The organism is uncultured Zhongshania sp. (assembly GCF_963975605.1).
GTDB lineage: Bacteria > Pseudomonadota > Gammaproteobacteria > Pseudomonadales > Spongiibacteraceae > Spongiibacter > Spongiibacter aquimaris.
In genome coordinates, this window is sequence record NZ_CAXBHN010000018.1 from 1 (window position 1) to 56,814 (window position 56,814).

Here is a 56,814-nt window from a genome sequence, read left to right on the forward strand (position 1 = left end):
TTTCCATGCACGGTAGTCTAACACAGCGTATTGATTATTTCCGCCTTATTAGTAACTTTCACACCAAGGACCCGACCTCAGAGCCAGAAGGTTTCATCAAGTATGGCCACGGTGAAAATGTTGAAAGTAACAATATAGAGGGCGCAATTTCTGGCCCCATCGTGGGCGACAGCCTCTTAGGCCGGATCGCATTCCGCTATAACGACGCTGACACCCTTGAATACAATAGCACCCGCGATGAACAACAAACCCAAGAAGACAAAGCGGTTCGCTTAAAGCTAAGCTGGTTTTTAAGCGATACGCTAACGGCAGACTTTACTGGCCTGTATGCAGAATCACTAACCAAGGGCTACACCCAGTCATTATTTATTGCCAGCGAACGAAGCTTGCGCGTGTTCCGCGAATACGACCCGCAGACCGAAGCTGATGCCTATGACCAAAACACCTCGACCGATGCCCCAACTCGCTCAGACCGCGAAGTTAAAGCAGCTTCCTTAAGCCTGATCTGGCGACCAGACGAGCTGATGGGTATTACCGCACCGGAGCTCACCACCATTGCGTCGTGGTCTGAAGTTATTACCCCCTACTCGCTTGATGTGGATTACTCACCGGTGCCCTTGGTGGCATTCAATGAGCCACCGAAAGGCAACCCCTATACCGCAAAGGCGATAGAAGTTCGTCTCGCTGGCGGATTAGACGCGCCGTTTGATTGGGGTGAAGGCATTGACTTTGTAGTGGGTGTATTTGGTCAAGAATCCACCAACGATGTATTCCAAGATATCGATGTGAGCCTGAACGGCCTAATCGGTTTTGCTCGAGCGGGGGCAATCGTGCAAAACATCCAATTGCCGTTTGACCCCATACTTATCGATTTGCCGATATCACTACCCGATCTTATTCCAGGCTTTATCGATCGCGAACGCTATATATCGGCAACACAATCCGAAACCCAGTCCTTCGCCATTTTCTCGCAATTTAACTGGATTTTAACTGATCGCCTCACCGCCACCGCCGGTATACGCTATGGTGAAGATGAGTCAACGGGGTCGTCTTACTCTCAGGTTGCAGCTGGTAACAGTATTTCAGGTGGCTCGCTAAATCAAAGCAACTTCAGCGCACCGAATTTAGAAAGCAAGGAAACCAATGTCTCGCCGAAGCTGGCCTTTAATTACGAAATACTGCCCGACATCAATGTCTATGTGAATGCCGCCAAAGGCTTTAAGGCGGGCGGCTTTGACCCAGCACCACTAAATGATAACAACCTAACTTACAAAGGCGAGGAAACTCTGACCTATGAAGCCGGTGTAAAATCGCGGCTACTCGGCGGATCGCTGACATTGAATATGGCGGTATTTGACAGCGATGTGAAGAACCTGCAAATACGTACCTTTTCTGGTGTAACGCTAACCACCTTCAATGCACCTGAGTCGTCTAGCCGGGGCGCAGAAATGGACTTCTTCTGGTTACCGCCAATCGACGGCGTAAGCTTAGCGGGTAGCCTTGCCTACCTCGACGCCAAATACGACAGCTTTACGGAAGGCCCACCACTATTCACCGCAGAGCAAAATCAAACCCAGGACCTAAGTGGTAAATCACTACCCTACGCACCGCGCTGGTCGGGCTCGCTGTCGCCACGCTGGGAATTTCCGATGTTTGGCAGCTCCGACCTGCTCGGCAGCATTCGAATGAACGTATCTTATAGCGGCGAGCGCTACCTCGATTCCGACATCGATCCCAACACCTTGCAAGAAGCCATTACCCGCATCGATGCCGGTCTTGGCCTGCGCTCAGAAACAAACGGTTGGTCAGTTAATTTTCAGGCGCGCAACTTGACCAAAGAACAGGATGCAGTATTGATTCTTGATCAACCGCTTATTCCCGGCAACTACACAAAAACACCGCATCCGGATCAAACGACCTATCAGTTAGACTTTAGAGTCGGATTCTAAGAACGACGGAAAATCACATTGCGCGCAACAGTTCGACTCTATTGAGATTTTCAATAGAGTCGAACTGTTAAAAGACCTAAAACCAATCAGAATTTAACGGGTAAACCGCCGACCTAGTCAGGCAACTCTGGCTGTAAATATAATATCTTTAACGAAAGTAATCCGGCCTACCCTGCATCCACAAATCACCCCACAACCGGCCGCCACCATCTAAGGTGAGCACCTCGCCAGTTATAAAGCTGCCGCTGGGGCCACCGAGATAAACACAGGCTTGGGCAATATCCCAGGGAGTGCCGAAACGCTTCATGGGATTCGACTTATCAAATTCGCTCAAGGCTTCCGGCGAGTAGGCCCGCATCCCCTCGCTAAAAATAACGCCAGGCGCGACACAGTTAACGCGGATATTATATTCCGCCCACTCCACCGCAACCGTTTTAGAAAGATGAATAACACCGGCGCGAGCCGCACAGGTATGCGCGCCGCCACTCATTCCACGCGTTACTACGGCAACAATATTCACAATACTGCCCTGCTGCTTGCGGTCACGCCATTGACGCGCCACATGCTGCATCATATACCAGCTGCCGTTGAGGTTATTATTGACAACGGCATCCCAGCCGTTTTTAGAGAAATCGATAGCCGACTGGGGAAACTGGCCACCGGCGTTATTCACTAAAACATCCAGACGCCCATGCTCCTCAAAAATTGCCGCATACATTGCGGCAATACCGTCGTAATCGCGAATATCTTGAAGTTTGTAGCTCGCAAGTAAACCCGCATCGCTTAGCGCCGCGACCGCATCAATTAGCTTCTCTTCCGTACGGCCGGTAATAATGCCCCAAGCTCCTTCAATAGCATTACAGAAGAAATGGCCAATGCTTTGCTGGCAGCATTGAAGTCCGCAGTAGCAGACGATCAAATTCGCGCGGTGCTACTTACTGGCAGAGGCAAACTCTTCAGCGCCGGAGGCAATCTCAAAACCTTTATGAGCCAAGAAGGCCCTTTAGATGACTACGTTAACAAGGTGATCGAAGACACATATAACCCCTTGGCAGAATATATGATGGCGATGCCAAAACCCGTGGTATCTGCTATTAATGGCCCTGCAATTGGTGCCGGCGTAGGCCTTGGCTTGAATGCCGATATTGTATTAGCGGCCAAATCGGCCTACTTTTCACTACCCTTTGTTCCCAAGCTTGGCGTGATCCCCGATATGGGCTGCTCCTGGCTGGTCAGCCGCGGATTAAACTATAATCAGGCGCTAGCGCTGTTTTTGACTGGCGAAGCGATGCCTGCCGAAGATGCCGCACGCAGCGGCATGATTTGGAAGTGCGTAGACGACGCCGAGCTAATGAAGGAAGCGTCGACCTTGGCGGCAAACTTGGCTAAGCTTTCCCCCGCAGCGATACGCAGAACCAAACAAGCCCTGCGGTCCGCCTGCGAAAGTAGCTTTGGTACGCAGCTAAAATTAGAGCAACAGCTTCAAACCCTCAGCTTTGGAGGCAATGCCTTCCAAGAGGGCTTACGTTCGTTTAAAGAGCGACGCGAAGCAGATTTTATTGCGCACGGAGACGATTAAGTTTCCACGCGATAACACAACAAAGAGATAACAACGTGGTTACTAAAACAAAAAAGCCCGGCACCCGCACTCGCCTGTCACGAGAGCATCGCGAAAAAGATATCGTCAGCTCGGCCCGCAAAGTCTTCATCAGCCGCGGCTATGAAGACGCGACTATTGCCGAAATAGCGGATGCCGTTGGTGTCGTCGAAGGCACGGTATTGCATTACTTCAAAAGCAAGCGCGCGCTGATGGTGAAAGTCATTGAGGAGTTTTACGAGGAGATTACCGCCACCATGGAAGGCGGTGTCAGCGGCATTTCTGGCGCACAAAACAAACTGCGCTACATTATCCACACTCACATGTCGCTGCTAGACAATAACAGCGACCTATGTACGGTTATTCTCAACGAGTCTCGTGGCGCACAGACAGAACTACTGGAAAAGGTTCACGACTTTAATCGCCGCTACAGCAATGTTGTTATCAATGTTGTACGCGAAGGAAAACAAAGCGGCGAAATTACTGAATCGGCATCGCCGGTGCTTATTCGAAATGTGGTGTTTGGCGCGATTGAGCATTATTTGTGGGACATCGTCGCGGGTACAAAACGTGAAAGTAGCGAAACGATAGCGGATCAACTCACTCACCTTGTTTTCAATGGCATTATTAGCAGCCCGGAAAATTCACGGGGCGAAATAAATCATCTTATTAATAAACTCAACAAATTGATCGACTAATAAATAAAATACCGGGAGAATTTTTATGAGCGACAATACGATCCATCAAGGCCAGTGTGCCTGTGGCGACGTCCGCTACACCTGCAGCAGCGAACCCGTTAGCGTGATGGCCTGTCATTGCCGCGATTGCCAATATGCGTCTGGCAGCGCCTTTGCCACGGTCGCCTTCTTCCCTGCAGCTAGCTGCGAAATGACCGGCGAATCAAAAGTGTATACCGTTAAGGGCGATGCCGGCTTGACGATAAACCGTCACTTCTGTGGTAACTGCGGCACGCCGCTGTATTCTGTCGCAACTGAAATGCCAGATCTCTTATTCATAAAAGTGGGATCGCTAGACAAGCCAAGCTCAGTCGATCTGCAGGGCCATATGTGGTGCGACTCTATGGTTTCGTGGCTAAAGCTGAATGACGGCTTAGTGCAGCTTCCCGGCAACCCGCCACTCGGTTAAAACAATCACGCAACAAACTCAGCACAAAAAAAATCGCCTTTAGGCGACTTTTTTGTCGAATTATATACCGCAGTAAAAATCTACATAAAACTAACAACGCTATCGTGTTTAGTTTCAATTTGATCTTTAAAATGCGCAATAATACTTTTTCGTTTGAGCTTCATTGTCGGTGTAAGTAGACCGTTCATAATCGTCCACTCTGGCGTTATAACAATCTGATTTACTCGCTCATACGCCGCTAGTGTTGCGTTAATTCGCGACAATGAAGCCTCCAAACTGGTAATCAATTCATCGCGCGACAAGCCCCGCGCCAACTCTGACAATGTCGCCAACAACAAAGGCTGATCAAGACCGTGACCACAAACGCAGACTTGCTCTAACTCAATTAACGAGCCGAAATCGTCCTCTAGCTTTATCGGCTGTATAAACTTTCCTTTTGTGGTCTTGAAGACTTCGCTAATACGCCCGGTAATCCACAAATTGCCATTGTCATCGAGCTTGCCCGTGTCACCAGTGTGATACCAGCCGTCAACTAAAGCCTCTGCGGTTTTCTCTGGATTTTTATAGTAGCCGATCATTAGGCCATCACTTTTGAAACACACTTCTTCGTCATCGGTAATTTTAATTTGCACACCCTGCAAAGGTATACCCACACATCCGGCCTGCGGCCGCTCATCCGACAGCCAAAATGTTCCGTCGCAAAAATTCTCAGTCATGGAGTAGCCCTCACGCAACACCACGCCCATATCGATAAACCAGTTTTGCACGTCCCTCGGGCAGGGAGCCGAACCCGTCAACACCATTCGAGCTTTATTTAAACCGAGCTGCTTTCTAACCTGCTCCTTCTGCTCCTCGCCAAACCCCGCCTGCACAGATGGCGGGATTTTCGCATCAACCGCCGCTTTAAATTTCACCCACAAGCGAGGCACCGAAAAGAAGAAGGTAGGTTCGACTTCTCGCAGCTCTGCGGCAAAGGTCTCCAATCCTTCCGAGAACGACATGATGTCGTTGCAGTAAAGCGCATTCATTTCAACAATGCAGCGCTCAGCCGCGTGCGACAAGGGCAAGTAAGAAATCAGGCGCTCGCGTTCTGGACCGCCACCAATTTTCCAGTCCTTTTGCATACGCGGCAAAATACGCCCTGGCGTGCCGTGAACATGCATTACCCCTTTGGGATTACCTGTCGTGCCAGAGGTATACAGAATGGTCATCAAGGCATCGAGATGCGGTATCGGAGAGTCTGCCATGGGCTCATGACTCGCAATAATGGTTTCCAACTCTGCCTCAACCTCGCAGCTACAGCCTGAAATACCAATCCGTTTAATTCCTGCAGGCAACACTTTGTCCGCTTGCTCAGCAATATCAAACTGCCCGAGAAAAATTAGCCTGCTTTCACTGTGCTCTAAAATATATCTAGACGAGGGCGCGTCCTGACCTGGATACAAAGGCACGCTAACGTGGCCACTAAGCATAATGGCAAAATCAACCACTACCCAGTCTGCGCAATTTTTCGCGAACACCGCGATCCGACTACCTGGCTCGTAGTCTTGAGCGGAAAGATAAGTCGCCAGGCGGCGAGCCCGATCAGCAGCCTGCGCCCACGTATATTCTGTCCACTGCAGATCCTTAGGCTGACGCAAAAATACTTGCTCAGCCGCGGTCGACTCCCACTGATAGAGCATCTCTAATGGTGTTTTTATCGCATTGCTCATCGCGCTGTACTCCGGCAATCATAATTTTTAAATTCACCAAGCCTTAGGCTTGCTATGTTTTCAAGCTTATTGGAACAAGACCCCAGCACCGACTTTGGCAATGACAGCTTGCGATGGCGCATTGCGTTTTGCACGACTCCTTCTCTGCATCTACCCATGCCCCAATGCGCGCGCCTGTCTTCGCTTAGCACGCAAGGGGCTAAGGCCGTCCTCGCTGGCACGGGGTCATCCCTCGCGTTATGTGGGTCTATATTGATTTGAACATCAATAAGGATTAAAGACAACTTTTGACTTAGCTCAGCAGGCAATTCAAACCTTAGGCCATCAACAGTGCAGCCGCTTGGATCAATGAAAGCCTTCTACAAATAGCGCGGAGAAAACTGTATTTATGCTTAGCGTAAAACTGGCCACACTTAACAAGGTACATTCATACCAACCGTCGAAAATCGGACGAGATACACGCCGCCTGGATTTAGAGAACAGTTAGAAACCTAATCGCAGAGGGGAAATGTGCGCGCCTGCAGTTATTGACTTAAAGGTCATTAACTGCGAATATCTCATGCAAACAAGCTGACAGACTGCATTCGGTAATACCTAAATCATCAACAATAAAGCACAACAAATCTCCGTCGCAGCCTCCATAAAGACATATCATTGATCACATTAGACCTATCGTTGTGGCACAGTAGCTCAGCCTTTGCCACTCATTACGATCGCCCTCAACACGAGGATTAAAAACATGAACAGCGCCCTACTGAACACCCAAGAAGAGAACAGCGATTTTCAATACATTAAGAATTTGGTCGAGTTGCAGCGCAGCAGTTTCATTCAAGACGGCTATCCAAATATTAAGACCCGCCTCGAACGCCTTGATCGCCTTATTGCGATGCTTCGCAACAACAAACAAAAACTAGCAGCTGCGTTGAAGAGTGACTATAGCGCACGCTCACATTTCGATAGCGTTGTTTTTGATATTTTAGTGCCAATAGAAAGCCTTAAATACTGCCGAAAAAATACTGCAAAATGGATGAAACCAGAAAAGCGCGGCGCTAAGTTCCCCCTTAACCTTCTGGGCGCTGACGCGCATGTGTTTTATCAACCCATGGGAGTAGTTGGTATAGTCGCTCCGTGGAATTTCCCAATTCAGCTCACATTCTCACCCCTGGGCAATGCAATCTCTGCGGGTAATCGCGCCATCATAAAGCCTTCCGAGCTGACTCCGGAAACCTCCGCTCTGCTACACAAATTGTTCACTGCCGACTTTGGCCCTGAAGAGATAAGTGTTGTAAATGGCGGCCCCGATGTCGCCGCTGCATTTACTGCACAGGCCTTTGATCACCTCGTGTTTACTGGCGCACCATCGGTCGCCAAGCACGTTATGCGAGCGGCCGCAGAGAATCTTGTACCACTCACCTTGGAGTTAGGCGGTAAATGTCCGGTTATTATCGGCCAAGGCGCAGATCTAAAAGCCGCTGTTGAGCGCATTTTCACGTTTAAAACCATGAATGCGGGGCAAATTTGTCTCGCTCCCGATTACACCTTTGTACAAGCAGAATTACTGCCACAATTTATTGAGCTTGCCAAAAAGTTTGTCGCTGACAACTTCGGCACCCTGGCAGACAACGACGATTACGGCTCGATTATCAATGAGCGTCATCGCGCGCGCATTGCTGGCTATATTCAAGAAGCAATGGACAGGGGCTATCAAACTATTCCACTTAGCGATGATATTGGTTTAGACAAGTTAGCGCACAATCACAAACTGGCACCGACGCTTGTCATTGACCCTGCCGACGACTGCAAGATTATGACCGATGAGATATTCGGCCCCGCAATGCCAATTAAAACCTATACCGACATCAGGCAAGTTGCCGCCCACATCAATCGCGGTGAACGCCCATTAGCACTCTACTATTTCGGAAAATCAAAACCTGAAATTAATCTACTAAAAACTAATACCACATCTGGCGGCATGGTCGTCAATGACATCGCCGCCCATGTTCTTCAAGACACTATGCCATTAGGTGGTGTAGGTCATAGCGGCATGGGCTCTTACCACGGCTTCGACGGCTTCCGCCAATTAAGTCACGGCAAAGGTTTTTACAAGCAAGGTATACTGAGCTTAACGCCGTTCTTTAAAGCGCCGCACACCGAAAAGATGCTCGCACTACTTGAAAAAATGATGGGCTAGTGTAGAGCCTCGTATAAGTACATTTTGAGATCAGAATATGAATATTGAACGCTTCGTAATCGACATAGACCAATCACGCCTAGATGACCTAGCGTATCGCTTAAAGAATGCACGAATCACTCCTGACTTTGGCAACAGCCATTGGGAATACGGCACCAACACCGATTACTTAAATGAATTAGTTGAGTATTGGCGTGAAGACTACGACTGGCGCAAACACGAAGAACAAATGAACCGGTTCGAACATTTCAAAACAGAAATAGATGGTCTTACTATTCATTTCCTTTATAAAAAAGGTAAGGGCCCGTCGCCCACACCGCTGCTGCTGAGCCACGGCTGGCCGTGGACGTTCTGGGACTACCAAAAACTCATCGACCCACTTACCGACCCCGCGGCCTACGGCGGCGACGCGGCGGATGCTTTCGATGTGGTCATCCCCTCGCTACCTGGCTACGGCTTTTCTACCCCCCTCACCACCACTGGCATTAACTTTGAGAGCACCGCCGATATTTTCGTAAAATTAATGGACGGTTTAGGGTATAAAAAATTCGCCGCCCATGGCCACGACTGGGGCGCCATCATCACAGCGCAGCTGGGTCACAAGTACGCAGATAAGTTAATCGGCGCTCACTTCACTACTATGATACCGCTTGACGCCTTTAGTGGTGGCACCGTCGATGGATCATTTTTTAGCGAAAAGGAAATGGACATTGCAGAAAAGAATGTAAATTTCTTTACTGATGGGGGTGGCTACTTTGCACTGCAAACAACGCGACCGCAAACCCTGGCCAATGCCTTGAGTGATTCACCGGTAGGACTGTGTTCGTGGATTTTAGAAAAGCGACGAGATTGGAGCGACTGCGGCGGCAACGTAGAAAGTCGATTCTCAAAAGACGACTTAATCACAACCGTCATGCTCTACTGGCTAACCGACAGCTTTGGCACTTCGGCTAGATACTACTACGAGGCGGCGCACCGGCCGTGGGCGCCATCACATGGCCGCGAGCCAGTAGTGGAAGCGCCATGCGGTATTGCCATTTTTCCAGAAGAAATACTATGCCAACCCGAGGCATGGATTAATCATTACTACAACCTAAAGCAACTATCGCGCATGGAGAGCGGCGGACATTTTGCAGCGATGGAAGAGCCAAAAGCGCTACTCAATGATATACGGCATTTTTTTGCGAGCTTGCGCTAAAAACCTAGCTTTTGAGTGCCTACATTGCCAGGGCACTCTTAAGAATTAGCACAACCCTTAAAGCCGCGCATATCCGCTCACAAAATTACCGAACAGAAGCTATCGCATTTAGCAAAGCATCAACAAATTTCAAAATATATTTATATAACGTGATAGCCGTTAGCTCGACGAACTCTCACTACGGGCCGCCCGAACACCCCAACACAAACCTTTATATGCATCTCCACCCAAGCACCAAAAACTTAAAAATAAGACTTTTTAGGTTAAGCAAACCTAACTCCGATTCCAACTTCGGATACATTAGACCCTGAATAAATATTTATTATTTAAATTTTATAATTAGTAAAAATATAAAAACCAATAACAGAAGTTACTTTTAATCCGGAGAGATCACTCACAACCATTGGATGTAGGCCGCCAATAGTGCATCAAGCCGCGCGTGTCATACAAGGTGTCGATGAATGTCCTCAGCATTGCGCTTTATAACGTATCGATTATGTACACAAATATTTTCTATTACTTGCGATCAGGCGAGATACACCTTGGTCTATCTTTGGGCTCAGCGCGTCTCCTAAAGTTAACTATTTGTTTCTTCTATTGTTTTCTTCAAACGAATAACTGTGCATGAATAACTGGAAACGATATTCGTCTTGACACAATCACTATTCGGTTCGCCGACAATTTATGCACCCTTATAAGGCATATCTCATGTCGATTAATATATCCACCGTTAGCTCTTATGCAGTGTTGCTATATCAAGCCCTAGATCACGAAAATTTCACAAACTAATACCAAGTAAATCCATAGCCGAGCCCATCACTATTTCTAGATAATAATTTAGACACTTCAACAGGAGAGAAGACTATGTCTATTAGCACGGATGACGCTATTCTGAAAAACACACTCAATACACACTTAGCAATTCTCATTGGCATTATGGTCGTACTGACACTTTTTATTCCTGAGATCAGTTAGTTAACACCTTAAGGCGGCATATGAATAATAACTAAGGCCGCCAACGTCCCTCCCCTCGAAAACCCCATCTCAAGCCGCTAAAAACATCGAGCTACCACAAAATCACGCTATCTAGGAATCTTATTGATCCGGACACTCGGCACACTCGTAACACTCAGCGATACCAACTTCCCACCCGTGCACCACGGCGAGCAGCGAGATAACACCGATGAAATACACTCTGAATGAGGCCATCGTCGTAGACCGACCAATCGAAGACTGCTTTGCCTACCTGAAAGATTTTTCAACTATCGAACAATGGGATCCCGGCGTTTATCGCTCGCGCAAGCTCACTCCAGGCAGCCCGGCAGTCGGTACCGAATATGAGATCTTACTCAAGTTACCAGGGAATAAGCAGGCGGCAATGCACTACCGTCAAATTGCAATTGAACCGCCACGACAACTAATACTAGAGGGTATAGGCGACAACTTCAGCGCCCTCGACACCATTACCTTCACTGCACTTGATGGCAATCGGACGAGTATAGATTACCGCGCAGAGCTCGATTTAGCGTGGCTAAAGCCGTCTGTTGCTTGGGTTTTCAAGCCTTTACTAAAACGCATCGGCACTAAGGCAGTAAACGGAATGCGGCTCGCGTTTAGTAACCCTGACTCTCCCGCCAAGCGACGCCTTAAAAATGACATTTGCGACAAGCTCGTCATCCCCGCCGCTCTCGGCTTCGGCAAGCGCGGCTACCTCTCAATGTCGCGCAAATCCCACACAAACAGAATGGACGGCAAGGTCGTCGCGATCACTGGCCCCACCGCCGGTTTAGGCCTAGACGCTGCTTGCGAACTGTCGAGATTAGGGGCGACGCTCATCTTAATAGGACGCGACAGAGAGAAACTTCAGCAAGCGGCCACCGATATTCAAAACTTCAGCGGCTGCGAAACAAATTCACTTCATATAGTTGAAGCCGATCTCAGCTCCCTACAAGCTACGTCTGCGGCCGCTAAAGCAATCCTACAAACCCAGCCTCGTATCGACGTTCTTATTAACAACGCCGGCGCATTGTTTGCCACACGAGAGGAAACCGCAGAAGGGTTTGAGCAGGCACTGGCGGTAAATTTCCTTGCCCCAGTACTACTTAGCAAATTATTAGACGGCCATTTCACAGATGCCAGCCGCGTTATCAACGTGGTATCTGGCGGTTTATATTTCCAAGGCGTAAACCTCGATGACTTGCAGTTCCGCAACGAAGCATACGACGGCAGCAAGGCCTATGCTCGCGCCAAACGAGCCCTGCTTTACATGAGCCAGGAAAACACCGGTAAGACGAGTTACTACACCATGCATCCCGGCTGGGCTGCCACACCAGGTGTCGCCAAATCCCTACCGGCCTTCAATAAAAAATTAAAGCACTTTATGCGCGATGGCCGAATGGGAGCCGACACCATGATATGGCTGGCCACCGCACCGGAACTGTCCCGCAGCGACCGAGCTGAACTGTGGTTTGATCGTCAACCTCATACCTGCGACGTTTTGCCAGGAACGAAATCGAGCACCGCCGAAATTCAGCAACTCCGGAATTGGACACTCGCCACCTTATCTCGCTTTGAATGAACGGTACCGCACAGAGGGCTGCACAAGGAATTTCTTAGCGATGACTCTTGGCAAATACAGAGAACGTCAAGCTGCTGATACAAGCTAACGCTCACCCTGCACAGGCGATCGCCGATTGAAACAGAGGAATCGAAACTAGGCGGGGGTATTGATGACAGGTGCCAAACCTTGATTACCGCATCACGTGACGAAGCCGGACATAAAAAAGGCCCACATGGGGCCTTTTCTGCTTAAGCAATATCTATCAATTACTCTTTGTCTTCACCGGCAATGCTAATTAATTCAACATCAAAAATTAACGCTGAATTTGGACCGATCATTTGACCCGCACCACCTGGACCGTAAGCCAAGGCTGGTGGAATAAATAATTTCCACTTAGAACCAACTGGCATCATCTGCAATGCCTCAGTCCAACCAGGAATTACGCCGCCAACTGGAAAGCTTACCGTCTCACCACGCTGATAAGAGCTGTCGAATACCGTACCGTCGAGCAACGTACCGTGGTAATGCACCTCTACTGTATCGTCGGCGCCAGGTTTTGCGCCCTCAGCTTCGGTCAACACTTGATACTGCAAACCACTTTCGGTTGTCTTCACACCTTCCACAGAGGCATTTTTTGCAAAGAACGCATCTGCTGCTGCTTGATTCTCAGAGCCGGCCGCCTGCGCTTCTTCCTGACGAACTGCTAATTGCTTCTGCTGATACTCTTGCAGCGTGCTCATAATCTCTTCTTCGCTCATCTGCAGCTCGCCGCCAGCAAGGGCATCGCGTACACCTGCACTGAAGGCATCTACATCTAAGGGAAGGTCATCACCGAATCGCGCACCAATATTTGCGCCGATACCGTAACTCACTTTCGAAATTTCAGTATTCAAGTCAGCCTTAGACGAAGTTTCACCACCACAAGCCGTTAGCAGACCACTCATTACCACCGCACAAACCAGTGTCTTATTCATGTAACTACCTTATTTATTAAGAAAAAATACTGTCGCGAATTCGACATGCATACTCAGACCGTAGTCTGCCACAAGCGTTCCTGCAGACACAGTGCCCCAAGAGATAAATCCTATTGATTGGGGAGATAGATTCTCTGCGACAAGTTTGTATAATGCAGATTGATGTTTTTTTGAACATTTGTAGGGTTAAATCTCATGATTGGTAATAAAAACAAGAGTAGAACGGTCAAAACCCCACTTGTTGAGCTGCAAAACCTGCAATCCGAATTGCACTCGCTTAGGGAAAAGCACATCGACGCACTTGAAAAAGAGCTGTTACTTCTTGAAAAAGAAGAGGTTTCTCAAAAATCACGGATAGACAAAACCCGCGATCAGCTAACTCAGGCAAAACAGCGCCTAAAGGAACAACAGGACGCAAAGCCCAGCATTCAAGCTCGCAGCCAAGCTAGCATCGACACCCATCAAGCCAATTTTGATAAATACCAAGCGGAGCTGGCGCAAATACGCAGTAAAGTATTTGAACAAAAACTGCTCATCCGCAAAGAAAAAGCCGTACTGAAGGCGATTATCGATACCGAAAAGTCGCTCAAGAAGCCAGAAAAGACGGCTCCCTCGGCAAAACCAGCGGTAAAATCTAACAAACAGGCGGCGCCAAAGGCGAAAGCCCCAACAGAGAAGCCAGCTGCAAAAAAACCAAGCGCAGAGAAACCGCCAGTAGCGAAAGCCCCGGTAGCAAAAGCCGCGGCGGAGAAACCCAAAGCTGCCAGTGCGGCCGCAAAACCTAGCGCGCCATCAAAAGAAGAGAAGCCTAGCGAGAAAAATAGTAATGTCACGGCAAGCACCGACACCGATACGCCAGTGACAGCGCCACCACCGCCAGCTGCTGTCAAAAAAGTCGCCGCCCCAGTCGAAAAAGAGGACTACATTCCACCGAAGCGACGAGTGCGACGGATGAGCGATATCCCCAGCCACCCAGATAAGGCGGGTGATCGACTTGCCAGCCTATTCGACGATTTTTAGGGTATATCGGCAAACCTTTCCGCTATTTCTTTAAATTTCGGAGCAAGATCACCTTGACTTACGCCCTTAACCAACGCGGCGTAAGTCAATATATTGTCCAAGTAAGGAGCGTCCCCCTCGCTCGCGGCGGTTTTTATCGCAAAGTGATGACATAGCGCGTCAATCTCCACGCGCTCCGCTTCGATCTCCGCCGCTTTCAGCGCACCATATAAACCAGCATTTGCCTCGGCCTCCCTACGTAAAGCGCGCAGCGGCAGTACATAACGCTCGCGAATAGGGGCCGCCAAAGCTATCAATTCCCCGCATAGCGAACTTGTCCAACGCCGCCCTTCACGGCCGCAAAATCCGGCGGCCAGCAAGATATTCACATCCATTTGATAATGGTCCTGCAAATAAAGGCAATGCCGTTGTATTATGGGCTCCGCGTAAGCCGCCAGCGCAAACTCCCATAGAGTACTTTGCGTCTTTTTAGGTGAATTCTCACCGGCATTACATTTTTCGTTCATTACTCGGTACTCACGCTATAATCGCGCCCCATCATGATTGAACTCCAGAACCTCAGTTTACAACGCGGCGGCAAAGCTTTGCTCGAATCGGCCGACCTGCGCGTTAATCCCGGTGAGCATATTGCCCTCGTTGGCGCTAACGGCACCGGTAAATCCAGCTTGTTCCAGCTCATGTGTGGCAAGCTGGTGCAAGACAGCGGCGAGCTTAACATTCCGGCGCAATGGCAGATCGCGCAAATGCGGCAGGAAGTTGATGCCAGCGATCGCTGCGCCATCGACTACGTTATCGATGGCCATCACCGTTTCCGCGATATTGAAGCACAAATAGCGAGCTGCAATGACGATCATCGCCTTGCCGAGTTACACGGCGAATTAGACCTGATCAATGCCTACCAAATTCGCAGCGACGCTGAGCGCTTACTTACCGGCCTGGGTTTCAAGCTAGCAGAGCTGGAACGCCCGGTTAACGACTTTTCCGGCGGCTGGCGCATTCGCTTAAATTTAGCACAGGCGCTGATGTGTCCATCAGATTTGATGTTGCTCGACGAGCCAACCAATCACTTGGACCTCGACGCCAGCCTCTGGCTTGAACAGTGGCTGCACCGCTACGAAGGGACTCTGTTTTTAATATCCCACGACCGCGACTTTATCGACGCCTGTTGCGACCACGTGGTTCATTTAGAAAGACAGACCATGACCCGCTACCGCGGCAACTACACCGCCTTTGAGCGCCAGCGCAGCGAACGCCTCGCCCAGCAGCAACAAGCGTTTGAGAAACAACAGGTCGTTCGCGCCCACATGGAAGATTTTGTACGACGCTTCCGCGCCAAAGCCACCAAAGCCAAGCAGGCCCAAAGCCGCTTAAAAGCGCTGGAACGGATGGCCGATATCGCACCGGCACATATTGATTCGCCATTTAACTTTCGCTTCTACGAACCCAAGCAGTTCTCTGACCCCTTGCTTTCGCTGTCGCAGGCTACCTTGGGCTACAACAGCCCCATCCTGAATAAGCTGAATATCAGCATTCACCCTGGCACCCGCCTCGGGCTGCTGGGCGCCAATGGCGCGGGCAAATCCACCTTAATGAAAACCCTTGCCGGTACTCTGCAGCCCATTCAGGGCGAGCGCCAGCAAGGTGAACACCTGCACATGGGCTATTTTCATCAGCATCAACTGGAGTCTTTAGACTTAAGCGCCAGCCCAATACTGCAATTGCAACGCCTGCGCCCAGATGCCCGCGAACAGGAAATTCGTAATTTCATTGGCGGTTTTAATTTCCATGGCAAACATGCCGAGCAGAGCTGCGAGAATTTTTCCGGCGGTGAAAAAGCGCGCCTAGCCCTCGCCATTATCGTGTGGCAACGGCCTAATATGTTGCTGCTCGACGAGCCAACCAACCACCTCGACTTGGAAATGTGTCACGCACTGACCTCAGCGCTACAAAATTTTGAAGGCGCGGTGATTCTCGTCAGTCACGACCGCCACCTACTAAGAAACACCGTCGATGAATTTCTGCTCGTCGATGCAGGGCAGGCGCAACCCTTCGACGGCAGCCTTGAAGACTACCGCCACTGGCTACTCAACCGCGACAAAAGCGCGCCAACGAGCAATGAGGCTACCACCGACAACGACGCGCCCTTGGTCGACAAAAAACAAGCGCGCCAACAGGCCGCCGCTCGCCGCGCCCAGCTGGCACCGCTGACCTCAAAGCTTAAAAAGCTCGAGCAAAGTATGCAAAAGTTCAGCGACCAACTGACTCAAATTGAAGAGCAGCTCGCGGACAGCAAGCTATACGATGACAGCAATAAAGAAAAACTGAAGAAATTACTGGCAGAACAAGCCAGCTTGCGCGAACAAAATGACGAAACTGAAGAGCAGTGGCTGGCAATTCAAGAAGAGCTTGAGGCCTTGGAAACCGAACTGTAAAACGGGTGATTTGCGGGCGGCATTTCCGCCGCCCGCAAAGATGCTTATGCCTTGGCTTTAACCGCTTCCAAAAACGACGCCATGCCTTCCTGCATTGCTTGATCCAATTGCTTGGATATATCTGAGGCAGCCATCATTTCATCCCATTCGCGAAGACCGGGGACGTCCGCTACCACATCCCACTTATAGATGGCGCCCGTCGCCAATTTGCAGGTCAACAAGCAATAGCGTAACGCCACATCCGCCATCGTCATTGCTTCACCAAACATATACGGAGCGGGCTTTGCCAACAACGCCAGGGCCTGGCAACCCTTAGTGATTGTTTCGCGGACCTCTGCCTTAACGTCATCGCTCACCTTCTTACCGGCGAGCACTTCAGGGAATAAGCGGCGGGCTGGCAACTCAAAATACAATTCTGCCATTTTCATTAACTCGCCCACCTTGGCACGCTGCCACTCATCGGCAGGTAACAGCGGGCGCGCAGGATAAGCCGCCTCAAGGTAACTAAGAATAACGCTGCTCTCCGCTAGGCAGCCGTGCTCTGTTTCAATGCTAGGGACCTTTCCCATGGGGCTTTTACTGTTATACGCGGGATCCATTCCGGGGAAAGTCAGCACTTCCTCAAACTCTACGCCCTTATAAAGCAAGACATGCTTTACCATATTGAAATAATTACTGACTGCAAACCCATACAATTTAAGCATCGCGTTCATCCCGTTAGGTATTATTCTGAATAGCCCAATAGTATACGCAGCATTGATTTCTCTACACCAGTGTCAACATCAACCAATTTTCATACCGCCACCCTCGCGTGCGACTGAAAGCTGACAATTTGGTAAGTTGCCGCCACGACATAAGTTGGCTACTGTTCCCGCTCAGATTTATACGGTAGCAAAAACGATGACTATTACCCTGCCCGCCCACATTAATGACGTTAAGGGCTTTTTGGCCGACGACGAGGCACACGCCCTTCACGAGTACGCACTGTCCGTGGCAGAGCGGGGCCCAGTTCTGGAAGTAGGTAGCTACTGCGGCAAATCAACCATTTACCTGGGCTTGGCCTGTCAGCAAAAAAACAGCGTGGTGTATGCGGTCGATCACCATGTCGGTTCAGAAGAACACCAGCTCGGCGAAATGTTTCACGACCCAGACCTGTATGATGCCGGTGAAGGGCGCTTCGATACCTTCAAAGACTTTCGGCGCAATATTCGCCTGGCCGGATTAGATGACACCGTCGTTCCCATCGTGGCGACATCAGAAGTCAGCGCGCGACACTGGCACACACCCCTCGCCATGGTCTTTATCGACGGTGGTCACAGCCTTGATGCCGCACTGTGCGACTACCGCTGCTGGGCGGGCAAAATTATCACCGGTGGCATACTCGCCATTCACGATCTATTTCCCGCGCCAGAAGAAGGCGGCCAAGCACCCTATGCCATTTACAAAATGGCATTAGCGTCTGGGCTGTTTGAACCCATTGCGCGGGTGAATACGCTTGGCTTGTTAAGGCGGGTTTAGAGCTAGAATGCCTAGGCATAATCGCCGTTAATTTGTTGTGGTATGCCGTCATACCTGACACCGATCGGGTATCCAGATGAAGCGCAGCGATTGTTTTTGTTCGACATCCGATCTTGGGCTTATTGCAGTAGATATCCGCAAGCCTTGTTTTCGACCAACCGGGCGACTTACTTTATTCGGCACCACGTGCCTCAACCTTCGGGTCGCGAAAAGGCGGCGATCAAATAGAAAACTTTGTCTTTTTGCTTGGGCCAAAAATAAAGTAAGCAAAAAAGAAAGGCACCCTGCATCACCGTCGACGGCAAAAAACGCCATCGATGTAAATCGAGGCTTCCTGCCTCTCGGCAACGGCTATCCTGCCGTTTTGTCCTCCGCGCTTCGCAAGTAACGACGCGGGCAGCGTGTCCCCGGAAAAAACTCGTCTTCGACTCAGAAAGTTTCCCGCTTTAACCCGTTACTCGCTGCAATGCTTAACGGTGCTGAAGGGACTTTGGGCGCTGGCTGAAAGTCCCGTGGTTCTGTTTTGCTCTCTTTAAGTTAATACCAGAACATGGCACCGCTCTTTGTCCCGCATTTTAACTCACCGAGCATCGCGGAAATTCAATGGGATGTTTTTAGCGAGTATTATCTGGGCCGAAGGCGAGTTCCGCAGATAAATGACGAGCAACGCGGAGGGCTGATGCCATTTTTGTCCCCAGCGTTGTTGTACCCAAAGCATTCGCTACGCTTGGGGCAGGCTCTCAGTCACTTGTTTAGAATGACTAAACGGCGCGACTGCCGTCCGGGCGGCGCTCCGCTAGCTGGAAGCAAAAATGACCGCCAGCAGTGATAATCGAATTAGTGTGAACAGCCCCTAAAGTGAGCCCGGCTCGACACAAGCTGAATCTGTACTACAATTCCACAAGCGACTTTTTTTTTCGGTATCACCCAATTTTTCAGAGATTCCCAGGGGCACTGAGAGGTATCATCGTACACCGTCCCCTTTCTAGGGAACGTCTTGCGCAGCGGCCTGAGACAAGCGGCACAGCACTCACGCCACCACCGGATGTATTTGTGAACCACAACGAAGGCAAAGGCAACAACAACACCCGAAACCCAGCGATATATGCAGGCTTGTATGCGGTTACCGCGGGACTATGGATTCTGCTGTCTGGAAAAATGCTGGCCTACGCCGTCAGTGACCCCACCTCGATCGCTCATCTGGAGCTGGCCAAAGGATTGTTATTTGTCGCCGCGACCAGCGCCGGACTGTATCTAGTGTTGCGCCAGCGCCCTTCTAGCCCGGATCTGAACCTACCCAACAAAAGGCCGCGGTCGCCGCTGCTGATTATCACCGTGCTGACAATACTGATTCCTCCCGCCGTGGGCTACGGTATTCTGCGTTTCTACTCTCCCCACCTGGAGATGAAGCTCTACGTAGAACTGGACGCTATTGCCAGCCTCAAGGCCGGCCAAATCGACTTGTGGCGCGAAGAAAGGTTAAGGGACATTACCAGCCTGGCCGACAGCAGCAGCCTAGTCAGCAGTGCACTGCAACTCACCACCGAGTCAGCCGACAACGATTCTCACCGGCGCTATATCGAAAATCGCCTGGAGTCGATACTTCATGCCGACAACTACCGCGGGGCCATGATACTGGATCGCAATGGCCAGCCTCTGGCATCGGTCGGCCTGGATATAGACTTGCCATCCAGCACATTGGCACTGATTGAACAGGCCAGCATCAGCCGAGGAATCGCGGGACATCTTACCCTGAACGATAGCGCAGGCAGCTATCAGGATCTGGTGGCGCCGCTGGTCATGCCTGGAGAAAGGGCTCAAGTAGAGCACTTTCTATTGCTTCGCAGCGACCCCGAGCGTTTGTTGAGATCCCTTATGCCAATCTGGCCTGGGTACCACGCCAGCGGCGAAACGCAAATTTTTCGTCCTGGTCGCCAAGATGCTCTGAGCTATCCGGGTCCAGGCAGCGATATATCGGGTGACTCAAAATCCGCTGTTATCAACGGCGTCAACCCACTGGCCGGTGCAATTGATCTGCAGCGAAAGCGCCATGGCCAACTCCGGGCGAAGGACCACCGGGGTCAGGATGTCCTGGCCAGTTACCGGGCCTTGAAGGACAGCGACTACGCCGTTATCGCCAAAGTGGATCGGGACGAATCACTACGCCCCCTGCGCGTACTGTCCGCCTGGGTCGGCGGCCTGCTGTTCGGCGGCCAGTTGGTGATTGGCATCATCCTGCTCATTCTCTGGCAACAGCAGCGTCGATCCCATCAACTGTCGCTGTTGGCACGCAGCCAACAACACGAAATGGAACTGCGCCAGCAACAGGCCGTGTACTTTGAAATGTTCGAGGCCAATCCCCACCCCATGTGGGTCTACGATCGCCACAGCCTCCGCTTTCTGGCCGTCAACGATGCCGCCCTGCAGCAATACGGCTACTCCAGGGAGCAGTTCCTAGGTATGCAAATCAGTGATATCCGCCCCACTGAAGAACGTACAAAGTTAGAAGACTATCTCGCCACGCAGCCCAGTGAGGGCATCGATCGCGCCGGCCTCTGGCAACACCAGCGCCGCGATGGCAGCCTACTGACGGCAGAGATATCCGGTCATCCGCTGCGCTTCCAGGACTATGACGCGGAAATGGTGCTGGCCTACGATGTCACTCACCGGGAGGAGATGGCGGCCCAACTTCGGGAATCGCAACGCTTTGCCTTTGCCACCATCGATGCACTGGCGTTGAACATTGCCGTGCTGGACGAGACCTTCCACATCGTCGCCACCAACGCCGCCTGGCGGGATTTCGCCCGGGCCAACGGCGGCGACCCCAAGACCACTGGATCGGGCAGTGATTATGCCGCGGTCTGTCGCCGCGCCGCCGAACACGGCGAGCCCCAGGGGCAGTTGTTGCTGGAAAAGTTATTGGCTCTGCGCGACGGCAGCATAGACCGCTTCGAATTTGAGTACCCCTGCCATTCCCCCGAGCTACAACGCTGGTTCATCGTGCAGGGTAAGCGCTTCCCCGGCGATGGGCCGCTACGACTGGTAATCACCCATGAAACCATTACCGAGAGGAAGTTAGCAGAGCTGGAGCTGCGACAACTCAACCGCTACTACGCTGCACTGAGTAATATGAACGCCAGCATCATGCGCAACAGCGAGTCCCAGAACATCCTCAACCAAGCCTGTGAGATCGCCATGCAGCACGGCGAATTGGAACTGGTCTGGGTAGGCAAGCTGGAGGCTGACGGCCACAGTATTAGCCCCCTCGCCAGCGCGGGGCCGGCAGCAGGGTATATGGACCAACTCCTTGTCAGCGCCGACCCCGAGCACGACAACGGACAGGGCCCGGTGGGCAAGGCAATACGGCTGGGCCACGTCGTGGTAGTCAACGATTTCTACCACGACCCCAGTACTAAGCCCTGGCACGAGGCGGCCCGCCGTTGGCAATTGCAAGCGGCTCTGGTCTGCCCGATCAAATGCCGCAATGGCATCTGGGGGGAAATTGCCTTTTACTCCAAGCAGCGCGACTATTTTAAAGAAAGCCTGATTGCCTTACTGGAAGAGCTCACCGCCGATTTGGCTTATGGCCTGGACATGCGGGAATTGGAACGGACCAAAGCCGAGTCCGAGGCCCAATCACTACTCAACGCCCAGGTGATCGAATCCAGCCACGAGGGCATGTATATCTGTGACGCGGATCTCAGGATCACCATGGTCAACCGCGCCTTCAGTGAGATTACCGGCTACAGCGCGGAAGAGCTCGTGGGCGAGAGACCAAACGAGCTCTTTACCGGTCGGGAAGATACCAGTCTGGGCACCCAAATGTTGTCGCTGCTGCAAAACAGCGGCCGCTGGGACGGAGAAATTTGGCAGCGTCGCAAGAATGGCGAGTCCTTCCCCGCCTGGCTCAGCGCCACCCGAGCGGTCAACGAAGGGGAAGTACGCTACATCGTTATTTATCGAGATATCACCGAGCAGAAAGAATATCAGCGCCGCATTGAGCACAGCGCCAGTCACGACCCCCTGACCGACCTGCCAAATCGCGGTTTAGTGGATGCCAGAATCGACCTGAGCATCGCCGAGGCCCGACATAGCGCTCGTAAAGTTGCGGTAATATTTATTGATATCGACCGCTTCAAAGTGATCAATGACAGCCTTGGCCATACCCTTGGCGACCAGCTCCTGAAAGCAGTGGCGTCGCGCATCTTGCGGGTGTTACCCGACAGTGACTTGGCCTGCCGCGTCGGCGGCGACGAGTTTATGCTGGTACTGGGAGAGCTCGCAAACGCTGAACAGGCGGGGCGCTTTGCCAACACCCTGACCCGCCATCTGGCCCGCCCCTACCATATCGAGAATCATGACCTGCTTATCACCGTCTCGGTTGGTATAGCCATGTACCCAGGTGACAGTAACGACAGCGCCAACCTGACCCGGCGAGCCAATACCGCCATGGCCAGCGCCAAGCAACTGGGCCGCAATCGCTACCAATTCTATTCTGATGAAATGGAAGCTGACCAAAGACAGCAATTAGAGCTTGAAAAGGCGCTGCGAGGGGCAGTAATGCGGGGCGAGCTATTTCTGGTGTATCAACCCCAGTGTCGCCTGGAAGACGAAAAACTGATCGGCGTGGAAGCGCTGGCCCGTTGGCAGCATCCCGACTTTGGCCTGGTCCCCCCCGATCGTTTTATTCCCCTGGCGGAAGCCAGCGGCCTGATTATCGAACTCGGAACCTGGATACTGGGTGAAGCGTGCCGGCAAGCCGTGCAATGGCAAGTGGCGGGCATTACCGATGTTGTGATCTCGGTCAACGTTTCCGCGCTGCAGTTTCGGCAGGAGTCCTTTGTCGATACCGTACGTCAGACCCTCAAAGCCAGCGGGCTGGCGGCCGCCAGGCTGGAACTGGAAATTACCGAAAGTCTGTTGATGACAGGCATCGATCAGGTACTGCTAAAGCTGGAGGAGCTGCGAGCTCTGGGTATCAAGCTGGCCATTGATGATTTTGGCACCGGCTATTCCAATATGGGTTACCTTCGCCAGTTCCACGCTCATCGCCTGAAGATAGACCAGTCATTTATCCGCACACTGCCAGAGGACAGAGACAGTGCCGCCATCGCCCAAGCGATAGTCAACCTGGGTAATAGCCTGGGCATGCAAACCATCGCCGAAGGTATTGAAACCGAAGCCCAGTTGACCTTTCTTAAATCCATTGACTGTATGGAAGGCCAAGGCTACTACTTTGCAAAGCCGCTAAGCCCGCCCCAACTGGAAGCGTGGTTGGCAACACATTCGAAGCACTAGCGCTCCTTCAACATGATTACCGTGTGCAGTCAGTCCTAGGCGGTTGATTGCGATGCGTTGTCTCGAAGGCATAGTGCCTAATGCACTCGCTGCGCGGGGCCTGCTTTATTTCATTTGGCGTGACCAACCTTCTCTCCTCGCGTCCCGGCGGGGCCCGCTAGATTGCGGGCATTTTAATATCAACAGGAGTAATCAAATAAGTGTAAGCGGGCTCTGGCAGTTCCGGCCACTCTCACTCAATCATCGACGGTAGCTTGCTGGTATCTATCAGAACGATCATCACTATTGCGGTGGATCAATATGCGCCCCAAGTGTGGCGTTTACCCGAAACCAACCCGCAATACTGTATCGCAGGCGACTTGCGGTAGTTACTTCGTGGGGGAAGCGGTCGCTCAGGAAGACCACCAGGGTGCCCATTAAAGGCGATATTTTTGCGATGGGCTCAACATCATCTTCAAACATCACTAGATGCCCGCCATCGGCCAAAGCCCAATTCGGGTTTAAATAGAATACGGTCGAGAGCACACGGTTTGTGCGGCCTTTGAAGGCATCTAAATGCTTTTTATAAAAAGCGCCGGGGACGTAGCGGGCAAAATGGCACTCGTAATCGAATAAGCCCATGAAGAGGCGACAATTCAATCCCGTGCGCAATTTTTCCATCCACGCCAGATAACTCGCCTCAACCTCATCGCTTGCTGCTAGCCAGCGGATTTCGTCATTGCGGACAAAGGGGTTTAACTGGAACTCCCCAGCGCGACCAACGCCCGCGGGTTTAAATACCTCGTCCTCAAAACTGGCTATGCGAGCAAAAAGCGCGTCGCTCATCGCAATAGGTAGGGCCGCCGGTATAACGACATAGCCTTTTTCGGTTAAAGCATCGGCGATCTGATCAAAAACTCGCTCTGTATCCAGCTCAGATAAGAGTACTTCAGCTTCCACTATGCAGCCCCCGAAAAAACTGCATATTTACTCTTAAGCGCGGCGCTGTCACTAATTAATTTTTATTAAGAACGGCATTATTTAGCAGCGAATATACGCCTGCGAATCTCTGCACTTATCGGAGATAGCGCAGGGTCATGACTAAATCCGGAATAAACTGCAAATAACTCCCGTACTGCCATAACTGCGCCGATACCGACGGCCGCATTTCGCGTTCAACCTTATCTATTAATTTATGCAGACGGCGACGACCCTGCGCACGGTTCACACCCACTTCGATAACAGGAGCCAATACCGGTGTCGCCAAAAACATCACCGCGAACCCGGCGATAGCGCCGCTAACCGCTACCCACGCCGGCACACCAAACCAGCCCGCCCACAGCGCCGCCCAGGCACTTTGTTGACTCAAATACACCGTGCTTGCCGCCGACATACCAATCATCGACGCGCTGCCAAAGGCAATTTTATCGCTCACGCTCCGGCCTAATAGACCGACGCCTAAGAACATCAACACATCTCGACTGCTGTCATGGTGCAAACCCATTTGCGCCACGGCAGCCTGGAGGCGCTTGGCGGCGACGTCGCTGTCGTAAGGTGCTAGGACCTCGCGCAAGCGTTCGATGTCACCTTGCTGGTAATCCGGGTGGGCACGCAGCTGCTCAAACAACATCGCCTGCAAGGCAGGTAGGTCTAGCACCTGCTCGGCCAATATATCGGCTATCGCCTGCTCTTTGCCGGTCAGAGCTCTATGCACTGTCTGGCCTCGTCTTCCGAGGCTGCGCAGTAAACGCCATAGCGCGCGCGGAATGTTCATTAAATCTGCCGGCACATCGGCTTTATTTTGCCAATGCCTGGAGGCAACGGCTGAGATGGAGCTGAAATAACGCGCGTGCACATCGTCTACCCTTGCGTGAGCGGCAGCGAAATGCGCGCTAATCGCCTGACGCAGTGCGGCCTGCCACTGCGCCTCGGCATCGCTGATTTCAATTTCTGGCTGATCTGCGCTCACAAATCCCGACTCCGCATAATGCGCATAAAAATGGCTTGTAAGCCTATGACATTACACACAAAATGAGGGCTTAAACTCATAACATATACCGCTGCCATGTCAGAACATACCGATTACGTAAAATGGTTTCGCAACTCAGCACCTTATATTAACGCTCACCGTGGCAAAACATTTGTCATTATGTTTGGTGGCGAAGCCGTTGCGCACCCCAATTTTGCCAATATTGTGCATGATGTCGCCCTGCTAAACAGCCTCGGTGTAAAACTGGTTTTAGTTCACGGCGCGCGTCCGCAAATAGAAGAGCGGGTGCGCGACGCGGGTATCGAAAGTCGCTACCACAATGATCTGCGTATCACCGACGACATAGAGCTGCGCTGTGTTACCGATGCCGCAGGCTCCTTGCGCGCCCATATCGAGGCACTGCTGTCGATGGGTGTGGCGAATTCACCCATGCATGGCGCCGCTATCAGAGTGTGCTCCGGCAACTACGTCACCGCGCGCCCGATTGGCGTGGTGGATGGTATTGATTTGCGTCACACCGGCGTGGTCAGAAAAGTCGACGCCCAGGCTTTACAGCAGCAGCTCAATCACCAACACGTCGTGATGTTATCACCGCTGGGATATTCACCAACTGGGGAGATTTTCAACCTCACGGCAGAAGATGTAGCCGTGCACACCGCTGCGGCCTTAAAAGCCGACAAATTAATTTTATTCACCGCCGATTCCGGCCTGCTAAATAGCGCCGGAGAGTTGATCCGCCAGTGCGAATACCGCGACGTCGACCAGGAGCTAGAACAGCAACCATTATTAAAAAGCGATAGCGTCGTACAAGCGGTGGTCGATGCCGGCGATCTTGGTATCAACCGTTGCCACATGATCTCATTCCAAGAGGATGGCGCCCTGCTTCAAGAGTTGTTTAGCCGCGACGGCGCCGGCACGCTCATCACCCAAGAGTATTATGAACAGTTTATGACTGCCAGTATCGATGATGTGGGCGGCTTACTCGCCATCATCGAGCCCTTAGAGGCAAAAGGCGTATTGCTCAAACGGTCACGGGAATTATTAGAAAACGAAATCGAGCATTTTAAAATACTTGTTCGCGACGGCATGGTCGTCGCGTGCGCCTCGCTTTACCCATACCCCGAGCAACGCAGCGGCGAGATCGCCTGTGTAGCGACGCATCCAGATTATCGCGGTGCAGATCGCGCCGAGCGCCTATTGGAATTACTGGAAAAAGAGGCGCGTAAAAAAGGCTTGGATTCGGTGTTTGTGCTTACCACACAAACCGCGCACTGGTTCCAGGAACAGGGCTATGTAGAGTGCCAAATAGACGACTTACCACCGGCTAAAAAGCAACTCTATAATTTTCAGCGCAAGTCTAAAGCCTTTATAAAGACGCTAAATTAATATGCGCGTACCAAGAATATACGTGGAACAAGAGCTGGCCGTCGGCCAGCTTATTTCCCTGGACGAGCGCGCTGCACATTATGTTTCGCAAGTGCTGCGTATGCGAGCTGGGCGAGACTTAATTGTATTTAATGGTGACGGCGCGGCTTATCCGGCAACGATTATTGAAGCGGCAAAAAAATTGCTACGCTGTCAACTTGGCGACGAAGTACTTAGCTCCGCGCCACCTTCACCGCTTTATATTGAACTCGCCATCGGCATATCTAAGGGCGACCGTTTTGACTGGGTAATTCAAAAAGCAACCGAGCTCGGCGTCAATAAAATTACGCCGCTATTTACCGAGCGCTGCGACGTAAAACTGAGCGGTGAACGACAAGGAAAAAAACAGCGTCACTGGCAGCAAATTATGATCAGTGCCTGCGAACAAAGTGGCCGCAACAACTTAGTCGAGATAAGCGATGCATGCCGCTTAGATACTTGGTGCGCGAGCTTAGGCGAGCAAATCAAATTAGTGCTGTGCCCAAGTTTAAACGCGGAGCTTAGCGTCGATGACGGCCGCGCAAATCACATCACCCTGCTAGTTGGCCCCGAAGGCGGGCTGAGCGACGACGAAATCACGTACTCTATTAAACAAGGTTTCCAAGCACTGCAATTGGGACCGCGGGTGCTGCGCACCGAAACGGCCCCCATTGCCGCTATAAGTATTATGCAGCATCGCTGGGGAGATATGGGTTGGGGTTAGATGTGGGTACGGACTATAATTTTGAACTGACTACAAAACGGCAAGAACTTCCTGCTCAAGCGCATCCCAGTTTGGAATCATAAGCTTTAATTCTACCGCCCTAACTTGGCTGTGAAGCAGTGGATGTGGGTCGGTATCTAATGGCGTAATATCACTCTCACGCAACCGCACCAGGCGCGGCACACCGCTCAAGGCCACACCAAAATACGGCATTTTCTGCCGATCACTTAAACCGTTGAAGACCGCCATTTGCCGCAATACCAAACCCTCCGGTAAACGGCCATTTAACAACCCTTCAAAGCTAATAATTGGAATTTCCTGTTCGCGCCACGCCATATAGCCAAGCAGGAAGGGTGATGACACGGCTGAACTCAGCTGCCCAGCCAGGACGACTTCGGCCACGCTCGCGTTTGGAAGCAGCAATCCACCACTCATTAACGGCAGGACAATATTTGCCGATACAGTAGACGGCTTTTCTAGCGTGGTATTCATGCATCCACCAAGTTCGACGTCACTTCATCAATCGCCTTAAGTAACTGTATTTCCTGATAGGGTTTACCAAGGAAGTTGTGCACACCTAAGGTATGCGCGCGCTGACGATGCTTCTGCCCGGTACGTGAGCTAATCATAATAATGGGAATATCTTTCATCCGCGGATTTCCGCGTATCCTGCTCGCGACCTCAAAGCCATCCATGCGCGGCATTTCAATATCGAGCAAAATAACATCCGGCAAACGCTCACTGCCCTGCAGCTGATTAACCGCGTCCAAACCGTCCCGCGCTAGCGCAACCTCCATATGCTGGCGGACAAGCAACCTTGACGTTACTTTTCTTACCGTCACCGAATCGTCGACTACCATGACCAACCGTGTATTCTTCCTTGAAATGGTAGGCTGCGGCTGTCGCTGATTACCCGCGAGGCGACGGGCAACATCAGCGCGAATACTAGCTAACATATCTAAAATAACGACCACACTGCCGTCGCCCAGCACGGTGGCTCCCGACAACCCGGGCACCGCCGCAAACTGTGGCCCAAGGGTTTTTACTACGACCTCGCGGGAACCCAGCAGCGAGTCAACTTGAATCGCCGTCGGCGGCTCGGCATTGCGGATCAATAATACTGGCCGCGACTCTATCTGACCCTCAAGGTGAGGGACACGACTCGCGTCGAGCAAATTACCCATATAACGCAAATTATATTGCTGATTAGCGTATTCAAAATCCGGGCCGCCCTCTTGATAATACACATCAAGTTCATAGGGACTGACCCGCACAATACCTTCAATATTATTAAGCGGTACGGCAAATACTTCACCGCCCACACTAACCATCAAGGCGCGGTTTACCGACACGGTGAAAGGCAAGCGGATTTCAAAGCGCGAGCCGCGACCCACTTCGGTGCTAATATCTATTGCACCACCCAACTGCTTTATCTCACTGCGCACCACGTCCATACCAACGCCGCGACCAGAAATTTGAGTTACATTTTTTGCGGTACTGAAGCCCGCGTGGAAAATGTATTCCAGCAACTGTCGATCACTGAGCTCTGCATCATCCGAAATTAAGCCCAAGTCTTCGGCGCGACGACGTACCGCCTGCAAGTTTATCCCGCCGCCATCGTCGCTGATGACAATCACGACATCACCACCTTGGCGATCAAAGCGCATATTAATTTCACCCACCGCAGGCTTGCCCGCCGCCGCGCGAATTTCAGGTGATTCAATGCCGTGATCTATAGCATTGCGGAGCATATGCTCCAGCGCAGGAATGATCCGTTCCAACACTCGGCGGTCCATCTCGCCATCGGCATTGTAAACGTTAAATTCAACCTGCTTATCCAGCTCAGTAGCAATCTGTCTAATACCGCGTCGCAGGCGCGGTACCATGCGCGAGAAATTAACCAGCTGCGAGCGCATCAAGCCTTCCTGCAGCTCGGTATTTACGCGAGACTGCTGAACCAACAGGGTCTCCATGTCACGGCTCTTTTCCAACAGGGTCGCTCGCAAGTCGACAAGGTCTGATGCCGATTCAAGTAGTGAGCGCGACAACTGCTGCAGTTGCGAATAGCGGTCAAACTCCAGTGGGTCGAAACCGTCCGCGCCCTCACTTTCAACCTGCTCCTGGCGGAAAATAATTTGCGCTTCGGTCTCAATATCCATGCGCCGCACCTGTCCCTGCAGACGCTCAACCGTCATTTCCATTTCTTCCAGGGAGAAATGAATTTCGCTCACCTGCTCCTCAACACGACCGCGGGCAATTGAGGTTTCACCGGCCAAATTGATCAATCGCTCAAGCAGTGGCGACGGTACCTTTATCATTTCTTGAGGAGTCGCGCGGGCCATAGAGGATGCCAGCGAACTTACATCGCCAACATCGCCACCTTTTGGCGTAAATACTGGCAGTGGCGCTTGCTCCTCATGAGCAATTGCCACCTCCGTTGATACGCTTTCAATATGCTCCGGGATGCTTTCGGCAAAGTCGTCTATCGGCGCCACAGCCGTTGGGTCATCTATTGCCGCAATACAATTTACTAACTGATCTTGATACTGCTGTACTTGATTGAAAAACTCTTCACTGCCGGTATTGCGCTGCACTATCGCTATCGAAATCGCCGTTTCAAAGTTGTGACTCAAGTCGCCGACCGCAGGCAAGCCAGATAAACGCGCACCGCCTTTTAGGGTGTGCAAATAACGCTGAATATTATCGAGATGAATCACCTCATCCCGCGCACCAGACCAATGGTGAATAGACTCATCGAGGCTTTCTAAAAGATCCGCCGCTTCTTCTAGAAATATTTCTAATATTTCTAGATCAATATCATCGTCTTCAGGCTCAGGTGTCGACGCCACGACAACGTTATCTGCCGACTCGTCACTAACAGGTTCAGTAAGTTCTATTTCAACAATATCGCTATCGTCAGCAACTGCCTGGCTGTCAGTGACAAATGTCGAACCGCTCAGATCGACATTGCGAATGCGATCAATTAAATCGCTATTTTCCGCCACGGTCTGTTCCGCAGCCAACTGATTCAAATAATCCATCAGCTGTTCTAAGGCTTCATTTACCAGCGAAACAAACTGCGCGGGTATGGGATCTTCGGCGTGACTAAGTAAAACCTGCAATGCCTGCCCCAGCTCCGCAACTGGCTCGCAATTAATATCTTCAGCGCGCTGGGCAAACACACCCATAGTTTGCGCGTAGTCCACTAGCGTCGCCGCAGCGATATTCTCCTGCTCATCGAGAATATCGAGCAAGCCCTGAACACTTTCGCTATGGTTAGCTAAAAACGCATCGAGAGCGCCAGCTGACACTTCACCGTGCTCACTGCGATCAGCGGCAAACTCCGCTTCGTGAATAAGCTGCACAGAAAGAGCGTTGATAGAGGACAGCAAGGTTTTTGGCGTATGCAGCGATGAAACCGGCGTATCAGCCAGCTGTGTCACCATGAGGCGCACCTGACGCACCACATCAGAAATCAGCGCGACTAAGCTCTCGCCCGCCGCGACCCGCATTGAACGAAGTTCTTTTACCAAGCCCTCCAATGGCGTAATGATGTTGGCAACGGGCCACACCTCTGCCATTTTTGATGAGCCTTTTAGGGTGTGCAAGGCGCGCTGCACCTCATCGGTGAGCTGCGCGGGATAGCTATCGACCCCCTCAACATACGCTTCCAACACCCGTAAATGCGTGTCAGCCTCGCCCATAAAGATACCGGTCAAGCCGTCTTCGTCAGTGGCAGAGCTAGAGTTAGACTGGGGAATTTGCTCCTGCGCCAAGGCATCAGCGAAGGTCATTAAGCCATCTACTGATGATGCCGGCAGCTCACGACCCTCAGCTAAAGCCGCAATCAGATCGGGAAGTAGAGCAGTGACGTTTTCAACCAATTGCAGTCGTGCGTCATCCATTACGAAATGACTATCAACCACCTTGTTTAACATGGCCTCAACCGACCAGGCCAACTCGCCCATTTGAGTCGCGCCGACCATTCGACCACTGCCTTTGAGCGTGTGGAATGCGCGGCGCACCACCGCTAGGTAATCGTCGGAATCCAAGCGTTCATGCCAAATCGGCAGAGTGTCCTTCAGCAGCGTCAAAACTTCCTGAGCTTCTTCAAGGAAGACATCGGCAATATCTGGGTCTAGATCAATGCGTTTACCAGCAGCGTCTCCAGACTCGCGCTCATCGCCGCCAGCACCCGGCCAATGCAATATATTTTTATCGCTTACCCCTCCGCTAACTGGGTATCCCAAGCGCGCTACGCAGGCCTCTGCTCCCGCTAGCAGAGCGTCATCGTCATACTGACGTCCATTACTGCTGCGCTCGAGGTAATAGTCTACCGAGGTCAGAGCGTCAGCTAAGGCATCTAAGCTTTGCCAATCTGGCACCAGCTGTTGGGCGATAATATTGCTGGCAAGATATTCGGCGCAATTCTCTAATATTAGTGCCGGTGCAGCGAATCCCACCGAGCTCAACTGGCCCGCCAAATCCCGTAACTGATCAGGCACTTGTTGCAAATGCTCGCTCTGCCACTGCTCAGACACATAGGCGATAATCGCCTCTTGGGCATCAAACAATACCGAACGGCTTTGCGAGATCACCTTGCCAAAAGAAGCCTCGGCGTCTGCCTCACTCTCTTGCTCTGTGGCTAGCAGGGCAGAATCTGGGTTCGCCGCCAGTCGCTCAGCCAAACGTTGCAATGAGGTTGCCACCGCCTGCATTTGTTGACCGGCCAGCCCGCGCTCAACCTGTTCAATAATCGCTTTTAATGGATACAGTGACTCGACCCATCCGAGCACTGCCAGGGTATCGGCGACGCCTTTGCATCGGCTATACAGTAGTTCATTGTCCGTCACGGCACTGGCGGCCTGCATCAGCTCTGCAACGACTGCCTGTCGCGCGCGCTCTATAAAGTGCTCGCTGTTAGCCGCCGACTCAGAACTGCCGTCAAACACACCAGTCAAACCATGCTTTTCACGCTCACTTTCAATATATCGCGACGAGGCGGGGCTGCTGGCAATATAGAACAGAATATCTTTTAGCAGTGGCAGCGATACGGCGCGTTGCGCGGCCGCATAGCCATCGCTAACAAGGACTTTTAACTCCAGTCCTAAGCGACTTAATACATGTCGAACGGCGACATGATTTGCAATTGACTCATTAAGCAAACCTTCGATTAACGCCAGGGCAGATAACCACAATACTTGCTGTGCGTGTCCACTACACAGTTTGGCAGCGCGCCCCGACACTTTGCCGAGATAGACCAAATTTTGCTTATCGCCATCGCCGCGCGCATAAGCTTGCAATGCGATTTGATACATTTTTAGCAATTTGCCAGCAAGCTCGTTAAAGGTCTGCGCTGACAAATTCGAGTCATCGTCCGAGGGCCCGGGATTCAAGTCTAACTGCGGATTAAACAGCAGCAACGACGACAAGAGAGGCTGATCATTTGCGGCACGCAACTCGTTAAATATCATTATTAACGAAGCGGGTAAGGCGCTTTTACTGTCTTTTACTCGCCGTAAATACGCCGGCAATTCATCTGCGCTAGTTTGCACCGCCTCAAGGACACCTCGCTGACGAGTCTCGGTGCATAAACCACCACTTACGGCGGCGACGCTACGCTCCATTTCATCAACTAACAGTGCGGCACCGCTAAACTCAATCATGCGCAAGCTGCCCTGCACCTGATGCATCAGCATACTGGCGCGATCTAACGATGCGCTGTGACCATTTTGGATGTAATCATCAATTAGCGGCACACATTGGGCTAAGGCGTCGGAAATCTCTCCGGCGACCCAATCTAGCGCAATATAGTCTCGACGATCAGTCATGTCCTTGGACTCTAGCTTCCCATACCATCGCGATATCCACAGCATTACCAGCCGAGCCGGCAACGACGCTATATCTATAACTGTTACGTGTCACAAACACGACGGCAGCGGCAATCAGAATTGTCGCTCCGGCAGCGTGAAGCCTGCCACCGAGCTACGCAAGTCATTGGTCATTTCTGCCAGCGCACCAATCGACCTAGCCGTCTCAGTAGAGCCCGCCGATGTTTGCGAGGTAATTTGCTGAATAACCTGCATCGTTGATGATATTTGCCCAGCAGAGACAGCCTGATCAGCAGCGGCGCTAGAGATGTTTTGGATCAGCTCCGCCAGTTCCTGCGATACCGTTTCGATTTCCGTCAGGGCCGTACCCGCGTCCTGTGCAAGCCGCGCTCCGCGCACCACCTCAGACGTGGTTTGCTCCATCGAGATAACGGCTTCGTTGGTATCTGACTGGATGGTTTTTACTAGTGCTTCGATCTGTTTGGTTGCACCCGACGAGCGCTCTGCGAGCCGCTGAACCTCGTCCGCAACAACCGCGAAACCTCGACCAGCGTCACCCGCCATCGATGCCTGAATCGCCGCGTTCAATGCCAGAATGTTGGTTTGGTCAGCAATGTCGTTAATCAAAGAAACGATGTCGCCGATTTCCTGTGAAGACTCACCCAGACGTTTAATACGCTTGGAGGTCTCTTGAATCTGCTCGCGAATATTGTCCATGCCTTTGATGGTGTTCTGTACCACTTCGGCGCCGGTGTTTGCGATGGCAACCGAGCGCTGTGCAACCGCCGCTGATTCGCGGGCGTTTGACGATACGCGATCGATGGTTTGCGCCATTTCAGAAATTGCCGCCGACGCGCCCGCAATCTCTTTGGCCTGACTTTCCGATGCCTGAGCCAGTGTTAATGCCGTGGACTGGGAGTTCTGCGCAGCAGACGATACCTCTACCGCCGTTTCGTTAATCTGCGATACCAGCACCCGCAACTGGTCAATGGTGTAGTTGATAGAGTCGGCGATGGCGCCGGTAAAATCTTCTGTTACCGTGGCAGAGGTCGTAAGGTCACCATCTGCAAGATCGGCTAGTTCGTCGAGGAGACGCAGGATTGCCGTTTGGTTTCTTTCATTGGCGTCGGCTGTTTCACGCAGGCGCATCCGGGTATTGCGCATCGATTGCCACGCCAAGACCCCGAGACCAATCAATATCACACCAACAAAGATCAGCGCGCTCGCTAAAGACAGTGGCCGCTTTTCAGACAATTTGCCAATTGCCGACGACAAGTTACTTGTTACTTGGGTAAGTTCTGGCACCTTGGCAGCAATCAAAATAGCCGCTTCAGACGATTTTAAAAGTTCGGGAGAGACCTCGAAAATACTTTCCATGGAGCCGCTTAACTGCTGGAAAGACATGGCGATCTCAGCCAGTATTTGTGGCGCTCGGCCCTGAGTTACTCGGTCAACGCCAATAGCACTATTGCCTTTGAGCATGGCATTTAAGACCGTCGCAAACTCGCTGGCATCAATAGTAAATTGCTCTGCGGCCTGGGTTGCAGCCTCACCGCCGCCAATCATACGGTCGACATGACGACCAATTCGCTCCGCCAGCCAAGACTGTCGCTGTGCAATAGCCGCCTGCTTAGCCGATGCGCCGTTTTTCAATAAGATATCGACAACTTTATTATTGTTGTCCTGCAGCTGGGGAAGCTGCTGATTCAAGGTTTCGGCAACTTGATATAAAAAGATAATGCGCTCTTTATTACTCGTAATAGTGTCTGAGGCACTGTTAACCTGCGCCCAAAGCACGTTTAAACGATCGATATCCGTACCGAGCATGGCAGCTGGCGACGGCAGACCTTTGCTACCATCCACTAACTTGCTGCGCGCCTGTTCAAAATTCCGCTGTGCGCGTGCTAGCGCGTCAAAGCTTTCTTGATCACCCAGCGCCGCCTCCCTTGAGGTATTCGCTATCTGCTGAGCATACAAACGCATTTCACTGGTCAGCTCTAAGTAGCTCTGATCATAATCCGCGTCTCGCAGAATAATGAAGGTATTTAGTCCGACGCCAATAAAGCCCGCCAGAATAACTAAAACGAGTACACTCACTACTCGACTGGTTCGCAGTCGTGCTAGAGCGCCTTGATTACCTGCTTTCATTTCCCCGAACTCCCAGTGCTAAATATTAGGTATTTTGTGTCATTCCGAGCTTATGCTGCCACGGTATAAAAATTATCATCTTCTATTAATTGAACAGGGCGGAACACGACCCACTGACGTTTTGCGTGCTCGTAGCAGCCTTGAACATAGTTCGCTATTGTGGAAACTTGCAGCTCGCTATCTAAACGAAAGGTCTCAGCATTAAAGTGCTGCATGCCAAATACGTCATCGACGATGAGGCCCAAATATATCTCACCCTTTTCAATGACCAAGACGCGGCGCTGACGTTGATCTTGCGTGCCCTGCTCGCCAAGAAATGCACTTAAATCTACCAGCGGAAGCAGGCGCCCCCGCACATTGGCAACACCTCGGACCCAAGGCTTTACGCCCGGAAGACGCGTTGCCGCGGGCTCAGTCAACACTTCAGCAATATCATCCATCGCCGTCACGCAGTGCTGTTTGCCGATACGAAAACCGACACCGCTCCACGTAATTGCACGATTGTCGCGAGCACTCGGCAATGCCGCAAGACCTGCACGGAATCGAGTGTCCAGGTCCTGCAAATAATCAAATGACAGCGTGTTAGACATAACTCACTCAGTTGCTAGGCTAATTTAATACCGCATCAATCGCGTTGAGCAGCCCCTTGCTATCAACTGGTTTCGTTAAATAGCCCTTAGCGCCCTGGCGCTGCCCCCACAGGCGATCGGTTTCTTGATCTTTGGTGGTGACAATAATAACTGGGATGCCGCTGGTGTCTGGGTCGCGACTCAACTGCCGCGTTGCCTGAAAACCATTTAAGCCCGGCATAACAATATCCATTAAAACAACGTCGGGCATTTGTTCCTTAGCAATATTCAAGCCCAACTCACCACTTTCTGCTGTAAGGACTTCATAACCATTCTTACTTAGAATTTCTGAAATCTTAAAAATCTCAGTCGGTGAATCGTCAATAATAAGAACCCGTGGCATGTTATTTCCTCATCGAAAGCGCCGCAGCAGCGGCGCATAGAGCGACCTTGCACCGGCATCAAAACCGGCTTTACATTTTATTAGGCTGGGCAAATGCGCGAATCAAGCGTGGGTAAGATGCACGTGATTCTGAATGGCCTCAAGCAGTTCACCTTTACTGAAAGGCTTAGTCAGGTACTGATCTGAGCCAACAATACGGCCTTTAGCTTTGTCGAATAAGCCATCCTTACTGGACAGCATAATTACCGGCGTAGACTTGAATTCGGTATTATTTTTAATCAAGGCGCAGGTTTGATAGCCGTCAAGGCGCGGCATCATAATATCAACAAAGATAATATCCGGCTTAGTATCGGCAATCTTCGCCAAGGCGTCAAAGCCGTCGACGGCCGTGACAACTGTGCAACCTTCTTTTGCCAATAGGGTTTCAGTGGTACGACGAATAGTTTTGCTATCGTCGATAATCATAACTTTCAAATCGGAAAAATTGACTTCCATAAGAATTGATAACCTTGTGAAGGTTGCATATTGATGCGCCAACAATCCAATGTCTCATCGCAGTGTGTTGGTTTTTTTACCACGTAAAGACCTCTGACACCATCATCCAATACTGTCAGTAAAGCAAAATTGCTCGAATAGACAAACTTTCGCTGTTTTTGCGGTATTCTATCACCGCTAATTATTAACGCAGCTGGCCTTCAGAATACAGCCTAATTACAAAGTTTTCGATACAGGTAACAAAATGACTATTCGCCTTGGCGTCGTAATGGACCCGATTGAGCACGTTACATACAAAAAAGATTCAACTCTCGCCATGCTTTGGGCTGCAGCGGAACGCAACTGGGAAATTAGTTACATGACCACCGCCGACCTGTACGTTAGCGGCGGACAAGCTCGATCGTCAGTGCAGGCCTTGCGCGTCTTCAAAGACCCAGCACATTTTTACGAGCTAGACAGCCGCGTCGATATTGCACTGGGCGATCTCGATGTGATTTTAATGCGCAAAGACCCGCCGTTTGACAACGAATTTCTCTATGCCACACACATCCTTGAATTAGCTGAAACACAGGGCGTATGGGTAGTAAACAGCCCCCGCAGTCTGCGCGACTGCAATGAAAAGCTCTTTGCTTTGCAGTTCCCGCAGTGTGGCCCGGTACACCTCGTCAGCCGCGATCAGGCGCGTTTGCGCGCTTTTCACGCCGAACACGGTGACGTGATCATGAAGCCTCTGGATGGCATGGGTGGCAGTTCGATATTCAGGCTAAAGCCGGATGATGCCAATGTCGGTGTTATTTTAGAGACCCTCACCAATCACGGCCAAACTACCATCATGGCCCAAGTGTACCTGCCGGAAATTCGGGATGGCGATAAGCGGATCTTGCTGATAGATGGCGAACCGGTACCATATTGCCTCGCCCGCATCCCGGCCAAAGGCGAAACCCGCGGCAATTTAGCGGCGGGCGGCACCGGTCGAGCCCAAGCCCTTAGCGACGCGGACCGCCGCATCGCAGCCGAAGTCGGCCCTGTCGCCCGCGAAAAAGGCCTGCTGTTTGTTGGCTTAGACGTCATCGGCGACTCGCTCACAGAAATTAACGTCACCAGCCCAACCTGCATCCGTGAAATCGACACTCAGTTTGGCACCGATATCGGCGGCCAGCTCATGGACTGTATCGCCGCCAAGCTTGCTGCCGGGAAACATCGTTCATAATGACGGCAGCCACTTTGCCCGTGACTGATGATCACACCCCGCCAGAACGGCTGGGGTTTATCATCGTTGTCGCCACGGCAATGCACCTCGCACTCATATTGGGCATTACCTTCACGGCGCCCGAGCCGAGTGTTAAGTTGCCAAACCTAGAAATCACCTTGGCGCAATACCAAAGCAAAGATGCACCCGAGAACGCTGACTATTTAGCCCAGTACGACCAAATCGGCAGTGGCAGCTTGAAAGACAAGGCCGAACTGAGCGCCACCAGCGAAAGTGCCTTCCACGACAATACCGCCAAGGAAGAGGAGGCCCTAAAATTAGCCAAGTCGGTTCCAGACACGGCGGGTTCCGCACTACTTAGCACCACCGGTGACGCCACTCGCAGCACTAAGCCGCAGCAAACCCGAATGCTTCATCAACAGCAGCAGTGGGACGGCAGCGACGCACAAAACCAACTCAGTGAAAATATTTCGGCTCTTGAAGCACAGCTCGAAAACCTAAACCAAAGTTACGCACGCATGCCGCGACCTAAGTTCATTACCTCAGTGGCTACTAAAGGCTCCCCCGACGCGCTCTATTTAAACCGCTGGGAAAAACGCGTCGAAACGGTTGGCAACGCCAATTATCCTGAAGAGGCACGCCGCCTAGGAATAGAGGGCGAACTCAGGCTGCTGCTTATGCTCATGCCGGACGGCCGAATTGATGAAGTCCGCATACTCAGTAGCTCTGGCAACCCGATATTAGACCGAGCTGCTCACCGTATCGTGCGCCTGGCAGCGCCTTATGAAGCCATTCCCAGTGACGTGCTAGACGGCAAAAACCGCCTCGGCATCGTTCGCACTTGGCGTTTTGAGCGTCAATCACTCAAGACAAACCAAGGCTAAATCCGCGTTTAATATCCGTAACAAGCTTGTTTTTACTGTAATTTCATCGATACTTAGGGTCATGACCGACGCCACCTTCCCATCGTTTAAAAATCACTTTTTGATCGCACTGCCCGCGCTCAAAGACGGTATTTTTACCCATAGCATCACCTATCTCTGTGAGCATGACGAACAGGGCGCCATGGGTATTATTATCAATCGCCCACTGGATATGGACGTCGATGAAATTCTGGAACAACTCGAATTGGACGGGCATATCTATAACCACCAGCAACCCGTTTACGCAGGCGGACCGGTGCACACCGACCGCGGCTTTGTGCTGCATCCCCGCGATGGCAAACAATGGGACGCCAGCGTCGACGTGACAGACACCGTTACGCTGACCACCTCACTGGATATTCTTGACGCCATTGCGCGTGATTGCGGCCCCAGCCAATGCCTGATCGCCTTGGGTTACGCCGGCTGGGACGCAGGACAGCTAGAAGAAGAATTGCAGGACAACACCTGGCTAACGGTGCCGGCGAGCGACCATGTTTTGTTTGAGGTCGATGCAGAGAACAAGGTCGATGCCGCCCTCGCCAGCCTAGGCATCCATTTTTCACAAATCGCGCCGGATAGCGGCCACGCCTAAGGATGCGCGCAACACCATGAGCAACGCTCCCCAAACCCTGCTCAGCTTTGACTTTGGTCTGCGCTGGATAGGTTGTGCAATTGGTCAAACCCTAACCGGTACCGCCAGTCCCCAGCCCTCACTGCAAGCCAAAGATGGTATTCCGCGCTGGGAAGATATCGACAAACTCATCGCTGAATGGAAGCCAGACGCGGTGGTGGTTGGGCTGCCATTGAATATGGATGGCAGCGTATCGGAGATGTCCCATAGGGCGCGCAAATTCGGCAACCGCATTCACGGCCGCTTTGGTATTGCGGTTCATTTTGCCGATGAGCGACTCAGCAGCTTTGAAGCCCGCGGCAACATCATTGACGATACCGGTTCCCGCGACTTTAAAAACCAATCGGTAGACAGTCGCAGCGCAGCCATTATTCTAGAGAGCTGGATGCGCAGCTAGTCATAAGCGTTATTGCTAGCGGCGAGTCATACCCCGCGATGGCGGTTTTTTAGTGCCATCTTCCTGCATTGTCAAACCGCCCGCCATTTTCCGCATTTGCTCAGGGTTATTGTCGGCACCCAGTTTAATCAGCAAGCGCAAATCATTGGCAGAATCCGCATGAGCGATGGCGTCTTCGTAGGTAATCTCGCCAACCGTATACAAATCGTAAAGCGCTTGATCAAAGGTTTGCATGCCGAGTTCGGTAGACTGCCTCATCAAGTCCTTTACACCGGATACATCGCCCTTGCGAATTAAGTCTGAGGCCAAGGGCGTATTTAATAGTATTTCCACACAGGCTCGTCGCCCCTGTCCGTCTCGGGTTGGAATCAATTGCTGGGCAACCATAGCTTTAAGGTTTAGAGACAAATCCATCCACAGCTGCTGATGACGCTCGGCGGGGAAAAAATGCAGTATCCGGTCCAAGGCTTGGTTGGCATTGTTCGCATGCAGGGTGCAAAGACATAAATGTCCGGTTTCAGCGAAGGTGATCGCCTGTTCCATGGCTTCGCGGGTACGAATCTCACCGATCATGATCACGTCGGGAGCCTGACGAAGCATGTTCTTCAAGGCCACTTCAAAAGATTCAGTATCGATGCCGACTTCGCGCTGGGTAACAATACAGCCGCGATGTTGGTGCACAAATTCAATGGGGTCTTCTACCGTAATGATATGACCTCGGGAATTTTCATTGCGATGGCCGATCATCGCCGCCAGCGAGGTTGACTTACCCGTGCCGGTGGCACCGACAAAAATAATCAAGCCGCGCTTGGTCATCGCCAGCTCTTTAACCAGTTCCGGCAAGCCCAACTCATCAGTGGTCGGAATATTGGTTTCAATGCGACGCAAGACCATACCGACCAAATTGCGCTGATAAAATGCGCTCACTCGGAAGCGGCCAATACCCCGCGCGCTAATGGCGAAATTACACTCTTTGTCGCGCACAAATTCGCGGCGCTGCTGATCGTTCATTACTCCCATCACCACTTCACGGGTTTGCTCCGGGCTAAGGGCATTGCTGCTCAATGGCACCAACTGGCCATTCACCTTAACCGACGGCGCCACGCCAGCAGAGATAAACAAATCTGACGCGCCCTTTTCTTGCATGATGCGCAGTAATTTTTCAATTTCCAATGTGTAACTCCTCAGCCCAATGTAGCGATTCTAGCAACATCAGAAATTTTCTGGGAAACGGGCTTTAAGACGCGCCGCATCGCGACTTATCAGGCGTTTTTGCAGCAAGTTTTTCAAACACTGATCCATGGTTTGCATGCCCACGGCCGCGCCAGACTGAATAGCAGAATACATCTGCGCCACCTTGTCTTCACGAATCAAGTTACGAATCGCGGGGGTACCAATCATGATTTCGTGGGCGGCGACACGGCCACCCTCGGGGCGTTTCAGCAGAGTTTGTGAAATAACGCCCTGCAGCGATTCCGACAACATCGAGCGCACCATCGATTTCTCATCGCCAGGGAATACGTCCACTACCCGGTCTATGGTTTTTGCCGCAGAGGTAGTGTGCAGGGTGCCGAATACCAAATGTCCGGTTTCTGCCGCGGTAAGTGCCAGCCTGATCGTTTCCAAATCCCGCAACTCACCAACCAGAATAATATCCGGATCTTCACGCAGCGCCGAACGCAGGGCCTCGTTAAAACCGTGGGTATCGCGGTGGACTTCACGCTGATTGAGCAGACATTTTTTTGATTCGTGAACAAATTCGATAGGGTCTTCAATGGTTAAGATGTGATCGAATTTATTGTCGTTGATATAGTCGATCATCGCCGCCAGCGTGGTGGATTTACCCGAGCCCGTTGGCCCAGTGACCAAGACCAGGCCGCGCGGGAACATCGAAATATCTTTGAAGACCTGCCCCATACCGAGGTCTTCAAGCGACAGCACCTTAGACGGAATGGTCCGAAAGACCGCACCGGCACCGCGGTTGTGGTTAAAGGCATTGACCCGGAAGCGCGCCACGCCGGGCACTTCGAAAGAGAAGTCAGTTTCTAAAAACTCCTCGTAATCACGGCGCTGGCGGTCATTCATAATCTCATAGATCAAGCTATGAACTTCGCGATGCTCCATCGGCGGCAAATTAATGCGCCGCACATCGCCGTCAACCCGAATCATCGGCGGCAAGCCCGCCGACAAGTGTAAATCCGAGGCATTTTGCTTGGCACTAAACGCCAGTAACTCTGTGATATCCATGAACATCCTCAACGGCATCGAAGCATCTGTGGGTGAGCGAACCCACGAAAAATGTCTATTGCACCAAAATTACGTGGCGGGACTTATGGCAAACAACGCCCAACGACCAACTTTAGTAAGCAAAATAGTATCAATTCAAAACTGTATAACGCGCAGGGTTTGCCGTACAGCACAAAGTTTTTATTTTAAGATACAACCTAAACATCAACAGATGCAGGCCACATCAGGCATAATCTCAAACATGAGCAATCAAGCAACCATAATAGCCAATATAGCAGCAATTCAGGCGCGAATAGCAGCCGCCTGCCAACTTTATGAGCGACAATCGCCACCAAGACTGATGGCTGTCACGAAAACCCGCAATGTCGCAGAAATTAGCACCGCCATCGCGGCCGGAATTACCGACATTGGTGAGAACTATCTGCAAGAGGCACTGAGTAAGCAGGCAGAGCTAAGAGTTCAACCAGACGCTTGGCACTTTATTGGCCCTATCCAAACCAATAAAACCCGCGCCATCGCCAGCCACTTCGATTGGGTGCACAGCGTCGACCGCGCCAAAATCATTACTCGACTCAATGAGCAGCGCCCCGCTCAGCGCGGGCCATTAAATATTTGCCTGCAGGTCAACATCAACGATGAAGACAGTAAGGCGGGGGCCAACATCGACGAAGTCACCGAGCTTGCCAAATTAGTGCTCAGCCAAACTCATTTGCGGCTGCGCGGGCTAATGGCTATTCCCGCCAATACCGACGACCTCCAACAGCAACGACAAAACTTCGCTGCGCTACGCGGTATTTTCACTTCGCTACAAACGCAATTTCCAGAGGCTCCGCTCGACACCTTATCGATGGGTATGTCGTCAGACATGGAAGCCGCGGTCGCCGAAGGCGCCACCATCGTGCGCATCGGCAGCGATATATTTGGTCCACGGATAGCCCAAGTAAAGTGATGCGACTGCCAGTATCAAAACCGGACTGCTATACTGCGGGCGGAATTTTCCAGTCGGCGACTCGTCAGAATCCAAGGCTGGGCATTAAGCGAATTGAGGAACTAGCGTGAAAGAGATGAAAATTGGCTTCATCGGCGGCGGCAATATGGCCTCCAGCATCATCGGTGGGCTCGTTGCCAGCGGCATGGCCGCTAACAATATTTGGGCCAGCGACCCCAATGCCGACAGCCTAGCCAAGCTAAAGGACGTTGCCCCTGTTAACACCGGCAACGACAACCAAGCGCTCATTGCCCAAGTTGATGTACTTATTCTGGCGGTAAAACCGCAAATTATGAAAGTGGTGGCGCTAGACATCGCCGCGTCGGTGCAGGCACACCAACCCTTGGTCATCACCATTGCCGCCGGCGTTACCAGCGGCAGTCTGGCAACGTGGCTCGGCGGCGCGCCCGCCATTGTGCGCTGCATGCCCAATACACCCGCACTGGTTCGCAGCGGCGCCACCGGCTTATTCGCCAACTCGCAAGTGAATGACAGCCAGCGCCAGCAAGCCACAGCGATATTAGAAGCTGTCGGCGTAGCGCTTTGGGTAGAACAAGAAAATCAACTCGACGCGGTCACCGCCGTATCTGGCAGCGGCCCTGCGTATTTCTTTTTAGTGATGGAAGCCATGCAAGCCGCCGGTCAAAATATGGGCTTAAGTGAAGACGTCGCCAAGCAGCTCACCCTGCAAACTGCCTTGGGCGCAGCGCAAATGGCCATTAACAGTGATGTCGACGCCGCCGAACTCCGCCGCCGAGTAACCTCACCCAAGGGCACCACCGAACGCGCTATCAATATGTTGGAAGAGGGCGGCCTGCGCCAATTATTCGCGCAGGCATTAGAGGGCGCACGCATTCGCGCCGAAGAGCTAGCCATCGAACTAGAAGGGGAATAAACCACATGTCAGCTGCTGCAGAAATTACCACCATGTTGTTGAACACCGTCATCAGCTTAGCCATTGTGGCTTTTTTACTGCGGATGATTCTGCAGTTGGTACGCGCAGACTTTTATAACCCCATCTGCCAGTTTTTAGTGAAAGCCACTAATCCGCTGGTGATACCACTGCGCAAAATTATTCCCAGCGTCGGCAAAATAGATACTGCCTCGCTGCTACTGGCATTCATTGCGCAAGCACTGGGCATTACCCTGTTATTGCAACTTTACGGCGGCGGCTTTCCCAACCCAGCGCAATTATTAATTTGGTCAGTAATCGGCCTGTGCAGCGCCGTGTTAAACCTGTACTTCTTTGCGATCATTGCCAATATCATCATGAGCTGGGTCGCCCAGGGCGGCGCTCACCCCGCTGCACAAATTTTGTATCAAATCACCGAGCCGGTGATGGCACCATTCCGCAAACTGCTACCCACCATGGGCGGCTTGGACTTGTCACCCATTTTGGTTTTTTTGTGTATCAATGTACTCGAAGTGATACTGCGCCATGTGGCAGCCGGCGTCGGCCTCCATCCCGCCCTGATTATGGGGCTGTAAGCAGTGGCAGAAATGCCGGCGTTTTGGCGCTGGCAAGGTGATAATTTAATATTGTTCTGCCATATTCAAGCGGGGGCCAGCGCCAATGAGTTTGCCGGCCAACATGGCGACCGTTTAAAAATACGGGTTCGTTCAGCGGCAATCGAAGGCAAGGCCAACGCCAGTTTATGCGCTTTTCTGGCGGAGCAATTTGCCGTAAGCAAACAGGCTGTAGAACTTAGTAAGGGCTCACAAAGCCGGCAGAAAACCTTTAAAATTTTGGCGCCCACAACAATACCAAGTGCGCTGAATATAGAACAAACGTAAACCAAGTCCGTTTTAAACGGCCGACACCAAATGCACAAACTGCTGGCAAACGCCGGCTAACAAGGATATCGGTCCACATGACAGAAGCTCCGCCCAGCACACCTACTGCGGATAACGACAGCGTCGGCATTGTCGTGCCGCAAACGCTGCACTTCGATCAGCCGCTGCAGCTAGCCTGCGGTCGCGCGCTGCCAAAACACGATATTGTTTACGAAACCTACGGCGAACTAAACGCGGAAAAATCCAACGGGATTTTAATTTGTCACGCCCTTAGCGGGCATCATCACGCCGCCGGTAAGCACAGCGCCGACGACCGCAAAACGGGCTGGTGGGACAGCTGCATTGGGCCGGGCAAGCCCATCGATACCAATGTCTTCTTTGTTTTAAGCATTAACAATATTGGCGGCTGCCACGGCTCAACTGGGCCCACCTCGATTAACCCAGCAACCGGCAAACCCTGGGGCCCAGACTTCCCACCGCTGCGCTGTCGCGATTGGGTAGAGAGCCAGCATTTGATGATGCAGCATTTCGGCATTTCGCAATGGGCCGCCGTCATCGGTGGCAGCTTGGGCGGTATGCAAGCCATGCGCTGGGCGCTCGAATACCCGGACGCCCTGCGTCACTGCATCGTGATTGCCTCGGCCATGAAGCTGTCTGCGCAAAATATTGCCTTTAATGAAATTGCACGCCGCGCCATCACCTCAGACGCCAACTTCCACGAAGGTCGCTACCTTGAGCACAACACCCTGCCAAAACAGGGCCTCGGTCTGGCGAGAATGGTCGGCCATATTACCTACTTGTCTGAAGACGGCATGAAGCAAAAATTCGGCCGCGAACTTAAAACCGGTAACCTTGCGCTGGGCGCAGGTTCAGAGACGGCGGTGGAGTTTGAGGTCGAAAGTTATTTGCGCTATCAAGGCGAAGCCTTCTCTGGCAGCTTTGACGCCAACACCTATTTGCTGATGACCAAGGCGCTGGACTACTACGACCTCGCCCGCGAATACAATGACGATCCGGTCGAGGCCTTTAAGCACGCCAAATGCGCATTTTTAGTGGCCTCCTTCACCACCGATTGGCGCTTCGCCCCCGCCCGTTCGCGTGAAATTGTCGACGCCCTTGTCGCCGCCAATAAATCGGTAAGCTACGCAGAAATAGAAGCAGACCACGGTCACGATGCCTTCCTTATTCCCATCCCCCGCTATATGGACGTCTTCCACGGCTATATGAAGCGACTCAAACAGGAGCTTGGCCATGCGTTTTGACCTCACCCTGATTCAGCCGTGGATTAATGCCAATAGCCGGGTACTCGACCTCGGCTGTGGCGACGGCATGTTGCTGGAAACCTTAGGCAAAGAAAAAAATATCTCCGGCGTCGGCCTTGAGATCGACCCAGACAATATTACCCGCGCGCTCGCCCGCGGCGTCAATGTCATAGAGCACGATCTTAACGTCGGCTTGGGCAATTTCCGCGACGACAGCTTCGATATGGTGGTGATGACACTGGCACTGCAAACCCTGCGCTATCCGCATTTGGTCATCGACGAAATGCTGCGGGTTGGTCGCGAGTGCATTGTTACTTTCCCAAACTTTGGCCACTGGCGCAGCCGCTGGTATTTGGGTCATCGCGGCAAAATGCCTGTGTCGAAATTTTTGCCCTACACTTGGTACGACACCCCCAATATTCACTTTTGTACCGTGAAGGATTTTGAAACACTTTGCGACGACAAAAATATACGCATTCTAAATAGCAGCGTGATCGGCGCCGACAATAGCCAGTCGCCATTAGCAAACCGCTTCCCCAATTTATTGGGCGTCACCGCGGTTTACCACATCAGCAAATAATTCTGCGCACACCGAGTCTAATATGAAAAGAATCACGAACTACACCGCCATCTTCACACTAGTATTCAGCGCGCTGTTTAGCGCGGCCGCCAGCGCACAAGAAGCACCGCCGGTTACCGCCACCAGCTCTAGCTTCGGCAAAGACACGGTGCACTACAGCGTGGTCAACTCCACCTTTCTTACACCGCAAGTCGCCAAAAGCTACGGCATTATTCGCGGTGACAATAAGTTTTTAATTAACGTATCGGTGCGCCGCCAACTCGACACCACCAACCTTGCTGTGCGCGCCAAAGTTGAGGGCACTAGCTCAGACCTTATTCATCGCACGCCCTTAGAATTTAGAGAAATCATTGAGCAAGACGCTATTTACTACATCGCCGAATTTGAAATTAGCAATGACGAGCGCCAAGACTTCCGCCTTTCGGTGAGCGTAGACAATCGTCCCAGCTACGATATTCAGTTCAACAAAATGATGTATGTCGACGACGAGTAGACAATGACCACTACACCCTCTTCAGCTGAGAATACCGTCGTTCTTGCCAGCGGCAACCGCGGCAAATTACGTGAGTTAAGTGATTTACTAAACGGCTTAGGCATTACCCTGCGCAGCCAAGCAGATTTCGATGTTGTCGAAGCAGAAGAGAACGGCCTCAGCTTTATCGAGAATGCTATTCTCAAGGCACGCAACGCGGCACGCCAAACCGGGTTCGCCGCACTGGCCGACGACTCAGGTCTGTGCGTTGATGCGTTGGGCGGTGCACCCGGCATTTACTCCGCGCGCTACGCGGGTGCCAACGCACAAGATGCTGACAACAATACCAAGCTATTAGAAACACTAAAGGAACACAGCAATCGCGGCGCGCATTTTCACTGCGCACTTGCCTTTGTGCGTCATGCCGACGATCCCGCGCCGCTAGTGTGCGAAGGCCAATGGCAGGGCGAAATTCTGAGCGCGCCACGCGGCGACAACGGCTTCGGCTACGACCCGCTGTTCTACGTCGCCAGCCTAGATTGCTGTTCTGCAGAACTTAGCAAAGAACAAAAAAACAAAATCAGTCACCGCGCACTGGCACTGCAACAACTGCTACCCAGATTGCGCACCGAATACCTGGGCGCCTAAACATGGTCACGCTAAGTATTGTCGATACCGCACTTAGCCTGACCATCAACAAAGATCAAAATCTGCTCGAACAATGTCTTGCTGCCTCGCTACCGGTTACCCGCAGCTGCCGCAATGGCAACTGCGGGCGCTGTGACAGCAAGCTGCTGAAAGGGCAAGTCAGACTGCGCAATGGCGATCTTTTACAATCACCAGCGACATTGCCGCTGTGCATTGCCTATGCCATAGAAGACCTGCAGATCAGCGATATTCCGCTCAGTCAGCTCCCCAGCCACTGGCGCTGTCAGCGGCAAAGCCCTCAACAATTATTACTGCCGGCGGGGCGACAAACGCCGCCGCTGCAAGGCGATATCTGCGCCTTACTTTTTGTGAATGGCGTAGAAGTGAATGAGATTGCCCACGTCGCGGGACGCGGCATTGCGCTAACAAAGCCCAGCGCCATCACTGCGGAAAACAGTGTTGTCAGCCTAATCACCATAGACCGCGACCACAGCGGCCAATACACGCTCTGGCGGGAGCATCAAAATCACCGCCAACTGCTGTGGGCCAACATCAATCAAACCACCGCTCTGTCCGCTCAGGCCGCATATCAGCAGAGTTCAGGCGTGGGCAAATATATTCTCAGCAACGATGCCTAGCTAGCCTGTAAAAGCCCTATATTTTAATCCCAGCTCGCGCCGCACTAAAGCCCAACTCGGCGGTCTAAACCGCCAGCGGTTTATGTGACATAGCTAACGCGCTATGCTGGCGATATAACGCTACACTGCGCACCAAGCCCATTAAATTCAAAATAAATCATGCCGGAAGTTCTGCACCACCGTGCACATTCCGCCAGATGGAGAAGTCGTCTCATGTTCAAACGGATTTTGCAGGGTATTGTCATCCTGCTTGTAGTCGCGGTCATCGGTGTTGTTTTCGCCCTTGAGCCCATTGCCAAATTTGTGATCGAAAGCGAAGGTAGCAAACAAGTTGGCGCCCGTGTCGATGTCGATAGTGTGGATATTAGTTTTTATCCCACCCACGTCGCACTCAACGGCCTTACTGTCGCCAATCCGCAAGAGCCTATGCGCAACCTTCTGCAAAGCGAAAAAGTCTCCGCCGATGTCGACGCCAAAGCCCTGTTGAAAATGCAGGTTATCGCCGACCAAGTAGTGCTATCTGGCCTGCAAATGTATACCGAGCGCAGCACCCCCGGCACCTTAGATGGCAGCATGCCGCCACCTAAGGAAGAAAGCGCCAGCGGAATGCCAAGCATAAGCCTGCCCGATCCAAATGCCTTGCTGGCGGAAGAAAAAGCCAACATCCAAGCGGAAGTGACCGAGATTCAAACTGGCTTTACCGACATTGAATCGCGCTGGAAAACCAAGTCCGAGAAAGTCCCTGATCAAACCCAGTTCGACCAGTACAAAAAACGCTGGGATGAGCTAAAAAACAAAAACGTGATCGAGCGTCTCGCCGGTGCAAAAGAATTGCGCGACGACATCAAAGCCGAGCTCCGCCAGTTCGACAATTTAAAAGAAGATTTGAAAGCCGACTCTGCCGCCGTCAAATCACTCAGCCAACGCGCTGCCAATTTACCGGCCGATCAATCTAAGCGCATGATGTCGAAATACGGTTTAGACCAAGGCACTGAAGGCATGTTGCGCTTTTTACTGGGCGACGAAGTCAATGCCACCGTACAGCGTGGCCTAACCCTATATAAAGAAACCATGGGCAAAATGGCAAGTACAGAAGAACCTGCACCTAGCACAGAGCCAGCTGCAGAATTGCCAGTAAATATATTAATTCGCAAAATCCTCATCGACGGTTACCAAGTAATCGGCGGTGAAAAGCTTGCTTACTCAGGCGAAATTAACGACGTCACCGACAAGCAAGACTACTGGAACAAACCCATCACCATGGCACTGCGCGGTGGCATGGAACAGAAATCACAATTGGTCATCGACGGTATTTTTGATCAGCGCAACGACACCTTAAAAAGTGTTTTCAATATGGGCTTAAAGCAACTCGCTCTATCTGGTGTATCCCTTTCTCAAAGCCCAGAACTGCCACTGCAATTAGAAAAAGGGATTGCTGACATTGCAGCGAACTTTTCTATTGATGGCGACAATCTCAAAGGATCTGTTGCCGGCTTAGTCAACCAAGCAAAACTCCTGGTAGCCAAAACCGCTAGCGACAACAAAACCGCAAACTTACTAGCCGCAGCGCTAGAAGACGTTAGCAAACTCGTTATGGATTTAAGCGTGAACGGCACCGTCAACGACCCCGCCATCAAACTCAAATCCAACCTGGATCTCATCCTGGGCGACGTGCTGGGCGCGGAACTGAAATCACAACTCGCCGATGCGCAGACCAAGCTGAAATCCAAACTGAGCGAAGACTACGGCCCACAAATGACACAACTCCAAGACAAGCAAAACATGCTAAGCCAATACCAGGATCTACTGGGTGATCGCGAAGCAGCGCTGCAAGCCTTGATGAAAGAAATGATGTAAGTCTTAATTCAACTTAAATCTGTAAAAAAGGGCGCGCCTCACATTGAGACGCGCCCTTTTTATTTGTATAAATAACTCTTTGCGAGGGGCACAGCATTGCAGTGCCTGCCCAGTATTTTTACATTTTAGTAGCCATGCTGACCATTAATAATGGACTGGTAAAACTCATTATCTAACACTTCATAGCGGCTAGACTTTGGTTTTAACACATAAATCACATCGTCAACTTCACTAAGATTGTATGACTGCTTGCGCAAACTCGCTTTGAATAACTTGAAGGTGACGGTAGTCTCTGCCGCAGGCTGAATCCGTACAAACACGGGGCGAGCGTAGGCTGGCATCTCAGTCATAACGTAGTTTGAAAACTCGTCAGAATCGAATTCCACACCGTGTCTTAAGGTTATTGCCGCCATCCCCGCGCGACCCTCGACGCCCGGAACTTCTACGCCATACACGTTAGCGATCTCAACCTGTGAATTCGCATTTAGAATCTCGCCCACTTCATTCGTAGACACGTTTTCTGAGCGCCATCGAAATGTATCACCCAATCGGTCGACAAATTGATAATGCGCTAGGCCGAGGGCGAAACCGACATCAATCTTTTTGATGACGTCACCAGTATTAAACCAACGATCACCCTTTTTCCTCACATCTGACAATACTTTACTGTTCGACGCTTTCTTGTCGTTATAACCATCAAATTTAAAACGATCATCAATTTTCATCAGGAGAACACCGGGCTCCCCGTCATTCACCTCAGCCAACTTTCCTTTGGCATCACGAACCATTTCATCCGCATCAAAATCATACTTCACCAACAATATATCGGCCGACGTGGTACCAATCGTTTTATCTTTGTTTAGCAAATTAATAAAAAACGCGTTTCCTTCGCTAGAGCCATAAAACTCAGTTATGCGCGGTATTTTGAATCGCTGCCGAAACACATCCCATACATCTGGCCGCAAGCCATTACCGACCATGGTCTGAATCGGATTATTTTTCTCATCGGGGGATTCTTTTTGCATAGCCAAATACCGGCACAGCTCGCCAACGTATACAAATAATGTCGTTTGATGCTCCCGAACCTCGGACCAAAAATTACTAGCCGAAAAACGTCGGCGTAGAAATATCGATGCGCCGGAGTAAAGACTGGTCCCAACGCCGGGACCTAAACCTGTGAAATGATAGAGCGGCAAGCAAAGATAAATTCTATCTGTTTGCTTGGCACGAAACCCAATACGGGCATACGGTTCTGATGCGGCCAAATACCGACGGTGCAATATAAGTGCGGCCTTGGGCAGGCCTGTGGTGCCTGAGGTAAGGATATAACAGGCCTTTTCGCCCGCTCGAATATCGAGGGTCTCGGGCAAATTATCGCTGGGCATAGTATCTAATATTGCCATCACATCTAAGGCCCATGAGGGCGCCAGAGAGTCAGGGCCGACCTCAGCAACAGAACTAGTCAGCGCCTCGTCTTTAACCCAAATAAAATCATTGTCTGACAGCGGTAATTCATCTTTAACGTCGGCAATACTGCCTATCAGCTCTTGACCAACAATGCACTTAGTTGCATTAGTGATATTAATACAGTGAACCAGTGACTTGCCTTGCAAGCTGGTATTAATCAATCCCGTCGCCGCACCAAGCTTAGCCAGCGCGAAAAAACAGGCCAGCATCTCGATACGGTTTTCCATTAGAAGACCAACGCAATCACCGCGCTGTACACCCTGCCCTTTTAAGGCATGGGCAAGGCGATTAACTAAGATATTGAATTCACCCCAGCTTAATTCACGCCCCTCAAAGACAATCGCAGACTTATCTGGATAGCGCGCTGCGGTTTCTTGAAAAAGTCGGCCTAGAGATTTCTTTTCATTATCTTTCGGAGGTCGATAGAAAACCGCCGGCAGCACTGAAACCAAGTCGCGTATTACCCGCGTAAACTCCGTCATCATTCAACATCCTTTATTGGTATTTGGCAGCGGTAAATCACGCTGTATTTATGACTATTCATTATTGTTGAATTACTACCGATACAATTCAAAGCAATCTAATCGCCAGTAACGACTAATATGTACACCTTTTAAAAGGACAATAGATTAGAACAGGCACTTCTAAATTGTTATGTGCTTTTAAATTCAATCTTCGTGGGCCTCTGATTCCGGTTCGCTATATACGACTATATCAAATTTCCTTAGCAGTATTTCAATTACCTTTTGAACAAGTGGGTTTTTCCTAGTGTCAGATTTAACTTGATGCTTCATAGATGAAAAAGTATCTAGCGCTACCTTGTTTTCTCCTTCGTAAATCCATATCCAGGAATCACCTTGATGACCAGAATCCACACGCTCAAAGTTAGCAATTACATATTCAAGTAATGATTGATGAAAATCATCATAGTGTTCTTTGTAATTTAGTTCCGCAAATATCATTACTTAAATTCGCCAGCTCAATAGGACAAGCACTCCCAAATTGACAAAACAATAACACTGCTTTAGGTTCACTTCACCCATTCGTAAAAGGATTTACGACGACCTTTCCCAGAAAAGCCCTCGTCTGTGTTGACGACACCCCCGTCTACCACGTGACTTCTCGCTGTGTGCGCCGCTCGTTTCTTTGCGGCGTCGATCATGCCACTGGTAAAGATTATTCCCACCGCCGACTCTTTATCGAGCAACGCATCCTTTTGCTCAGCAGCTTGTGTTTGCCATTGATATCGCCGCCTACGTAGTGATGCCTCATCATGTGCATTTAGTTATCAAGCTGTCGCCAGAAGTGATCAATGACTTGTCTGGCCGACAAGTGCTAGAGCACTGGACGAGCCTTTGAGTTCAATAGGACGGGCATTTCCAAGTTCTAAAACCCGATTGGGCGGCTTAGTTCTCGGTATGCTGTATTGCAAAATCAACACCCACCACGTGCTGGCGAGACATTCTCGGCGAAACGAATATTCAGCTGAGAAACACCGGCCAATCGAGATGAACGAGTGATTAGGTTTCTCATTTTTCTACAGAGTGCCTGCCCGGTATTTTTCTGACAAAAACCTGCAGCTTGCCGCGCCAGATTTCCGTTCTGAGTCATCTAGTCAGCTCGCAGCTCCTCAGACTGAGACGCTTGAGCCTTTGGGTGCTGCGGCACGGCGCCTTCAATCCACGACTCCTCATCGGGCAACATTTCTAAAACCGTGGGCGTGGTGCGCACCATCGCCACAAAGTGGGCGCTGTTATCTTCTGCTTGTATTTTATTTGCTGCTAAATGCCGCGCCGTGAATAAACACAAGGCGAGCTGCATAATCACAAAATATCCGACTAGGGCTTGCTGACCAAATAGAGCCATACCTTGGCCTGCGAGTGCCGGCCCAAGCGCCGCACCTATACCGTGTATAAATAGCAGCGTACTGGCGCCCGACAGAATGTTTTCTTGCTCCAACTTATCCATCAGTATGGCTACCGAAACCGGATAAATACAAAACGCAAAACCGCCGTATAAGGCCGCCATTAAAAACACCCAATTGCCAAAGTACGACGCTACCCACATCAGGCAGGCCGACACTGCGGCCAATGCAGTAACTGCTATGATCACTCTGCGACGGTCGTGGGTATCGGAATATCGTCCCAGCGGGTATTGAAACAAGGCGCCACCAAGTATGGCGCAGCTCATAAATGTCGCGACCCCGCTACTCGTTAAGCCAATATCGCTGGCATATATAGCCGACAGCCCCCAAAAGCCGCCCATCGCCAAACCCGACAGCAGGGAGCCGGCAACCGCTACTGGCGATAATTTGGCGATAGCACTGATTTTAAGACGAGGTACAACGGTTATGTCGGGCTGATTCATGCGGGTCAGAGCGATCGGCAGCAAACTGACGGTGATTAACATTGCCGAGATGGCAAACAATATAAAGCCACTGGGTGAGCCGAAGCGAATAAACTGCTGGGCGATGGCAAGCGAGCCCAGGTTCACCACCATATACACCGCAAACACCCGCCCACGCTGAGCGCCGGTAGATTGGGTATTTAACCAACTCTCAATCACGGTATACAAAATAACCAGGGCGGCGCCGGTCATAATACGCAGCAGTAACCAGCCAAGTGGATTTACAAACAAGACATGCAGTAACACCGAGCACGATGCCAGTGCGGCACAGCAAGTAAACGCGCGAATATGGCCAACTCGCTGGATTAAGGGCAGGGCAATGAAGGTACCGACAAAAAAGCCGACAAAATACCCGGACATAATCAAGCCCATGGTGTCGTCAGGGTAGGCTTCAAGCCCCCCGCGAATGGCTAACAAGGTATTGAGTAGACCGCTGCCAAGCAGCAGAAGCGAAGCGCCAAGGAGCAGCGCGATAATGGGCACAATTAAAAGTAACATGCATATTTAAATGCAATGAATGTACCAATAATTCAAAAGAACAGGCACCCCCAAGCTCTAAAACCCGATTAGGCGGCGTTTCTCTGGGTTTGCTGTGTTGCAAAATTAACACCCACCGCTTGCTCGCGAGACATCCTCGGCGAAACTAATATTCGGCTTAGAATCAGGGGGAAATCGAGATGACCTGAGCGACTAGTTTTCTCATTTTTCTAATGAGTGCCTGCCCAGTATTTTCTGTATTAATTTAAAGCTGCAAAAAAAAGGGCGCACCTTAATCTGAGGCGCGCCCTTTCTATTTTTATTAATAATTATGTCGGGACGAAGAAGGTGATTTTTTCTTATCTACCGCGGTAGAGTATAAAAAATCGTTTCGAGAAAACCAGATCTCTAATTACTTGTTTCCGTAATCGACATAGGATCTTCTCAATTCCTGCCAATTTAAAATCTCTGACTTCGCTCGCTTCAACTCTTCGGCAGAGAGCTGCGACTTTAAATATTTTAAGTATGGACGATTTTCCTCGAAACCAGCTGCAACTGAAATATCACACCAAAAGTATGCTTCACGCAGATCAACCGGAACCCCATCCCCTATTGAATAGATTCCAACCAGGTTCGCCATGGCCTCAAGCGAACCCGCTGTCGCAGCAGCCGTATACAAATCAATAGCTCTTTTAATATCGACCTTATATTCACCTGCGCCACGGTGAAACAAGATCGCCAGATTAAATACCGAATTTACATCTCCTAACGAAGCAGCAGTTGACCAATAATCATGAGCTTTAACATAGTCATTCCCGCCTTCCTCTGAAACATATATATTTCCCAACGATGCGAGGGCTGCCATATCACCTTTTTCTGCGGCCTGCTGATACCACTCGATGGCTTTATCGAGATTCTTTTCAACACCGATCCCGTGTAGATATTTAGTTCCCATGTGAGCCTGTGCCGGAATCTGCCCTTTAATCGCAGCTTGCTGACAAAGATCGAAGGACTTTTCAACATCCTTATCGACAAAAACTCCCTTTTCATAAACTATTGAAAGGTTATAGAGTGAATTTGGTTCCCCTGATTTAGCAAGCTTCTCCCAAATAGCAATTGCATCATCATAATTGCCAGTCGTCGCATAACCATAGGCTTTATCTAATTCTTCTGCTTCACCAGCCCATGTAATACTTGATAGACAAAAGAAGAATAAAACAATGGCATTTTTGAGATTAGCTTGACTCTGGCAAGCCCAATAGTTGGATGCTTTTCTACAAGAGAAAATAATGACCCCAACCACAGCTGAAAGGGTTTTACGTACGCCACCTTTCCGAAGAAGAAACATATTGAGACGCAAGAACAGAACTTTAATAGCTAAGGTAAATACAACGTTATTTATCAATGTATTTTGGAGATGGTGGATATACTGGTTATTATGGTGCAGCGACTCACGCACTAAATCACATCCTTATGTGTTTGTTATCTTAAGCGCTATTGACTACAACTTACGCGCCACTTCCATGACTTAAGCATAATTCCTAAACGGTAAAAGATAAAGACTGTAGTTAGAGAAGTGCTATTACCGCTTAACTCACACGCCCCTACTCAAGCACTATGAACAGTGTAGTGGTCAACTATTTCCGGACAGTTTCTTAGGTCGTTTTTCTTTCATCACC

General features: G+C 51.1%; 46 protein-coding genes. 27 read left to right on the forward strand and 19 right to left on the reverse strand.

Features of this window, described 5'->3' with window-relative positions; all coding sequences use genetic code 11:
- A partial coding sequence (locus tag AAC007_RS13640; RefSeq protein WP_339677503.1) for a TonB-dependent receptor occupies positions 1–1,949 on the forward strand: 1,949 nt, incomplete at its 5' end.
- A 148-nt stretch (positions 1,950–2,097) separates the two neighbouring features.
- Here AAC007_RS13640 and AAC007_RS13645 read toward each other — a convergent pair.
- A complete protein-coding gene (locus tag AAC007_RS13645; RefSeq protein ID WP_339677505.1) occupies positions 2,098–2,868 on the reverse strand; it encodes an SDR family oxidoreductase in 771 nt (256 codons plus the stop codon).
- On the opposite strand from AAC007_RS13645, the gene AAC007_RS13650 reads away from it, so the two are divergent.
- The 3 genes from AAC007_RS13650 to AAC007_RS13660 are packed head-to-tail and all read left to right on the forward strand — an operon-like array spanning position 2,842 to position 4,692.
- A complete protein-coding gene (locus AAC007_RS13650; protein WP_339677507.1) occupies positions 2,842–3,528 on the forward strand; it encodes an enoyl-CoA hydratase-related protein in 687 nt (228 codons plus the stop codon). The two genes, AAC007_RS13645 and AAC007_RS13650, sit on opposite strands and share 27 nt — an antisense overlap.
- Positions 3,529–3,563: 35 nt before the next feature.
- A complete protein-coding gene (locus tag AAC007_RS13655; RefSeq protein ID WP_296436696.1) occupies positions 3,564–4,244 on the forward strand; it encodes a TetR/AcrR family transcriptional regulator in 681 nt (226 codons plus the stop codon).
- Between the two features lie 25 nt (positions 4,245–4,269).
- A complete protein-coding gene (locus AAC007_RS13660; RefSeq protein ID WP_339677509.1) occupies positions 4,270–4,692 on the forward strand; it encodes a GFA family protein in 423 nt (140 codons plus the stop codon).
- An 80-nt stretch (positions 4,693–4,772) separates the two neighbouring features.
- On the opposite strand, the gene AAC007_RS13665 is transcribed toward AAC007_RS13660, so the two are convergent.
- Positions 4,773–6,404: an AMP-binding protein gene (locus tag AAC007_RS13665; protein ID WP_339677511.1), complete on the reverse strand. Its 1,632-nt coding sequence runs from the start codon at positions 6,402–6,404 to the stop codon at positions 4,773–4,775.
- A gap of 739 nt (positions 6,405–7,143) precedes the next feature.
- On the opposite strand from AAC007_RS13665, the gene AAC007_RS13670 reads away from it, so the two are divergent.
- The 3 genes from AAC007_RS13670 (at position 7,144) to AAC007_RS13680 (ending at position 12,371) form a co-directional block, all read left to right on the forward strand.
- On the forward strand, positions 7,144–8,595 hold the full coding sequence (locus AAC007_RS13670; protein ID WP_339677513.1) for a coniferyl aldehyde dehydrogenase: 1,452 nt from the start codon (positions 7,144–7,146) through the stop codon (positions 8,593–8,595).
- A 37-nt stretch (positions 8,596–8,632) separates the two neighbouring features.
- On the forward strand, positions 8,633–9,793 hold the full coding sequence (locus tag AAC007_RS13675) for an epoxide hydrolase (protein ID WP_339677515.1): 1,161 nt from the start codon (positions 8,633–8,635) through the stop codon (positions 9,791–9,793).
- A gap of 1,183 nt (positions 9,794–10,976) precedes the next feature.
- Complete coding sequence (locus AAC007_RS13680) at positions 10,977–12,371, forward strand: SDR family NAD(P)-dependent oxidoreductase (RefSeq protein ID WP_339677516.1); 1,395 nt, start codon at positions 10,977–10,979, stop codon at positions 12,369–12,371.
- A gap of 248 nt (positions 12,372–12,619) precedes the next feature.
- Here the strand turns inward: AAC007_RS13680 and AAC007_RS13685 are convergent, their stop codons facing one another.
- Positions 12,620–13,327 (reverse strand): FKBP-type peptidyl-prolyl cis-trans isomerase, encoded by a 708-nt coding sequence (locus AAC007_RS13685; protein WP_295873761.1) that lies wholly within the window; start codon positions 13,325–13,327, stop codon positions 12,620–12,622.
- Positions 13,328–13,522: 195 nt separating this feature from the next.
- Between AAC007_RS13685 and AAC007_RS13690 the strand changes: the two genes are divergently transcribed.
- The gene (locus tag AAC007_RS13690) at positions 13,523–14,347 is read left to right on the forward strand and encodes a hypothetical protein (protein ID WP_339677518.1); all 825 of its coding nucleotides are present in this window, start codon (positions 13,523–13,525) and stop codon (positions 14,345–14,347) included.
- On the opposite strand, the gene AAC007_RS13695 is transcribed toward AAC007_RS13690, so the two are convergent.
- Positions 14,344–14,853, reverse strand: coding sequence for a TIGR02444 family protein (locus AAC007_RS13695; RefSeq protein ID WP_295873757.1), 510 nt, complete (start codon positions 14,851–14,853; stop codon positions 14,344–14,346). The genes AAC007_RS13690 and AAC007_RS13695 overlap by 4 nt on opposite strands.
- A gap of 33 nt (positions 14,854–14,886) precedes the next feature.
- Here AAC007_RS13695 and AAC007_RS13700 point away from each other — a divergent pair, with 33 nt between their 5' ends.
- Positions 14,887–16,779 (forward strand): ATP-binding cassette domain-containing protein, encoded by a 1,893-nt coding sequence (locus tag AAC007_RS13700; RefSeq protein ID WP_295873755.1) that lies wholly within the window; start codon positions 14,887–14,889, stop codon positions 16,777–16,779.
- A 44-nt stretch (positions 16,780–16,823) separates the two neighbouring features.
- Here AAC007_RS13700 and AAC007_RS13705 read toward each other — a convergent pair whose 3' ends face one another.
- Complete coding sequence (locus AAC007_RS13705; RefSeq protein ID WP_219043527.1) at positions 16,824–17,483, reverse strand: glutathione S-transferase family protein; 660 nt, start codon at positions 17,481–17,483, stop codon at positions 16,824–16,826.
- Between the two features lie 196 nt (positions 17,484–17,679).
- Between AAC007_RS13705 and AAC007_RS13710 the strand changes: the two genes are divergently transcribed.
- Positions 17,680–18,297, forward strand: a complete 618-nt coding sequence (locus AAC007_RS13710; RefSeq protein WP_339677523.1) for a class I SAM-dependent methyltransferase — start codon at positions 17,680–17,682, stop codon at positions 18,295–18,297.
- Between the two features lie 1,053 nt (positions 18,298–19,350).
- A complete protein-coding gene (locus AAC007_RS13715; RefSeq protein ID WP_339677525.1) occupies positions 19,351–23,595 on the forward strand; it encodes an EAL domain-containing protein in 4,245 nt (1,414 codons plus the stop codon).
- A gap of 282 nt (positions 23,596–23,877) precedes the next feature.
- Here the strand turns inward: AAC007_RS13715 and AAC007_RS13720 are convergent, their stop codons facing one another.
- Both AAC007_RS13720 and AAC007_RS13725 read right to left on the reverse strand, forming a co-directional pair.
- Positions 23,878–24,534 carry a 2OG-Fe(II) oxygenase gene (locus tag AAC007_RS13720; RefSeq protein WP_339677527.1) on the reverse strand — a complete coding sequence of 219 codons (657 nt, stop codon included), beginning with the start codon at positions 24,532–24,534 and terminating at the stop codon, positions 23,878–23,880.
- A gap of 115 nt (positions 24,535–24,649) precedes the next feature.
- Positions 24,650–25,543 (reverse strand): hypothetical protein, encoded by an 894-nt coding sequence (locus AAC007_RS13725; protein ID WP_339677528.1) that lies wholly within the window; start codon positions 25,541–25,543, stop codon positions 24,650–24,652.
- A gap of 96 nt (positions 25,544–25,639) precedes the next feature.
- Between AAC007_RS13725 and argA the strand changes: the two genes are divergently transcribed.
- Together argA and AAC007_RS13735 are read left to right on the forward strand one after the other, a co-directional pair.
- Positions 25,640–26,950, forward strand: a complete 1,311-nt coding sequence (gene argA / locus AAC007_RS13730) for an amino-acid N-acetyltransferase (RefSeq protein WP_339677529.1) — start codon at positions 25,640–25,642, stop codon at positions 26,948–26,950.
- 1 nt (position 26,951) lies between these two features.
- A complete protein-coding gene (locus AAC007_RS13735; protein WP_339677531.1) occupies positions 26,952–27,692 on the forward strand; it encodes a 16S rRNA (uracil(1498)-N(3))-methyltransferase in 741 nt (246 codons plus the stop codon).
- 30 nt (positions 27,693–27,722) lie between these two features.
- Here the strand turns inward: AAC007_RS13735 and AAC007_RS13740 are convergent, their stop codons facing one another.
- The 6 genes from AAC007_RS13740 to pilG all read right to left on the reverse strand — a co-directional run bounded on the left by AAC007_RS13740 (position 27,723) and on the right by pilG (position 37,138).
- On the reverse strand, positions 27,723–28,184 hold the full coding sequence (locus tag AAC007_RS13740) for a chemotaxis protein CheW (RefSeq protein ID WP_339677533.1): 462 nt from the start codon (positions 28,182–28,184) through the stop codon (positions 27,723–27,725).
- Positions 28,181–33,523, reverse strand: a complete 5,343-nt coding sequence (locus AAC007_RS13745; RefSeq protein WP_339677535.1) for an Hpt domain-containing protein — start codon at positions 33,521–33,523, stop codon at positions 28,181–28,183. Before AAC007_RS13745 ends, AAC007_RS13740 begins: the two co-directional genes overlap by 4 nt.
- Positions 33,524–33,637: 114 nt before the next feature.
- A complete protein-coding gene (locus tag AAC007_RS13750) occupies positions 33,638–35,671 on the reverse strand; it encodes a methyl-accepting chemotaxis protein (protein WP_339677537.1) in 2,034 nt (677 codons plus the stop codon).
- Positions 35,672–35,721: 50 nt separating this feature from the next.
- A complete protein-coding gene (locus tag AAC007_RS13755) occupies positions 35,722–36,261 on the reverse strand; it encodes a chemotaxis protein CheW (protein WP_339677539.1) in 540 nt (179 codons plus the stop codon).
- A 19-nt stretch (positions 36,262–36,280) separates the two neighbouring features.
- On the reverse strand, positions 36,281–36,643 hold the full coding sequence (locus AAC007_RS13760) for a response regulator (protein WP_219043518.1): 363 nt from the start codon (positions 36,641–36,643) through the stop codon (positions 36,281–36,283).
- A 102-nt stretch (positions 36,644–36,745) separates the two neighbouring features.
- Positions 36,746–37,138, reverse strand: a complete 393-nt coding sequence (gene pilG / locus AAC007_RS13765; protein ID WP_219043517.1) for a twitching motility response regulator PilG — start codon at positions 37,136–37,138, stop codon at positions 36,746–36,748.
- Between the two features lie 244 nt (positions 37,139–37,382).
- On the opposite strand from pilG, the gene gshB reads away from it, so the two are divergent.
- From gshB to ruvX, 4 genes are all read left to right on the forward strand, one after another.
- Positions 37,383–38,348, forward strand: coding sequence for a glutathione synthase (gshB, locus tag AAC007_RS13770; protein ID WP_339677542.1), 966 nt, complete (start codon positions 37,383–37,385; stop codon positions 38,346–38,348).
- Positions 38,348–39,232 (forward strand): energy transducer TonB, encoded by an 885-nt coding sequence (locus tag AAC007_RS13775; RefSeq protein WP_339677544.1) that lies wholly within the window; start codon positions 38,348–38,350, stop codon positions 39,230–39,232. The genes gshB and AAC007_RS13775 overlap by 1 nt, the downstream gene beginning before the upstream one ends.
- A gap of 61 nt (positions 39,233–39,293) precedes the next feature.
- Positions 39,294–39,863 (forward strand): YqgE/AlgH family protein, encoded by a 570-nt coding sequence (locus tag AAC007_RS13780; RefSeq protein ID WP_339677546.1) that lies wholly within the window; start codon positions 39,294–39,296, stop codon positions 39,861–39,863.
- Between the two features lie 16 nt (positions 39,864–39,879).
- Entirely contained in the window at positions 39,880–40,299 is a 420-nt protein-coding gene (gene ruvX, locus AAC007_RS13785; RefSeq protein WP_295873722.1) for a Holliday junction resolvase RuvX, read from the forward strand.
- Between the two features lie 15 nt (positions 40,300–40,314).
- Here ruvX and AAC007_RS13790 read toward each other — a convergent pair whose 3' ends face one another.
- Together AAC007_RS13790 and AAC007_RS13795 are read right to left on the reverse strand one after the other, a co-directional pair.
- The gene (locus AAC007_RS13790) at positions 40,315–41,472 is read right to left on the reverse strand and encodes a PilT/PilU family type 4a pilus ATPase (RefSeq protein WP_296436713.1); all 1,158 of its coding nucleotides are present in this window, start codon (positions 41,470–41,472) and stop codon (positions 40,315–40,317) included.
- A 39-nt stretch (positions 41,473–41,511) separates the two neighbouring features.
- Complete coding sequence (locus tag AAC007_RS13795) at positions 41,512–42,546, reverse strand: type IV pilus twitching motility protein PilT (RefSeq protein ID WP_219043511.1); 1,035 nt, start codon at positions 42,544–42,546, stop codon at positions 41,512–41,514.
- A gap of 241 nt (positions 42,547–42,787) precedes the next feature.
- Here AAC007_RS13795 and AAC007_RS13800 point away from each other — a divergent pair, with 241 nt between their 5' ends.
- The 10 genes from AAC007_RS13800 (at position 42,788) to AAC007_RS13845 (ending at position 50,785) form a co-directional block, all read left to right on the forward strand.
- Positions 42,788–43,495, forward strand: a complete 708-nt coding sequence (locus AAC007_RS13800; protein ID WP_296436714.1) for a YggS family pyridoxal phosphate-dependent enzyme — start codon at positions 42,788–42,790, stop codon at positions 43,493–43,495.
- 115 nt (positions 43,496–43,610) lie between these two features.
- On the forward strand, positions 43,611–44,429 hold the full coding sequence (gene proC / locus AAC007_RS13805) for a pyrroline-5-carboxylate reductase (RefSeq protein ID WP_296436734.1): 819 nt from the start codon (positions 43,611–43,613) through the stop codon (positions 44,427–44,429).
- A 5-nt stretch (positions 44,430–44,434) separates the two neighbouring features.
- Positions 44,435–45,022 (forward strand): YggT family protein, encoded by a 588-nt coding sequence (locus AAC007_RS13810; RefSeq protein WP_295873715.1) that lies wholly within the window; start codon positions 44,435–44,437, stop codon positions 45,020–45,022.
- Between the two features lie 12 nt (positions 45,023–45,034).
- Positions 45,035–45,328, forward strand: coding sequence for a DUF167 family protein (locus AAC007_RS13815; RefSeq protein WP_295873836.1), 294 nt, complete (start codon positions 45,035–45,037; stop codon positions 45,326–45,328).
- A gap of 77 nt (positions 45,329–45,405) precedes the next feature.
- Positions 45,406–46,590 (forward strand): homoserine O-acetyltransferase, encoded by a 1,185-nt coding sequence (locus AAC007_RS13820; RefSeq protein WP_339677550.1) that lies wholly within the window; start codon positions 45,406–45,408, stop codon positions 46,588–46,590.
- Positions 46,580–47,170, forward strand: a complete 591-nt coding sequence (gene metW / locus AAC007_RS13825) for a methionine biosynthesis protein MetW (protein ID WP_295873711.1) — start codon at positions 46,580–46,582, stop codon at positions 47,168–47,170. The genes AAC007_RS13820 and metW overlap by 11 nt, the downstream gene beginning before the upstream one ends.
- A gap of 22 nt (positions 47,171–47,192) precedes the next feature.
- Entirely contained in the window at positions 47,193–47,663 is a 471-nt protein-coding gene (locus tag AAC007_RS13830) for a DUF4426 domain-containing protein (protein WP_295873709.1), read from the forward strand.
- A 3-nt stretch (positions 47,664–47,666) separates the two neighbouring features.
- Entirely contained in the window at positions 47,667–48,290 is a 624-nt protein-coding gene (gene rdgB, locus AAC007_RS13835) for an RdgB/HAM1 family non-canonical purine NTP pyrophosphatase (protein WP_296436717.1), read from the forward strand.
- 2 nt (positions 48,291–48,292) lie between these two features.
- Positions 48,293–48,928, forward strand: coding sequence for a 2Fe-2S iron-sulfur cluster-binding protein (locus AAC007_RS13840; protein WP_339677553.1), 636 nt, complete (start codon positions 48,293–48,295; stop codon positions 48,926–48,928).
- Positions 48,929–49,141: 213 nt separating this feature from the next.
- A complete protein-coding gene (locus AAC007_RS13845) occupies positions 49,142–50,785 on the forward strand; it encodes a TIGR03545 family protein (protein WP_339677554.1) in 1,644 nt (547 codons plus the stop codon).
- Positions 50,786–50,910: 125 nt separating this feature from the next.
- On the opposite strand, the gene AAC007_RS13850 is transcribed toward AAC007_RS13845, so the two are convergent.
- The 4 genes from AAC007_RS13850 to AAC007_RS13865 form a co-directional block, all read right to left on the reverse strand.
- The gene (locus tag AAC007_RS13850) at positions 50,911–52,737 is read right to left on the reverse strand and encodes a long-chain-acyl-CoA synthetase (protein ID WP_339677555.1); all 1,827 of its coding nucleotides are present in this window, start codon (positions 52,735–52,737) and stop codon (positions 50,911–50,913) included.
- A gap of 183 nt (positions 52,738–52,920) precedes the next feature.
- Complete coding sequence (locus AAC007_RS13855) at positions 52,921–53,214, reverse strand: hypothetical protein (RefSeq protein ID WP_339677557.1); 294 nt, start codon at positions 53,212–53,214, stop codon at positions 52,921–52,923.
- Between the two features lie 649 nt (positions 53,215–53,863).
- Positions 53,864–55,156, reverse strand: coding sequence for an MFS transporter (locus AAC007_RS13860; RefSeq protein ID WP_339677559.1), 1,293 nt, complete (start codon positions 55,154–55,156; stop codon positions 53,864–53,866).
- Positions 55,157–55,547: 391 nt separating this feature from the next.
- Positions 55,548–56,594 (reverse strand): tetratricopeptide repeat protein, encoded by a 1,047-nt coding sequence (locus tag AAC007_RS13865; protein ID WP_339677561.1) that lies wholly within the window; start codon positions 56,592–56,594, stop codon positions 55,548–55,550.
- Positions 56,595–56,814: the final 220 nt, after the last annotated feature.

What these genes read in the sequence shown, in the direction of transcription:
- AAC007_RS13660 (WP_339677509.1), top strand. Translation starts at nt 4,270, where the DNA reads ATGAGCGACAATACGATCCATCAAGGCCAGTGTGCCTGTGGCGACGTC.
- AAC007_RS13665 (WP_339677511.1), bottom strand. Translation starts at nt 6,404, where the DNA reads ATGAGCAATGCGATAAAAACACCATTAGAGATGCTCTATCAGTGGGAG.
- AAC007_RS13670 (WP_339677513.1), top strand. Translation starts at nt 7,144, where the DNA reads ATGAACAGCGCCCTACTGAACACCCAAGAAGAGAACAGCGATTTTCAA.
- AAC007_RS13675 (WP_339677515.1), top strand. Translation starts at nt 8,633, where the DNA reads ATGAATATTGAACGCTTCGTAATCGACATAGACCAATCACGCCTAGAT.
- AAC007_RS13680 (WP_339677516.1), top strand. Translation starts at nt 10,977, where the DNA reads ATGAAATACACTCTGAATGAGGCCATCGTCGTAGACCGACCAATCGAA.
- AAC007_RS13685 (WP_295873761.1), bottom strand. Translation starts at nt 13,327, where the DNA reads ATGAATAAGACACTGGTTTGTGCGGTGGTAATGAGTGGTCTGCTAACG.
- AAC007_RS13690 (WP_339677518.1), top strand. Translation starts at nt 13,523, where the DNA reads ATGATTGGTAATAAAAACAAGAGTAGAACGGTCAAAACCCCACTTGTT.
- AAC007_RS13695 (WP_295873757.1), bottom strand. Translation starts at nt 14,853, where the DNA reads ATGAACGAAAAATGTAATGCCGGTGAGAATTCACCTAAAAAGACGCAA.
- AAC007_RS13700 (WP_295873755.1), top strand. Translation starts at nt 14,887, where the DNA reads ATGATTGAACTCCAGAACCTCAGTTTACAACGCGGCGGCAAAGCTTTG.
- AAC007_RS13705 (WP_219043527.1), bottom strand. Translation starts at nt 17,483, where the DNA reads ATGCTTAAATTGTATGGGTTTGCAGTCAGTAATTATTTCAATATGGTA.
- AAC007_RS13710 (WP_339677523.1), top strand. Translation starts at nt 17,680, where the DNA reads ATGACTATTACCCTGCCCGCCCACATTAATGACGTTAAGGGCTTTTTG.
- argA (WP_339677529.1), top strand. Translation starts at nt 25,640, where the DNA reads ATGTCAGAACATACCGATTACGTAAAATGGTTTCGCAACTCAGCACCT.
- AAC007_RS13735 (WP_339677531.1), top strand. Translation starts at nt 26,952, where the DNA reads ATGCGCGTACCAAGAATATACGTGGAACAAGAGCTGGCCGTCGGCCAG.
- AAC007_RS13740 (WP_339677533.1), bottom strand. Translation starts at nt 28,184, where the DNA reads ATGAATACCACGCTAGAAAAGCCGTCTACTGTATCGGCAAATATTGTC.
- AAC007_RS13745 (WP_339677535.1), bottom strand. Translation starts at nt 33,523, where the DNA reads ATGACTGATCGTCGAGACTATATTGCGCTAGATTGGGTCGCCGGAGAG.
- AAC007_RS13750 (WP_339677537.1), bottom strand. Translation starts at nt 35,671, where the DNA reads ATGAAAGCAGGTAATCAAGGCGCTCTAGCACGACTGCGAACCAGTCGA.
- AAC007_RS13755 (WP_339677539.1), bottom strand. Translation starts at nt 36,261, where the DNA reads ATGTCTAACACGCTGTCATTTGATTATTTGCAGGACCTGGACACTCGA.
- AAC007_RS13760 (WP_219043518.1), bottom strand. Translation starts at nt 36,643, where the DNA reads ATGCCACGGGTTCTTATTATTGACGATTCACCGACTGAGATTTTTAAG.
- pilG (WP_219043517.1), bottom strand. Translation starts at nt 37,138, where the DNA reads ATGGAAGTCAATTTTTCCGATTTGAAAGTTATGATTATCGACGATAGC.
- gshB (WP_339677542.1), top strand. Translation starts at nt 37,383, where the DNA reads ATGACTATTCGCCTTGGCGTCGTAATGGACCCGATTGAGCACGTTACA.
- AAC007_RS13775 (WP_339677544.1), top strand. Translation starts at nt 38,348, where the DNA reads ATGACGGCAGCCACTTTGCCCGTGACTGATGATCACACCCCGCCAGAA.
- AAC007_RS13780 (WP_339677546.1), top strand. Translation starts at nt 39,294, where the DNA reads ATGACCGACGCCACCTTCCCATCGTTTAAAAATCACTTTTTGATCGCA.
- ruvX (WP_295873722.1), top strand. Translation starts at nt 39,880, where the DNA reads ATGAGCAACGCTCCCCAAACCCTGCTCAGCTTTGACTTTGGTCTGCGC.
- AAC007_RS13795 (WP_219043511.1), bottom strand. Translation starts at nt 42,546, where the DNA reads ATGGATATCACAGAGTTACTGGCGTTTAGTGCCAAGCAAAATGCCTCG.
- AAC007_RS13800 (WP_296436714.1), top strand. Translation starts at nt 42,788, where the DNA reads ATGAGCAATCAAGCAACCATAATAGCCAATATAGCAGCAATTCAGGCG.
- proC (WP_296436734.1), top strand. Translation starts at nt 43,611, where the DNA reads ATGAAAATTGGCTTCATCGGCGGCGGCAATATGGCCTCCAGCATCATC.
- AAC007_RS13810 (WP_295873715.1), top strand. Translation starts at nt 44,435, where the DNA reads ATGTCAGCTGCTGCAGAAATTACCACCATGTTGTTGAACACCGTCATC.
- AAC007_RS13815 (WP_295873836.1), top strand. Translation starts at nt 45,035, where the DNA reads ATGCCGGCGTTTTGGCGCTGGCAAGGTGATAATTTAATATTGTTCTGC.
- AAC007_RS13820 (WP_339677550.1), top strand. Translation starts at nt 45,406, where the DNA reads ATGACAGAAGCTCCGCCCAGCACACCTACTGCGGATAACGACAGCGTC.
- metW (WP_295873711.1), top strand. Translation starts at nt 46,580, where the DNA reads ATGCGTTTTGACCTCACCCTGATTCAGCCGTGGATTAATGCCAATAGC.
- AAC007_RS13830 (WP_295873709.1), top strand. Translation starts at nt 47,193, where the DNA reads ATGAAAAGAATCACGAACTACACCGCCATCTTCACACTAGTATTCAGC.
- rdgB (WP_296436717.1), top strand. Translation starts at nt 47,667, where the DNA reads ATGACCACTACACCCTCTTCAGCTGAGAATACCGTCGTTCTTGCCAGC.
- AAC007_RS13840 (WP_339677553.1), top strand. Translation starts at nt 48,293, where the DNA reads ATGGTCACGCTAAGTATTGTCGATACCGCACTTAGCCTGACCATCAAC.
- AAC007_RS13845 (WP_339677554.1), top strand. Translation starts at nt 49,142, where the DNA reads ATGTTCAAACGGATTTTGCAGGGTATTGTCATCCTGCTTGTAGTCGCG.
- AAC007_RS13850 (WP_339677555.1), bottom strand. Translation starts at nt 52,737, where the DNA reads ATGATGACGGAGTTTACGCGGGTAATACGCGACTTGGTTTCAGTGCTG.
- AAC007_RS13855 (WP_339677557.1), bottom strand. Translation starts at nt 53,214, where the DNA reads ATGATATTTGCGGAACTAAATTACAAAGAACACTATGATGATTTTCAT.
- AAC007_RS13860 (WP_339677559.1), bottom strand. Translation starts at nt 55,156, where the DNA reads ATGTTACTTTTAATTGTGCCCATTATCGCGCTGCTCCTTGGCGCTTCG.